The 57,050-nt window shown below is 63.1% G+C and carries 56 protein-coding genes and 1 tRNA gene (2 of these 57 only partly in view); 8 read left to right on the top strand and 49 right to left on the bottom strand.

Annotated features, from left to right (window positions below):
• From WD006_RS04570 to WD006_RS04555, 4 genes are all read left to right on the top strand, one after another.
• Positions 1-1,305, top strand: the 3' portion of a protein-coding gene (locus tag WD006_RS04570; RefSeq protein ID WP_029308236.1) for a 3-hydroxyacyl-CoA dehydrogenase. The gene continues 219 nt to the left of window position 1, outside the view; only the last 1,305 of its 1,524 coding nucleotides appear in the window; its start codon lies off the left edge, out of view; it ends in the stop codon at positions 1,303-1,305.
• Positions 1,306-1,371: 66 nt separating this feature from the next.
• Positions 1,372-2,151, top strand: a complete 780-nt coding sequence (locus tag WD006_RS04565) for an oxepin-CoA hydrolase, alternative type (RefSeq protein ID WP_011515777.1) — start codon at positions 1,372-1,374, stop codon at positions 2,149-2,151.
• Positions 2,152-2,193: 42 nt separating this feature from the next.
• On the top strand, positions 2,194-3,270 hold the full coding sequence (locus WD006_RS04560) for a phosphotransferase (protein ID WP_011515776.1): 1,077 nt from the start codon (positions 2,194-2,196) through the stop codon (positions 3,268-3,270).
• Between the two features lie 291 nt (positions 3,271-3,561).
• Positions 3,562-4,563, top strand: a complete 1,002-nt coding sequence (locus WD006_RS04555; RefSeq protein WP_011515775.1) for a Bug family tripartite tricarboxylate transporter substrate binding protein — start codon at positions 3,562-3,564, stop codon at positions 4,561-4,563.
• Between the two features lie 141 nt (positions 4,564-4,704).
• Here the strand turns inward: WD006_RS04555 and ggt are convergent, their stop codons facing one another.
• Positions 4,705-6,672, bottom strand: coding sequence for a gamma-glutamyltransferase (gene ggt, locus WD006_RS04550; RefSeq protein WP_029308237.1), 1,968 nt, complete (start codon positions 6,670-6,672; stop codon positions 4,705-4,707).
• An 89-nt stretch (positions 6,673-6,761) separates the two neighbouring features.
• Positions 6,762-7,703 carry a LysR family transcriptional regulator gene (locus tag WD006_RS04545; protein WP_008643425.1) on the bottom strand — a complete coding sequence of 314 codons (942 nt, stop codon included), beginning with the start codon at positions 7,701-7,703 and terminating at the stop codon, positions 6,762-6,764.
• A 249-nt stretch (positions 7,704-7,952) separates the two neighbouring features.
• On the opposite strand from WD006_RS04545, the gene WD006_RS04540 reads away from it, so the two are divergent.
• Positions 7,953-9,215, top strand: a complete 1,263-nt coding sequence (locus WD006_RS04540; RefSeq protein ID WP_029308238.1) for an acyl-CoA dehydrogenase family protein — start codon at positions 7,953-7,955, stop codon at positions 9,213-9,215.
• 165 nt (positions 9,216-9,380) lie between these two features.
• On the top strand, positions 9,381-10,073 hold the full coding sequence (locus tag WD006_RS04535; protein WP_008643421.1) for a glutathione binding-like protein: 693 nt from the start codon (positions 9,381-9,383) through the stop codon (positions 10,071-10,073).
• 8 nt (positions 10,074-10,081) lie between these two features.
• Here the strand turns inward: WD006_RS04535 and WD006_RS04530 are convergent, their stop codons facing one another.
• Entirely contained in the window at positions 10,082-10,753 is a 672-nt protein-coding gene (locus WD006_RS04530; protein WP_029308239.1) for a hypothetical protein, read from the bottom strand.
• Positions 10,754-11,023: 270 nt separating this feature from the next.
• Here WD006_RS04530 and WD006_RS04525 point away from each other — a divergent pair, with 270 nt between their 5' ends.
• The gene (locus WD006_RS04525) at positions 11,024-11,419 is read left to right on the top strand and encodes a helix-turn-helix domain-containing protein (RefSeq protein WP_008643418.1); all 396 of its coding nucleotides are present in this window, start codon (positions 11,024-11,026) and stop codon (positions 11,417-11,419) included.
• A gap of 54 nt (positions 11,420-11,473) precedes the next feature.
• On the opposite strand, the gene ureG is transcribed toward WD006_RS04525, so the two are convergent.
• From ureG to WD006_RS04300, 45 genes are all read right to left on the bottom strand, one after another.
• Positions 11,474-12,097: an urease accessory protein UreG gene (gene ureG / locus WD006_RS04520; protein WP_008643417.1), complete on the bottom strand. Its 624-nt coding sequence runs from the start codon at positions 12,095-12,097 to the stop codon at positions 11,474-11,476.
• A gap of 9 nt (positions 12,098-12,106) precedes the next feature.
• Entirely contained in the window at positions 12,107-12,799 is a 693-nt protein-coding gene (locus tag WD006_RS04515; RefSeq protein ID WP_029308240.1) for an urease accessory protein UreF, read from the bottom strand.
• Between the two features lie 33 nt (positions 12,800-12,832).
• Entirely contained in the window at positions 12,833-13,483 is a 651-nt protein-coding gene (gene ureE, locus WD006_RS04510; protein WP_375199022.1) for an urease accessory protein UreE, read from the bottom strand.
• Positions 13,484-13,486: 3 nt separating this feature from the next.
• Positions 13,487-15,205, bottom strand: coding sequence for an urease subunit alpha (ureC, locus tag WD006_RS04505; protein ID WP_008643414.1), 1,719 nt, complete (start codon positions 15,203-15,205; stop codon positions 13,487-13,489).
• Positions 15,205-15,510 carry an urease subunit beta gene (locus WD006_RS04500; RefSeq protein WP_011515768.1) on the bottom strand — a complete coding sequence of 102 codons (306 nt, stop codon included), beginning with the start codon at positions 15,508-15,510 and terminating at the stop codon, positions 15,205-15,207. Before WD006_RS04500 ends, ureC begins: the two co-directional genes overlap by 1 nt.
• Positions 15,511-15,533: 23 nt before the next feature.
• A complete protein-coding gene (locus tag WD006_RS04495; protein WP_011515767.1) occupies positions 15,534-16,169 on the bottom strand; it encodes a HupE/UreJ family protein in 636 nt (211 codons plus the stop codon).
• 44 nt (positions 16,170-16,213) lie between these two features.
• The gene (locus WD006_RS04490) at positions 16,214-16,516 is read right to left on the bottom strand and encodes an urease subunit gamma (RefSeq protein WP_011515766.1); all 303 of its coding nucleotides are present in this window, start codon (positions 16,514-16,516) and stop codon (positions 16,214-16,216) included.
• 34 nt (positions 16,517-16,550) lie between these two features.
• Positions 16,551-17,432 (bottom strand): urease accessory protein UreD, encoded by an 882-nt coding sequence (locus WD006_RS04485; protein WP_011515765.1) that lies wholly within the window; start codon positions 17,430-17,432, stop codon positions 16,551-16,553.
• Between the two features lie 108 nt (positions 17,433-17,540).
• Positions 17,541-18,233, bottom strand: coding sequence for an urea ABC transporter ATP-binding subunit UrtE (gene urtE, locus WD006_RS04480; protein WP_008643406.1), 693 nt, complete (start codon positions 18,231-18,233; stop codon positions 17,541-17,543).
• 2 nt (positions 18,234-18,235) lie between these two features.
• Complete coding sequence (urtD, locus tag WD006_RS04475; protein WP_011515764.1) at positions 18,236-19,084, bottom strand: urea ABC transporter ATP-binding protein UrtD; 849 nt, start codon at positions 19,082-19,084, stop codon at positions 18,236-18,238.
• Complete coding sequence (gene urtC / locus WD006_RS04470; RefSeq protein ID WP_029308242.1) at positions 19,081-20,292, bottom strand: urea ABC transporter permease subunit UrtC; 1,212 nt, start codon at positions 20,290-20,292, stop codon at positions 19,081-19,083. The genes urtD and urtC overlap by 4 nt, the downstream gene beginning before the upstream one ends.
• 1 nt (position 20,293) lies before the next feature.
• A complete protein-coding gene (urtB, locus tag WD006_RS04465) occupies positions 20,294-21,931 on the bottom strand; it encodes an urea ABC transporter permease subunit UrtB (RefSeq protein WP_029308243.1) in 1,638 nt (545 codons plus the stop codon).
• A gap of 100 nt (positions 21,932-22,031) precedes the next feature.
• Complete coding sequence (urtA, locus tag WD006_RS04460) at positions 22,032-23,291, bottom strand: urea ABC transporter substrate-binding protein (protein WP_008643399.1); 1,260 nt, start codon at positions 23,289-23,291, stop codon at positions 22,032-22,034.
• A 318-nt stretch (positions 23,292-23,609) separates the two neighbouring features.
• A complete protein-coding gene (gene cyoD / locus WD006_RS04455) occupies positions 23,610-23,960 on the bottom strand; it encodes a cytochrome o ubiquinol oxidase subunit IV (protein ID WP_008643397.1) in 351 nt (116 codons plus the stop codon).
• Positions 23,961-24,605: a cytochrome o ubiquinol oxidase subunit III gene (cyoC, locus tag WD006_RS04450; RefSeq protein WP_008643394.1), complete on the bottom strand. Its 645-nt coding sequence runs from the start codon at positions 24,603-24,605 to the stop codon at positions 23,961-23,963.
• Between the two features lie 5 nt (positions 24,606-24,610).
• Positions 24,611-26,584 carry a cytochrome o ubiquinol oxidase subunit I gene (cyoB, locus tag WD006_RS04445; RefSeq protein WP_011515760.1) on the bottom strand — a complete coding sequence of 658 codons (1,974 nt, stop codon included), beginning with the start codon at positions 26,582-26,584 and terminating at the stop codon, positions 24,611-24,613.
• A gap of 8 nt (positions 26,585-26,592) precedes the next feature.
• Positions 26,593-27,561, bottom strand: a complete 969-nt coding sequence (gene cyoA / locus WD006_RS04440) for a ubiquinol oxidase subunit II (protein WP_029308244.1) — start codon at positions 27,559-27,561, stop codon at positions 26,593-26,595.
• 602 nt (positions 27,562-28,163) lie between these two features.
• Positions 28,164-28,637: a MaoC family dehydratase gene (locus tag WD006_RS04435; protein WP_029308245.1), complete on the bottom strand. Its 474-nt coding sequence runs from the start codon at positions 28,635-28,637 to the stop codon at positions 28,164-28,166.
• A gap of 87 nt (positions 28,638-28,724) precedes the next feature.
• Positions 28,725-29,174: a MaoC family dehydratase gene (locus tag WD006_RS04430; protein WP_029308246.1), complete on the bottom strand. Its 450-nt coding sequence runs from the start codon at positions 29,172-29,174 to the stop codon at positions 28,725-28,727.
• A 64-nt stretch (positions 29,175-29,238) separates the two neighbouring features.
• Positions 29,239-30,357 carry an acyl-CoA dehydrogenase family protein gene (locus tag WD006_RS04425; protein ID WP_029308247.1) on the bottom strand — a complete coding sequence of 373 codons (1,119 nt, stop codon included), beginning with the start codon at positions 30,355-30,357 and terminating at the stop codon, positions 29,239-29,241.
• Positions 30,358-30,370: 13 nt separating this feature from the next.
• Positions 30,371-31,573 carry an acyl-CoA dehydrogenase family protein gene (locus tag WD006_RS04420; protein WP_008643372.1) on the bottom strand — a complete coding sequence of 401 codons (1,203 nt, stop codon included), beginning with the start codon at positions 31,571-31,573 and terminating at the stop codon, positions 30,371-30,373.
• Positions 31,574-31,664: 91 nt separating this feature from the next.
• On the bottom strand, positions 31,665-32,132 hold the full coding sequence (locus WD006_RS04415) for a DUF1178 family protein (RefSeq protein WP_011515755.1): 468 nt from the start codon (positions 32,130-32,132) through the stop codon (positions 31,665-31,667).
• A 206-nt stretch (positions 32,133-32,338) separates the two neighbouring features.
• Positions 32,339-32,974, bottom strand: coding sequence for an NUDIX domain-containing protein (locus WD006_RS04410; RefSeq protein WP_029308248.1), 636 nt, complete (start codon positions 32,972-32,974; stop codon positions 32,339-32,341).
• 48 nt (positions 32,975-33,022) lie between these two features.
• Entirely contained in the window at positions 33,023-33,331 is a 309-nt protein-coding gene (locus tag WD006_RS04405; protein WP_008643366.1) for a DUF2818 family protein, read from the bottom strand.
• Between the two features lie 21 nt (positions 33,332-33,352).
• Positions 33,353-34,828 (bottom strand): NADH-quinone oxidoreductase subunit NuoN, encoded by a 1,476-nt coding sequence (gene nuoN, locus WD006_RS04400; RefSeq protein ID WP_029308249.1) that lies wholly within the window; start codon positions 34,826-34,828, stop codon positions 33,353-33,355.
• A gap of 19 nt (positions 34,829-34,847) precedes the next feature.
• Positions 34,848-36,314 (bottom strand): NADH-quinone oxidoreductase subunit M, encoded by a 1,467-nt coding sequence (locus tag WD006_RS04395; protein WP_011515752.1) that lies wholly within the window; start codon positions 36,312-36,314, stop codon positions 34,848-34,850.
• A gap of 28 nt (positions 36,315-36,342) precedes the next feature.
• Complete coding sequence (nuoL, locus tag WD006_RS04390; RefSeq protein WP_008643359.1) at positions 36,343-38,421, bottom strand: NADH-quinone oxidoreductase subunit L; 2,079 nt, start codon at positions 38,419-38,421, stop codon at positions 36,343-36,345.
• 61 nt (positions 38,422-38,482) lie between these two features.
• Positions 38,483-38,788, bottom strand: coding sequence for an NADH-quinone oxidoreductase subunit NuoK (nuoK, locus tag WD006_RS04385; RefSeq protein WP_008643358.1), 306 nt, complete (start codon positions 38,786-38,788; stop codon positions 38,483-38,485).
• Positions 38,789-38,805: 17 nt separating this feature from the next.
• Positions 38,806-39,447, bottom strand: a complete 642-nt coding sequence (locus WD006_RS04380; protein WP_017512778.1) for an NADH-quinone oxidoreductase subunit J — start codon at positions 39,445-39,447, stop codon at positions 38,806-38,808.
• Positions 39,448-39,610: 163 nt separating this feature from the next.
• Positions 39,611-40,102: an NADH-quinone oxidoreductase subunit NuoI gene (gene nuoI / locus WD006_RS04375; RefSeq protein WP_008643353.1), complete on the bottom strand. Its 492-nt coding sequence runs from the start codon at positions 40,100-40,102 to the stop codon at positions 39,611-39,613.
• Positions 40,103-40,173: 71 nt separating this feature from the next.
• On the bottom strand, positions 40,174-41,238 hold the full coding sequence (nuoH, locus tag WD006_RS04370) for an NADH-quinone oxidoreductase subunit NuoH (RefSeq protein WP_008643351.1): 1,065 nt from the start codon (positions 41,236-41,238) through the stop codon (positions 40,174-40,176).
• An 18-nt stretch (positions 41,239-41,256) separates the two neighbouring features.
• A complete protein-coding gene (nuoG, locus tag WD006_RS04365; protein ID WP_011515750.1) occupies positions 41,257-43,629 on the bottom strand; it encodes an NADH-quinone oxidoreductase subunit NuoG in 2,373 nt (790 codons plus the stop codon).
• A 13-nt stretch (positions 43,630-43,642) separates the two neighbouring features.
• Positions 43,643-44,938 carry an NADH-quinone oxidoreductase subunit NuoF gene (nuoF, locus tag WD006_RS04360; RefSeq protein WP_008643347.1) on the bottom strand — a complete coding sequence of 432 codons (1,296 nt, stop codon included), beginning with the start codon at positions 44,936-44,938 and terminating at the stop codon, positions 43,643-43,645.
• A gap of 1 nt (position 44,939) precedes the next feature.
• Positions 44,940-45,440, bottom strand: a complete 501-nt coding sequence (nuoE, locus tag WD006_RS04355; RefSeq protein ID WP_008643345.1) for an NADH-quinone oxidoreductase subunit NuoE — start codon at positions 45,438-45,440, stop codon at positions 44,940-44,942.
• A gap of 211 nt (positions 45,441-45,651) precedes the next feature.
• Positions 45,652-46,905 carry an NADH-quinone oxidoreductase subunit D gene (locus WD006_RS04350; RefSeq protein ID WP_011515748.1) on the bottom strand — a complete coding sequence of 418 codons (1,254 nt, stop codon included), beginning with the start codon at positions 46,903-46,905 and terminating at the stop codon, positions 45,652-45,654.
• 9 nt (positions 46,906-46,914) lie between these two features.
• Positions 46,915-47,514 (bottom strand): NADH-quinone oxidoreductase subunit C, encoded by a 600-nt coding sequence (locus WD006_RS04345; protein WP_008643343.1) that lies wholly within the window; start codon positions 47,512-47,514, stop codon positions 46,915-46,917.
• A gap of 1 nt (position 47,515) precedes the next feature.
• Positions 47,516-47,998: a NuoB/complex I 20 kDa subunit family protein gene (locus WD006_RS04340; RefSeq protein WP_008643342.1), complete on the bottom strand. Its 483-nt coding sequence runs from the start codon at positions 47,996-47,998 to the stop codon at positions 47,516-47,518.
• A 6-nt stretch (positions 47,999-48,004) separates the two neighbouring features.
• Positions 48,005-48,364: an NADH-quinone oxidoreductase subunit A gene (locus tag WD006_RS04335; protein ID WP_008643341.1), complete on the bottom strand. Its 360-nt coding sequence runs from the start codon at positions 48,362-48,364 to the stop codon at positions 48,005-48,007.
• A gap of 168 nt (positions 48,365-48,532) precedes the next feature.
• A tRNA-Leu gene (locus tag WD006_RS04330) sits at positions 48,533-48,617 on the bottom strand.
• A gap of 197 nt (positions 48,618-48,814) precedes the next feature.
• Complete coding sequence (gene secG, locus WD006_RS04325; protein ID WP_011515747.1) at positions 48,815-49,183, bottom strand: preprotein translocase subunit SecG; 369 nt, start codon at positions 49,181-49,183, stop codon at positions 48,815-48,817.
• A 50-nt stretch (positions 49,184-49,233) separates the two neighbouring features.
• Positions 49,234-49,971, bottom strand: a complete 738-nt coding sequence (gene tpiA / locus WD006_RS04320; protein WP_029308250.1) for a triose-phosphate isomerase — start codon at positions 49,969-49,971, stop codon at positions 49,234-49,236.
• Positions 49,972-50,098: 127 nt separating this feature from the next.
• On the bottom strand, positions 50,099-51,103 hold the full coding sequence (locus tag WD006_RS04315; RefSeq protein WP_029308251.1) for an NAD(P)H-quinone oxidoreductase: 1,005 nt from the start codon (positions 51,101-51,103) through the stop codon (positions 50,099-50,101).
• A 168-nt stretch (positions 51,104-51,271) separates the two neighbouring features.
• Positions 51,272-53,449 (bottom strand): polyribonucleotide nucleotidyltransferase, encoded by a 2,178-nt coding sequence (pnp, locus tag WD006_RS04310; protein WP_029308252.1) that lies wholly within the window; start codon positions 53,447-53,449, stop codon positions 51,272-51,274.
• Positions 53,450-53,914: 465 nt separating this feature from the next.
• A complete protein-coding gene (rpsO, locus tag WD006_RS04305; RefSeq protein WP_008643336.1) occupies positions 53,915-54,184 on the bottom strand; it encodes a 30S ribosomal protein S15 in 270 nt (89 codons plus the stop codon).
• A gap of 165 nt (positions 54,185-54,349) precedes the next feature.
• Complete coding sequence (locus WD006_RS04300; RefSeq protein ID WP_029308253.1) at positions 54,350-55,627, bottom strand: branched-chain amino acid ABC transporter substrate-binding protein; 1,278 nt, start codon at positions 55,625-55,627, stop codon at positions 54,350-54,352.
• Between the two features lie 213 nt (positions 55,628-55,840).
• Between WD006_RS04300 and WD006_RS04295 the strand changes: the two genes are divergently transcribed.
• The gene (locus WD006_RS04295) at positions 55,841-56,374 is read left to right on the top strand and encodes a hypothetical protein (protein ID WP_029308254.1); all 534 of its coding nucleotides are present in this window, start codon (positions 55,841-55,843) and stop codon (positions 56,372-56,374) included.
• A gap of 96 nt (positions 56,375-56,470) precedes the next feature.
• Here WD006_RS04295 and WD006_RS04290 read toward each other — a convergent pair whose 3' ends face one another.
• On the bottom strand, positions 56,471-57,050 hold the 3' portion of the coding sequence (locus WD006_RS04290) for a 2-isopropylmalate synthase (protein ID WP_029308255.1). The gene runs 962 nt beyond the window's last position; only the last 580 of its 1,542 coding nucleotides appear in the window; its start codon lies beyond the right edge, outside the window; its stop codon occupies positions 56,471-56,473.

Below are 57,050 nucleotides of genomic sequence, written 5' to 3'. Positions count from 1 at the left end.
GTGAAGGCCTGCGCCGCGCTGGAAGACCTGGCCGCGTGCGACATGGTGCTGGAAGCCATCGTCGAGAGGCTCGATGTCAAGCGTGATCTGGTGGCCAAGCTCGAAGCCGTCGTGCGCGAAGATGCCGTGATCGCGTCGAACACTTCGTCGCTGTCGATCACGGCCATCGCCGTGGGCGCGAAGAAGCCCGGTCGCGTGGTCGGCTATCACTTCTTCAATCCGGTGCCGCTGATGAAGGTGGTGGAAGTCGTGGATGGCATCTCGGGCGACCCGGCCGTGGGCGATCGCCTGATGGAACTGTCGCGCCGCATGGGCCATACGCCGGTACGCTGCAAGGACATGCCCGGCTTCATCGTCAATCACGCCGGCCGCGGCATGAACATCGAAGGGCTCAAGGTTGCGCAGGAAGGCGTGGCCGAGTTCGTCGACATCGACAACATCATGCGCGAGCAGGCTGGCTTCCGCATGGGCCCGTTCGAACTGATGGACCTGACCGGTCTTGACGTGTCGCACCCGGTGATGGAGTCGATCTACAACCAGTTCTACCAGGAGCCCCGTTACCGTCCGTCGCCGATCACGTCGCTGCGTTCGGTCGGTGGCCTGCTCGGCCGCAAGACCGGCGCGGGCTTCTACGCCTACCCCAACGGCCAGAAGCAGGTACCCGCCGCCGCGCCGGTGCCGGATGCGCGCCCTGCCAGCGTGTGGGTGAGCCGCGCCAACGCGCGTGGCCATGCGATGACCGTCAAGCTACTGACCGCCCTGGGTGTCACGGTCGAGGCTGGCAACCAGCCGCCGGCTGACGCGCTGATCGTGGTGACGCCGCTGGGTCTGGACGCAACCTCCGCTGCACTCGAGGAAGGCCTTGACGCCACGCGCGTGGTGGCCATCGACACCCTGATGCCGTTCGAAGCCACCAAGCGCCGCACGCTGATGACCACGCCGGCCACCAGCGCCGCCGCACGCGACGCCGCGCACGGCCTGTTCGCCAGCGACGGCGTGCCGGTGACGGTGATTCGCGATTCGGCCGGATTCGTCGCGCAGCGCGTGATCAGCTGCATCGTCAACATCGCCAGCGACATCGCGCAGCAACGCATCGCCACTCCGACCGACATCGACCTGGCCGTGCACCTGGGCCTGGGCTATCCGAAGGGCCCGCTGGCACTCGGCGATACGATCGGCGCCGACCTGATCCTTGAAGTCCTGCGCAACCTGAACCGCCTGACCGGCGACATGCGCTACCGTCCGAGCCCGTGGCTGTGGCGCCGCGCCGGACTTGGCCTGTCGTTGCAGACCGAAGAAGCCTGACCCCACGCAGGCGCCCCGACGAGACACGGGGCGCCTTTTTCATTTCCGCCAGATCAAGAGGCTGTCGTGACTGCCCAACTACTTTCCGAACGCGTCGACTCGACGCTCGTACTGACCATCTCCAACCCCGAAGCGCGTAACGCGTTGCATCCGGACATCTACGCCGCTTCGGCGGAAGCGCTCGAAGTCGCCGCCCGCGATGATTCGATCCGCGCCGTGATCCTGACGGGTGCCGATGGCGTGTTCTGTGCCGGCGGCAATCTGAACCGGCTGCTCGGCAACCGTTCGCAGCCACCCTCGGTGCAGGCGGACAGCATCGAAGTCCTCAACCAGTGGATCGAGTCGTTCCACGCCTTCCCCAAGCCGATCATCGCGGCGGTCGAGGGCCCGGCCGCCGGCGCGGGATTCTCGCTGGTGCTGGCCTGCGATTTCGTCGTGGCCGCCAGCGATGCCAAGTTCGTGATGGCCTACGTCAAGGTCGGTCTGACGCCTGACGGTGGCGGCTCCTACGAGATCGCGCGTATGCTGCCGCGCCAGCTTGCCAGCGAGATCATGATGGAAGGCAAACCGGTGGATCCGGCGCGCTTGGCGCACTTCGGCATCGTCAATCGCGTAGCGGCCCCGGGGCAGGCCCTGACTGAAGCGCTGCGCATCGCCGAAAACCTGGCCAAGGAATCGCCCAACGCGGTCAGCGGCATCAAGTCGCTGATCAACCACGCGGGCACCGCGACCCTGACCGAGCACCTGGCCGCCGAACGCGACAGCTTCGTGGCCGCACTGCATCACAAGGACGGTGGAGAAGGCATCAGCGCGTTCCTTGAGAAGCGCAAGCCAAACTACCGCTAAGCCCCCGAGAAGACACAACACATAAGGACACCCGGAGACAGCATGAGCACCAACGTATCGCACTTTGAAGGCACCCGCCCCGTGGCCGACCAGCAGCGTTTCGACGTCGGCGCCCTCGAATCCTGGATGCGGGAGCATGTCGACGGCTTCGCGGGCCCGCTGACCGTGGAGCAGTTCAAGGGCGGCCAGTCGAACCCGACTTTCAAGCTGATCACGCCGGGCCAGACCTACGTCATGCGTGCCAAGCCGGGGCCGAAGGCGAAACTGCTGCCTTCCGCGCACGCCATCGAGCGCGAGTATCGCGTGATGGCGGCGCTGGCCGGCACCGACGTGCCCGTGGCCCGCATGTTCGCGCTGTGCGAGGACGAAGAGGTGATCGGCCGCGCGTTCTACATCATGGAGTTCGTCGGTGGCCGCGTGCTGTGGGACCAGTCCCTGCCGGACATGACCAAGTCCGAACGCGGTGCGATCTATGACGAAATGAACCGCGTCATCGCCGCGCTGCATACGGTGGACTACAAGGCGATCGGGCTGGCCGACTACGGCAAGCCGGGCAACTACTTCCAGCGCCAGATCGAACGCTGGAGCAAGCAGTACAAGCTGTCGGAAACCGAGTCGATCCCGGCCATGGACCAATTGATGGCCTGGCTGCCAGACCATATTCCGCAGGAAGATGTGGACCTGACCAGCATCGTCCACGGCGACTACCGCCTGGACAACCTGATGTTCCACCCGACCGAGCCCAAGGTGCTGGCGGTGCTGGACTGGGAACTGTCCACGCTGGGCCATCCGATGGCCGACTTCGGCTACCACTGCATGAGCTGGCATATCCAGCCGGGCCAGTTCCGCGGCATCGCCGGGCTCGACTACCAGGCGCTTGGCATCCCTGACGAGGCCACCTATCGCCGCCTGTACGAGCAGCGCACGGGCCGCCAGATCACGGGCGACTGGAATTTCTATCTGGCGTTCAGCATGTTCCGCATCGCCGGCATCCTGCAGGGCATCATGAAGCGCGTGGTCGATGGCACCGCATCGTCGGCACAGGCCACGGACGCCGGCAAGCGCGCCCGACCGATGGCCGAGATGGGCTGGGCCTACGCGCAGAAGTCGGGCGCCTGATGGCGGCCTGCGCATCGGCCACAGGTGTTCAAGCACATAGGTAACACTTGATCCGATGCGCATCCGGGGCCCCTCTTCCTTCCGTACAGAGGGGCCAGCCCGGGAAAAACAAGTGCGTGAAGCAGCGCCGAAGTCATCCGACGACTGAATACACAGCCTGCCGCCCAGCCGTATCAACGCCGAAAATCCCGCCCATCTCCGTATTTTCCTGATAGACCCCCGCCAGATTCCTGTCTACACTTGGCTCTAGTTGTACGACATCTTATGATAAGTGTTGACTGGAGACACAGCATGACCTCTCGCCGCCAATTCCTTGGCCAGGCTTCGGGCCTGGCCGCCCTTGGCACCCTCGGTACCGCTGGCATCCTCGCCCCCACCTCCGCCTGGGCCGAGGACAAGTGGCCTAGCCGGCCAATCCGGCTGGTGGTGCCCTACCCGGCCGGCGGCTCGTCGGACATCATCGCGCGCCTGATCAGCAAGCAGCTCGGCGAGGCACTGGGCCAGCCGATCGTGGTCGACAACCGTCCGGGCGCCAATGGCAATATCGGCGCGGCGATGGTCGCGCAGGCTGGCACGGACAACCACACGCTGCTGCTGTGCGATGTCGGCGCGCTGGCGATCAGCCCGTCGGTCTACACGAAACTCACCTTCGATCCGAACAAGGACCTCAAGGGCGTAGCCATGCTGGCCTACTCCCCGCACCTTCTGGTCGTACACCCGTCCGTGCAGGTCAGCAATCTCAAGGAACTGGTTGCCCTGTCGCACAAGCAGACCCTGAACTTCGCGGTCACGGCGATCGGCAGCGCGCCGCACTTGGCCGGCGTAGCCGTGCAGCAGGCCACCGGGGCGGCGTGGCAATACGTACCCTACAAGGGCGGATCGCAGGCCATTTCCGATACCGTGGGTGGCACCGCGCAGGTGCTGATGAACGGGATGCTGGCCACCTGGCCGCAGGTGCAGGCCGGCAAACTCAAGCTGCTGGCGGTGTCGAAACGCTCGCGCATGGCCCTGGTCAGCCAGACGCCCACCATCGCCGAGAGCGGCGTGGCAAATTTCGAATCGGGAACGTGGCAAGGCGTGATGGCGCCAGCCGGAATGCCGGATGCCATCGTCTCGCGGATCAATGCCGAGCTGATCCGCATCATCCGCACACCGGAGATCCGCGCCCAACTGGCCGGGCAAGGCGCCGAAGTCGTGACCATGTCGCCGGCCGAGACCGGCAAGTGGTTCGGGACGGAGGAGAAGCGCTGGGCGCAGGTGGTGAAGGCGGCCGGGGTGAAGCTGGACGCCTGATTGCCGCGAAGGCTCATGCATGAAGAACGGGCGCGATATTCGCGCCCGTTCTTCATTGGCCAGTCATGACAGGAACCTGAAGCGCCAGCGTTCTCCGCCGGCCCCTCGCCCGCGCGGGAGAGGGGTGCAATCCGCGAGCATTCAATCGCCCAGCGCCACGCCCTCACGCCGTGGATCAGCGCCGCCAGCCCAGACTGGCCGACCATTCGGGCCCGCCTTGCGCATGATCGCCTGCGTGCCACTGGTCATCTCGATCTCGGCCACCTGATGGCCCTGATCCTTGAGCGCCTGCACCAGTTGAGGCGTCACCAGCCCGCGCTCGACTTCCGTCGGGCCGTTACGGCTACCGAAGTTCGCCATGCTCACGGCCTGCTGCACGTCCATGTTCCAGTCGAGCAGGCCGACCAGCGTCTTCGAGACATACTCGATGATCTGCGAACCGCCCGGAGAGCCAAGCGCCGCCACCAGCCTGCCACTCTTGCGGTCAAACACCAGCGTCGGCGCCATCGACGAGCGCGGCCGCTTGCCAGCCTGCACCCGATTGGCCACAGGCTTGCCGTTCTCGGTCGGGTTGAACGAGAAGTCGGTCAGCTGGTTGTTCAGCATGAAGCCGCGCACCATGATGTGCGAGCCGAAGTACGACTCGACCGTCGTGGTCATCGACAACGCGCCACCACGGTCATCCACCGCCGCCACTTGCGACGTGGAAATGCGCGGTGGCGAGCGGTCAGGCGCAAAGGCAACGTTGACGCCCGGCGGCGTGCCCGGTTCGGCCTTGCCCATACTCTTCTCGCCAATCAGTTCGGCACGCTCGGCCAGGTATTGCGGATTCACGAGCGCGCCCACGTCTACCGGCACGAAATCGGCGTCGGCCACGTAGAGCCCACGGTCCGCGTAGGCCAGACGGTCGGCCTCCGAGATGGCGTGCACCGCCAGCGGATTGGCCTCGAACCCCGCCGGCGTATTGACCTGCGCCGGCTTGAGCTTTGCCAGCGCGTAGCGCGGATCGCGCTTTTCGAGTGCTTCGAGGTTGCCGAGAATCTGCGCGATAGCGATGCCACCCGACGAAGGCGGCGGCATCCCGCAGACCTTCCAGGCCTTGTAGTTCGTGCAGACCGGCGGGCGCTCCTTGGCCTTGTACCCCTTCAGATCGGCCACGGACAGGCTGCCAGGATTCGCATGAGCGTTGACCTTGGCCACGATGTCATGCGCGATGGGGCCGTTGTAGAACACGTTCGGCCCGTGTCTGGCGATCTCCCTCAATGTCTGCGCGAGCTGCGGATTCCTGACCAGCGTGCCGACCGGCTTCGGCTTGCCCTGATCGTCGAGGAAATACGCCTTCATCTCGGGGGAGCCGGTCAGAAACTTGTCTGCGGCAACCTGCGTATAGAGGCGCTGCGAGATCGGAAAGCCCTTGTCGGCCAGCGCAATGGCTGGCTCGAACAGGCGTGCCCACGGCAAGCGGCCGTGCTGGCGATGCGCGAGCTCCAGCGCGCGCAATACACCCGGCACGCCGACCGAGCGCCCACCGATCTGCCCCGCCGAGAACTCCATCGGCTTGCCATCGGCACGCATGAACAGGTTCTCGGTGGCGCCAGCGGGTGCCGTTTCGCGGCCGTCATAGGTCTGCACGCGCTTGCCGTCCCAGTACATGATGAAGGCGCCGCCACCGATCCCGGAAGCCTGTGGCTCGACCAGCGTCAGCACTGCCTGCATCGCCACGGCGGCATCGATGGCCGACCCGCCAGCACGCAGCATCTCGCGACCTGCCTCCGTGGCCAGTGGATTCGCGGCCGCGGCCATATGCTTCTGCGCATAGGTCGTGGTCATCCCCGGGCGGTAGCCCGAGGCAACTTCGGCGGCGGGCGGCAACCCGGCTGACGCCACGGCCCCGGTCGACGCCGGCACCGTCCCCGTCCCCGTGGCCGGGTCGGTCGATGCGGCGGGCGTCCCCGCCTCGTTGTCCACCGTGCCGCAGCCTGACAGCGATGCGGCCAGCAGGGAAACCATCGCCCCGGCCAGCGCACCGCGCCAGTGCCGGTTCGCGGCACGCTGCGAGACAGATTGCGCGGAAGATCCTGTTGAAGTCGCTATGAGTGTGTCAGCCATGCCGTCCCTCCTGTCGAGAAGATCCGGCGATTCTTGGCGATCACACCCGCTGGTGAAATCGGCGTTTGTCTGACAACGTTAACCCGGGGTTACTCGGCAGCCGACGCGACATCCGTCATGCCACTGCCGAGCGATTCCATCACCGTCATCAGCTGCTCGCGCAGCCAGCGGTTCGCGCCGTCGTTCTCGCCGCCCGCGTGCCAGTACAGATGCAGTTCGAGCGACGGCACCTTGAACGGCAGCGACAGCAGGCGGTTGGCATAGGGCTCGTTGGCGATGCGCGCGTAGCGCAGCGGCAGCGTGGCCAGCAGATCGGTGCAACTGACCACCCGGCACGCGGCTGCATAGTGCTGGCAACGCAGGCGCACCCGCCGCGTCAGGCCCATGCGATGCAGCGCCTGGTCCTCCAGCCCCGCGCCTCGCCGCCGCGAGGACACGTGCACGTGCTCGGCCGCGAGATAGCGCTCGAGCGTCAGTTCCTTCTTGACCAGCGGATGATCGCGCCGCGCCAGCACCACCATCGGATCGGACATGAACGCGGCGTGATGGATCGCCGGCGATACCGGCAGCAGGATGTCGATCGCGGCATCCAGCGTGCCGGCCAGCAGTTCGGACTCCATCTCGCGCCGGTCGAAGCGAATCGCCGCAATCTCCACGTGCGGCGCCATCGCGGTCACGCGCGCCATCAGCGGCGGCAGCAGCGTGGATTCGAGCGCGTCGCGCATGCCGATGGTGAACCGGCGCGTGGTGTTGGTGGGGTCGAAGTGCGGCGTGTCCTGCAGCGTCCGGGCGAAGGACTGCAACGCCCCACGCACCTCCCCGGCCAACGAACGGGCCAGCGGCGTCGGCGCCATGCCCTGCCCCCGACGCTCGAACAGCGGATCGTCGAACAGCGTGCGCAGCCGGCCCAGCGCGTGGCTCACGGCCGGCTGCGTCAGGTTCAACTGGCGCGCGGCAGCGGTGATGCTCCCCTCGCTGTAGATGGCGTCGAATACTACGAAGAGATTGAGATCGATCCGGCTGAGCTGCATGGCACCTTCCTGCGCGAATGCTTGACTGGCACGAGACGCACGCCAGATCGCGCAGCGGGCATTGGGGCCAGCCGGCAACCGATCGACACGACGTCAGTTTGTAGTGAATGCATTCTGTCACGGAATGCAGGATATTGATACTGACCAATCTAGAAAATTCATTTTTCTTATTGATCAGGTTCCGCTAGAGTAACCAACGTCGGCACACCGTGCCTGGTACCACACCCAAAAGGTAACCGAGGAGACCTCATGCAATTCGAGTACACGCCCAAGGTCAAGGAAATGCAGGCCAGGCTGCTGGCGTTCTTCGACCAGCACATTTACCCCAACGAGAAGCGCTTCTACGCCGAGATCCAGGCCAATCGCGCGGCCGGCAACGCGTGGATTCCGACCAAGGTGATCGAGGAACTGAAGCCGCTGGCGCGTGAAGCCGGGCTCTGGAACCTGTTCCTGCCGCGTTCGAAGCGCGCGCCGGAAGGGCTGTCGAACCTCGAATACGCGCCGATGTGCGAAATCATGGGCCGTGTGCCCTGGTCGGCCGAGGTGTTTAACTGCGCCGCGCCCGATACCGGCAACATGGAAACGCTCGAGCGCTACGCCTCGGAAGAACTGAAAGACGAGTGGCTCGAACCCCTGCTGCGCGGCGAGATCCGCTCGGCGTTCCTGATGACCGAGCCGGCCGTGGCTTCGTCGGACGCCACGAACATCGAGTGCCGCATCGAACGCGATGGCGATCACTACGTGATCAACGGCACCAAGTGGTGGTCGTCGGGCGCCGGCGATCCCCGCTGCAAGGTCTACATCGTGATGGGCAAGACCGATCCGAATGCTGGCCGTCATGAACAGCAGTCGATGATCGTGGTGCCGGCCGATACCCCGGGCATCACCATCAAGCGCTTCCTGCCGGTGTTCGGCTACGACGACGCGCCGCACGGCCACATGGAAATCGAACTGAAGAATGTGCGCGTGCCCGTCAGCAACATCCTGTTGGGCGAAGGCCGCGGCTTCGAGATCGCCCAGGGCCGCCTCGGCCCGGGCCGTATCCACCACTGCATGCGCAGCATCGGCGTGGCGGAACGCGCGCTGGAACTGATGTGCAAGCGCAGTCTGGAGCGTGTGGCATTCGGCAAGCAGATCGCCCGCCAGGGCGTGACGCAGGAACGCATCGCCGAAGCCCGCTGCGACATCGAAATGGCGCGCCTGCTGACGCTGAAGGCCGCGTACATGATGGACACGGTCGGCAACAAGATTGCCAAGGCCGAGATTGCGATGATCAAGGTGGTGGCGCCGAACGTGGCCCTGCGCGTGATCGACTGGGCCATCCAGGTGCACGGCGCCGCGGGTGTGTCGAGCGACTTCCCGCTGGCCAACTGGTGGGCGCACCAGCGCACGCTGCGTCTGGCCGATGGTCCGGACGAGGTACACCGCAATGCGATCGCCAAGCTGGAACTGGCCAAGCACATGAAGCTGAACCCGGACAGCATCCAGATGCCGATCACGCGCGGCTCGTGATGCGCTGCCGCTGAAACAGGAAAGCCCGACAGGTCACTGTCGGGCTTTTTTTCTTGCCGGGTTGGACACCGAAGCACCATCCCACGAACAGATCATCCATGCCCAACAGGGTTATTTCTTTCGTGCTCTAATGCCCCGGCGAATCTTCCATGGAGACAGTTGCAGATGATCGACGCCTACACCTGGCCCACACCGAACGGCCATAAAGTCCACATCATGCTCGAGGAGTGCGGCCTCGAGTACAGGGTCCATCCGATCAACATCGGCGCCGGCGACCAGTTCGGCGAGGACTTTCTCAAGATCAGCCCGAACAACAAGATCCCGGCGATCGTCGACACCGACGGCCCGGACGGCCAGCCGATCTCGCTGTTCGAATCGGGTGCGATCCTGCTGTACCTGGCGGGCAAGACTGGCAAGTTCCTGCCCGAGGACGTGCGCGGCAAGTACGAGGCGCTGCAGTGGCTGATGTTCCAGATGGGCGGAGTCGGCCCGATGCTGGGTCAGGCGCACCACTTCCGCATCTACGCGCCGGAGAAGATCGAGTACGCCGTCAATCGCTACACCAACGAGGCCAAGCGCCTCTACGGCGTGATCGACAAGCAGTTGTCGACGCACAAGTATCTGGCAGGCGACACCTACACCGTGGCCGATATCGCGACGTTCCCGTGGCTGCGTAGCTGGCAGAACCAGGGCGTGGAATTGGACGACTATCCGCACCTGAAGCGCTGGTTCAACGACATCGCGGAACGTCCGGCGGTCAAGCGCGGCGTCGAGGTCCTGGCCAGCGCACGCAAGCCGCTGCAGGGCGACAAGGAGCGCGAGGTCCTGTTCGGCGCCACGCAATACCAGCGTCGCTAACGCTGGCGTCAGGCGGCCTGTCGTTCGCCCTGCGGGGCGTATGCGCCTGACGGTGCCGGTGCCGGCTGCATGCAGCAGAGCAGCCCGGCACCGGGCAGCATCGCATCGATACAGTAGTCGTCATCAGGCTCTGGCGCGAAGGCCATACCCGGTTGAAGGTAGGTCGATTGAACTTCGCCGCCGCTCGCCACGCCCCGCCATTGCAGGTTGAGCACGCCCCGATGGCAGACACCCCAGACCAGCCCGCGCGCGTGAAGATGCTGCGCCCACTCGGCCTCGCCCGCATCGATCGCAATGAATTCGGCGGCACCGGCATTGCAGTGCCCGGCCTCGCCGGCTTGTGGGATGGCGCGAACCAGCAGGCTGTCGACCACGGCCTTTAACTCGACCGCCTGGTGCACTTCGGGGGTATGAATATCACCGCAGGCCAGCACCGCGCGCTCCGCATCGCCATCGAGCACGCGCAGGCCGCCTTGCAGGCAAGCCCACCATTCCGGGTGCCCGGCTACCGTGACCGGATAGCAATCACCGGCACGCAGATGGATGTAATCGCAAGAGTGACCGAGCCCTGCCGTTGTCGGAATGACACATAAGCAGTGACCGAAACCGTTTGTCGTGGTAGTCTTGAGGTGCGGCAGATCGCCGCGATGGTGAGCATGGAAGAACGTGTAAATCCGCATGACATTCCCTCTGAACGGAGTCTGGGACGCGAGTGGTCCCTGAATGCGCAACGGCGATACGACGCGGCTTTCCGCCCGATCGCCAATGCGCTACTGCCCCGTTTCGGCACGGCGTGAAACCGTCCGGTCCATGCGATCGGCGCCGCACCCTTGAGTGGGCGCATCCCTTGAAATGCAGATCTGGCACCGATAGAACGACGAACTATAAGTTGTCGTGATCGACAGGTCAAACCCTTTAGCCTCGGGCGACGTAGCGACCTAATATCCACAATGCACCTTATGACCGGGGATCCACTCAAGCTGTTCGGGCGGCATCTGACCTGGTTGCGCAAGCAGCGCGGCTGGTCTCAGGAAGCGCTGTCGCTCGAAAGCGGACTCGCGCGATCGTACCTCAGCGGAATCGAACGCGGCACGCGCAATGTTGCGCTGTACAACATCTGCACGCTTGCCGACACGCTGGGTGTCGCGCCGAGTGTGATGCTGGATTTCTCCAGTCATTGCGCGGACGCGCCGGTCGAGCCGGCACGCGCGCCATTCAACCCGGAGATATCACCAGCGGTACAGGCCACGCTGCGCTATATGACGGAACTCAGCGACACTGACCGCGATGTGGTGGCCGGCGTGGCAAGAGCGCTCGCGCGAAAACAATTGCGCAAGATCGCCTAGCCAGCAGCGCGAAGGGATGAGGGGAGGAGCCCGCGTAGCTACACGGCTACACGGCTACACGTCGAGCATGCCCTGCCGCTCGATGAACGCAATCACCTGGTCAAGTCCCTGCCCCGACTTCACACTGCCCATCACAAAGGGCCGCTCGCCGCGCATCTTGCGGGCGTCGCTCTCCATGATCTCCAGTGATGCACCAACATAGGGCGCAAGATCGGTCTTGTTGATAACCAGCAGATCGGACTTCGTGATGCCCGGCCCGCCCTTGCGCGGGATTTTCTCGCCGCCCGCCACGTCGATCACATAGATCGTCAGGTCGGAAAGCTCCGGGCTAAACGTCGCAGCCAGATTGTCTCCACCCGATTCGATGAACACCACATCGGCATCGGGAAACTTCGCCAGCATCCGATCGACGGCCTCGAGGTTGATCGAGGCGTCCTCGCGGATCGCGGTGTGAGGACACCCGCCCGTTTCCACACCCATGATCCGCTCGGCCGGCAGCGCGCCCGAGATCGTCAGCAGGCGCTGGTCTTCCTTCGTATAGATATCGTTGGTGATCGCCACCAGGTCATAGCGATCGCGCATGGCCTTGCACAGCATCTCGAGCAGCGTGGTCTTGCCGGAGCCGACGGGGCCGCCCACGCCAACGCGCAACGGAGGGTTTTTCTTGGTACGAGTCATGATCGGATCTCAGGATCGGAACAGCCGGGAGTACTGCGTCTCGTGACGCGCCGACAGTACGCCTAGCATCGGGGAGAACGTGGAAAGCAATGGTGGCACCGCATCGGCGCGGCACACTGCTTCATCGACGGCGCCGAGCACCGCCCGATGCAAGCCAAGCAGCATCTGCTGGCCCGCCACCTGGCCGAGCGGCACCGCCTTGATGGCGGCTGCCACCTGGTTTTCGGCCCAGTTGAAGAGATACGCGGCCAAGCCTTCACGCGCAGCGATACCTAGCGCCACGCAGGCCGAGGAAAACGCCGTGGGCAGGCAGACCGGTCGCATGTCGCGCAGCAGGTCGCGGGACGCATCGTCGCCCCAACCCATCTGCGCGATCAGTTTCGCCAGCGACCAGCCCATCTGCTCGGTCTCGAGCCGCAGTTCGGATGTTTCCCGGGTGGCATGAAACCAGTCGTTCCATTGCCGCACGGAGGCGTGGTCCTGCGTCTGCCACGCGCGATGCAGCAGTAGCCAGACAGGCGCCTCGCATTGGGCCTGCACATGCAGGAGGTTGTCGCGAATCCAGCGTTCGGCAGTCGTCGCATCCCGCACCAACTCGCAATCGATGGCCGCCTCCAGTCCCTGCGAATAGCTGAAGCCGCCGATGGGGAGCGCCGGCGAGGCAAGGTGCAGCAGGGAGATGAGCTGGGGGAGCGCGGTCATGGGGATGGCTCTGCTGACGCTGTCAGGCGCAACTCAATGTTTGTGACCGCAATGCTCGTCATGCACGTGATCATGGTCATGGTCATGGTCATGGTCATGGTCATGGTCATGGTCATGGTCATGGTCATGTGAGTGCGAGTGCGAGTGCGAGTGCGAGTGCGAGTGCCCATGATGCTCGTGGAACACTGCCTGCGCCGCCGCGTAGTCCTCCGCGAACGTCGCATCATGCCCGTGCTTGTGGCCGCCGCCATAGGCGCCAGCCTCGGGCTCGAACGGCAGGTCCGCGCGCTCGGCTTGCACGCCCAGTCGGGCAAGCATGTCGGCCAGCACAGAGTCATACTCCAGCCGCAGGTAATCGCGCCCGACCTCCACCGGCGTGTGGCGATTGCCCAGGTGATAGGCTGCGCGCATCAGCGCCAGCGGGTCGGGCGCAGTGACCTGCAGCACCGACTCCGCCGCGGCCTGCACTTCCACGAAGGTACCATCCTCTGCCACCAGAAGATCGCCGCCACGCAGCACGGTGCCGCGCGGCAGGAACAACGCAGCCTCGGCGCCGTTGTCGAGGATGGCTCGCAGGCGGCTCTTGCTGCGTTCGCCGAACGGCAGGACGAGCTTCGGCGCGCGGCGCACGAGTACCGGCGCGATGCCGTGCGGAGCGGGCAGGTGTTTGTCGATCTTGATCACGGGTCAGAACAGGAAATAGCGCTGCGCCATCGGCAGCACAGTGGCAGGTTCGCACGTCAGCAGCTGACCATCGGCTACCACCTGGTAAGTCTCCGGATCCACGGTGACGTGCGGCTGCCAGTCATTGTGCACCATGTCGCGTTTGCTGACGGTACGCGTGCCGCGCACTGCGGTGAGCGTCTTGGCCAGGCCATAGCGCTCGCCGACATTCGCCGCCAGCGCCGCCTGCGAGACGAAGGTGAGCGACGATCTCGGCAGCGCCCCGCCGGCCGAAGCGAACATCGGACGATAGTGCACCGGCTGCGGTGTCGGGATCGAGGCATTCGGATCGCCCATCGCCGCCGCCGCGATCATGCCGCCCTTGAGAATCAGGCTCGGCTTCACGCCGAAGAAGGCCGGCTTCCAGAACACCAGATCCGCCCACTTGCCGACTTCGATCGACCCCACCTCGTGCGCGATACCGTGCGTGAGCGCTGGATTGATCGTGTACTTGGCGATATAGCGCTTGACGCGGAAGTTGTCGTGCCCGCCACGCGCATCGTGTGGATCGCCGGGCAACTTGCCGCGCTGCGCGGCCATCTTGTGCGCGGTCTGCCACGTGCGAATGATCACCTCGCCCACGCGGCCCATGGCCTGCGAATCGCTCGAGATCATCGAGAACGCGCCCAGGTCATGCAGGATGTCCTCGGCCGCGATGGTCTCGCGACGGATGCGCGACTCGGCGAACGCAATGTCCTCCGCAATGGCCGGATCCAGGTGATGGCAGACCATCAACATGTCCAGGTGCTCGTCCAGCGTGTTCACGGTGTACGGGCGCGTCGGATTGGTCGACGACGGCAGCACATTAGCCTCGCCGCAAACCTTGATGATGTCCGGCGCGTGGCCGCCACCCGCGCCCTCGGTGTGATACGTATGGATCGTGCGGCCCTTGAACGCGGCAATCGTCGCCTCGACAAAACCGCCTTCGTTGAGCGTATCGGTGTGGATCGCCACTTGGGTATCGGTGGCATCGGCCACGGACAGGCAGGTGTCGATCGCCTGCGGCGTGGTGCCCCAGTCCTCGTGCAGCTTCAAGCCGATGGCGCCCGCCTCCACCTGCTCGGTCAGCGGCGCCGCCAGGCTGGCGTTGCCCTTGCCGAGAAAGCCGATGTTCATCGGATACGCATCGGCCGCCTGCAGCATCCGCTCCATGTACCACGGGCCCGGCGTCACGGTCGTCGCATAGGTGCCCGTCGCCGGCCCGGTGCCGCCGCCGATCATCGTCGTCACGCCGCTCATCAGCGCTTCTTCGATCTGCTGCGGGCAGATGAAGTGGATGTGCGTGTCGATGCCGCCAGCGGTGACAATCATCCCCTCGCCCGCGATGACCTCGGTACCCGGCCCGACGATGATCGTCACCCCCGGCTGGATATCCGGATTACCCGCCTTGCCGATTGCCGCGATGCGCCCGTGCTTCAGCCCGATATCGGCCTTCACGATGCCCCAGTGGTCGATGATCAGTGCGTTGGTGACCACCGTGTCGACGCAGTCCTTCGACATGCGCTGGCTCTGGCCCATGCCATCGCGAATCACCTTGCCGCCGCCGAACTTCACTTCCTCGCCGTAGATCGTGAAATCGCGCTCGACTTCGATCACAAGGTCCGTGTCGGCAAGACGCAACCTGTCGCCCGTGGTCGGGCCGAACATCTCGGCATAGGCCTGCCTGGAGATCTTCACGCTCATCAGAGTGCTCCCATGATTCTGCCGTTGAAACCATAGACGATGCGGTCACCGTCCAGCGCCACGAGTTGTACCGTGCGCGACTGCCCCGGCTCGAAGCGCACTGCCGTGCCGGCGGCGATGTCGAGGCGATAGCCGCGCGCGGCCTCGCGGTCGAACGACAACGCGGCGTTGGTTTCGTAGAAATGGAAGTGCGAGCCGACCTGCACCGGCCGGTCGCCAGTGTTGGCCACGGTCACGGTGACCGTGGGACGCCCCGCATTCAGTTCGATCTCGCCGTCGAGCGGCATCAGTTCACCGGGAATCATCGCGAAAGCTCCTGGGGGGAAGATCAGGCGACCAGCAGGCCGACGCCGTACAGCGCCACCCCAGCGCCAGCCACGCGCGCCAGCCAGCCGGCGTGACGACGAAGGAACGCCCCCGCGCCGATGCCGAGCACGTGCAGTGTCATCGTGGCCACGGCAAAACCGCCCACATACGCCAGCACCGAGGGCAGTGCCGCAGCAGTGGCCGGCAACTCAGCACCGTGCGCATAGCCGTGAAACAGCGCGAAGCCGCCGACAATCGCCATGCCTGCCCATGCCGACAGACGCGCGCGTGCGGCTACCAGCAGTCCGATCACGAGCAGCGAGACGGCGATCATCGGCTCGACGGCCGGCAGCGTCACGCCAGCCAGACCGAGCGCGGCACCCACCAGCATCATTGCCACGAACGCGAGCGGCAAGCGCATCAGATCCATCTTCGATGTCTGACCGAAGGCGCTGCGCGGCGAACTTGCCAGCGCGCTCCACACGCCCACGGCGGCCATCGCCAGCAGGTGGTCGGCGCCCGTGAACGGGTGGGCCAGGCCGGCCCAGAGGCTGGCACCAACGGTGGCGGCGTCGTGGCCGGGGTGCGCGAAGGCAGAGACGGAGGCCAGCGACATCGCTACGCCTGCAGTCAGGCGGGAACGGAGCATGCGGTGCATAGGGTTTTCCTCTTCTTGTGAATGGCTGCGACGGTGACGCGGATTCAGACGATCGGGTGGTGCACGGTGACCAGTTTGGTGCCGTCCGGGAACGTGGCTTCCACCTGAATCTCGGGGATCATTTCGGCCACGCCATCCATCACGTCCTCGCGTGCGAGCACGGTGGTTCCTTCGTGCATCAGTTCCGCCACGGTGCGGCCATCGCGCGCGCCTTCCATGATGGCGGCGGTGATCAGCGCCACCGCTTCCGGGTAGTTCAACTTGAGACCGCGCGCGCGACGGCGTTCGGCCAGTAGCGCGGCGGTGAAGATCAGCAGCTTGTCTTTCTCGCGCGGCGTCAGTTCCATGATCGGATTCCTTGTTGTTCGAGGTATTGGGTTCTCAGGTCGACCACAGGCGCAGCGGCCTGGCCGGCACGCCATGCATCGGCTGGCGCAGCACGGTCCACGCATCGATCATCAGGTGGCGCACCGCTTCCATATCGCTGCCAAGCACGCGCAGCAGCAGCATCGACTGCGCCGTGGCCGTGCCATATCCGGCCAGGCAGGTCACGCCGGCGCGTAGATCGGCACGATATGGCAGATGTTCGGCCAGCGCTTCTGCCAGCTCCTGCGTGGCGCCCGGCCCGATCGCCCAGAGTGTGCCGAGGATATGCAGTCCATCCATGCCGGCCACGGCACCACGCAACGGTGACGCGCCATCGAAATGCGATTGTTCGATCCACAGCGCGCGGTCCGGGTCACCCACGCGAGTGTCGAGCCATAACGCGCCGCTGGCCCATCGCTCGCCCGACGCCTGGCGGCCCAGCACCACGGCGTCCCAGCCGATCGCGCTGCCTCCGGGTGCCACCACCACGTCCGTCGTGATCCGGGCACGGGCATCGTCGAACACGATGTTCTCCTGCGGCAGCCAGTCGAGCTTCCCGCCGGCCGCCACCTCGATCCGCACATGCTGCGCTGCATCGCGGCCGAGCGACTTGTACCATTTGGTAGCACCCGGTGTGGCCAGCACGGCATGGGCGCCCGATGCCACGGCAATGTCGATGTCGAGACGATCGCCGCCCGCCACGCCGGCGGGCGGATGCAGCACCACCCCGTGGCAAATTTCCCCTTCGGGATAGAGCGGCTTCTGCACCCGCAGCGGCCCCTCGTGGCGCCGCTCGACCATGGCGGTCCGGCCGGCGCGCGCGGCAAAGCGCAGGCGCAGGCTGGCATGCCAGGCTGATGTCATGGCGAGTTGCGATGGAAAATCCGGATGGCGCATCGAAGATGGCAAGACGGTTCAGGCGGGGGCCGGTGCGCCAGATCATAGCGCGAGGCAGCCGTCACAGAAAGGTGCCCGGAGAGCCATCAGGGTCGTTTGAATGCACGCTCAAACCGCGATCAGCGCGCGCACGCCGTCCTGCTCCATCGTTGCCCCATCGCCCTTGGCCACGACCTCTCCACGACTCATCACCACGTAGTGGTCGGCCAGGTGCCGCGCGAACTCGTAGTACTGCTCCACCAGCAGCACGGTCATGCCGAACTCGTCCACCAGCAGCCGCAAGGCACGGCCAATATCCTGGATGATCGACGGCTGGATGCCCTCGGTCGGCTCGTCGAGAATCAGCAACTGCGGCTCGCTCATCAGCGCCCGGCCGATGGCCAGTTGCTGCTGCTGACCACCCGACAGATCGCCGCCACGGCGCTGGCGCATCGTGCGCAGCACAGGAAACAGCTGATAGATGCGGTCGGGCACGCCCGATGGCCTCGCCCGGCTGGCGGCGCCAATCAGCAGGTTCTCCTCGACGGTCAGCCGGGGAAAGATCTCGCGGCCCTGCGGCACGTAGGCCAGCCCCGCCGAGACACGTTCGTAAGGCGCCTTCTTTTCCAGCGCCTTGCCGTCCCAGCTGATGCTGCCACTGCGCGTGGGCACCACGCCCATCAGGCACTTGAGCAGCGTGCTCTTGCCCACCCCATTGCGGCCCAGCAGCGTCGTCAGCTTGCCATGTGGCACCTCGAACGATACGTCGCGCAGGATATGGCTGCCGCCGTAGAACTGATTGATTGCGTTGACCTGCAGCATCGTTATCTTCCCAGGTAGGATTCGATCACGCGTTCGTCGCGCTTCACGGCGTCGAGCGTGCCTTCGGCCAGCAGGCTGCCTTCCGCCAGCACGGTCACCGTGCCAGCGTCACCGGCCAGCGCGGCGACGAATTCCATGTCGTGCTCGACCACCATCATCGAGCAGCTACCGCGCAGACTGTTGAGCAGCGCGGCCAGTTGCATGGTTTCCTCGTCGGTCATGCCGGCCACCGGTTCGTCGAGCAGCAGGAGCTGAGGCTGCTGCGTCAGCAACATGCCGATCTCGAGCCGCTGCTTCTGGCCATGTGACAGCAAGCCCGCAGGGCGATAGGCTTCGTCCTCGAGCCCGGTCAGCGCCAGCGTTTCCTCGATGCGACGATGCCCCTCCAGCGTCAGCCGGGCGCGCAGCGACGCCCACCAGCGCTTGTCGGCCTTCATCGCCAGTTCCAGGTTCTCCCAGACCGCGTGCTGCTCGAACACGGTCGGCTTCTGGAATTTGCGGCCAATGCCGGTCTGCGCGATGCGCGGTTCGGTCAGCCGCATCAGGTCGATGGTCTGCCCCAGAAACACACGCCCGGTCACGTTGGCGTTGCGCGGCCCGGTCTTGCCGGTGATGACATCCATCATCGTGGTCTTGCCGGCGCCATTCGGGCCGATCACGCAGCGCAGTTCACCGTGATCGATCGACAACGACAGCTTGTTCAGCGCGCGAAAGCCGTCGAACTGCACGGTCAGGTCCTCGATGTAGAGGATCGGACCGTGCGTGGTGTCGATGACGCCGGGTTCGACGATCCGGCCCAGCCCGGTGGCATCCCCGCTTTCCGCCTTGCCTTCACCCAGTACCGAATTCATGCCTTGCTCCCTTGCTGTGCTTGCCGAGGCGCCACCACCGCTTCCGCTTCATCGGCGGCTCCGGTTTCCACCTTCGAAGTGCGACGATCACGCAGGCGTCGCCAGAGGCCCACCACGCCATCGGGCAGGTACAGCGTCACCAGCACGAACATCGCGCCGAGCAGGAATAGCCAGTACTCCGCGAAGTAGGCCGTGAACATTGTCTTCGCGCCGTTGACCAGGAATGCCCCCACTACCGGCCCGATCAGCGTGCCGCGCCCGCCGACGGCGACCCACACCGCCATTTCGATCGAGTTCGCGGGCGACATTTCGCTCGGGTTGATGATGCCGACCTGCGGCACGTACAACGCTCCGGCAATGCCGCAAAGCACAGCCGAGAACGTCCACACGAACAGCTTGTACCCGAGCGGGTTGTAGCCCGAAAACATCACGCGCATCTCCGCGTCGCGCACGGCGGTCACCACCCGGCCGAGCTTGGACGTGACGATATAGCGGCAGGCCACGAATCCGGCCAGCAGTGCAAGGAACGTCAGCACGAACAGCGCGGCACGCGTCTGCGGCGCAGCCACGGCAAAGCCGGCGATGCGCTTGAAGTCGGTAAAGCCGTTATTGCCGCCGAAGCCCGTTTCATTGCGGAAGAACAGCAGCATCGCGGCGTACGTCATAGCCTGCGTGATGATCGACAGGTACACGCCCTTGATGCGGGACCGGAACGCGAAGAAGCCAAACAGCCACGCCAGCACGCCCGGCACCAGTACCACCAGCAGCAATGCGTAGGGAAAGTGCTCGGTGCCATGCCAGAACCACGGCAATTCCTTCCAGTCCAGGAACACCATGAAATCGGGCAGATCGCTCTTGTAGACACCTTCGCGACCGATCGACCGCATCAGGTACATGCCCATCGCATACCCGCCCAGCGCGAAGAACAGACCATGGCCGAGGCTCAGGATGCCGCAATAGCCCCACACCAGATCGAGCGCAATGGCCGCCAGCGCGAAGCACATGATCTTGCCGATCAACGTCAACGCATAGGCCGACAGATGCAGCGCGTGGCCTTCCGGCACGACCAGCGCGCAGACGGGCACGCCGATCGCCACGACCACGGTCAGTACCGCCATCGCCATCCACATGCGCGTGGAGAACAACGGCTGGCGTTCCGGCACGGATAGCGTGAATGACTTGCCGGATTTCGAAGAAAAGCTGCTCATGTCAGGCCTCCGCGCTGCGCCCCTTGAGCGCGAAAAGTCCTTGTGGCCGCTTCTGGATGAACAGCACGATCAGCACGAGGACGAAGATCTTGGCCAGCACCGCGCCATAGAACGGCTCGATGAATTTGTTGATGATGCCGAGGCCGAACGCGCCCACGATCGTGCCCGCCAGTTGCCCGACGCCACCCAGCACCACCACCATGAACGAGTCGATGATGTAGGCCTGCCCCAGGTCCGGGCCCACGTTACCGATCTGCGAGAGCGCGCAACCGCCGAGCCCCGCGATGCCGGCGCCAAATGCGAACGCGTAGCTGTCCACCTTCCACGTCCGCACGCCCACGCAGGCCGCCATCGTGCGGTTCTGCGTCGTGGCGCGCACGAACAGACCCAGGCGCGTGCGATTCAGTACGGCCCATGCCACCGTCACCACGCCCAGCGCGAACAGGATGATGATGATGCGGTTGTACGGAATCACGAGCCCGGCGAGTGCCTCGATGCCGCCGCTCATCCACGCGGGATTGGCCACCTCGACGTTCTGCGCGCCGAAGATCGTACGCACGGCCTGCATCATCAGCAGGCTGACACCGAACGTGGCCAGCAGCGTCTCCAGCGGGCGGCCATAGAGATGGCGCAGCACGATTCGCTCGAGCGCGAAACCGACGGCTCCGGCAGCCAGAAAGGACGCAGGCACGGCCGCCACGAGGTACCAGTCGAACGCATTGGGCGCGTAGGCACGAAACAGCGTCTGCACCACGTAGGTGGCATAGGCGCCGATCATCAGAAACTCGCCGTGCGCCATGTTGATGACGCCGATCAGCCCGTACGTGATCGCCAGACCCAGCGCCGCCAGCAGCAGCACGCTGCCAAGGCTCAGACCCGCGAACAGGTTGCCGAGCAGTTCGGCGCGGCGCTGTTCGGTCCGCAACTGGTCAATGGCCACTTGCGCGGCCACGCGCACGCCTTCGTCGGCCTCCTTGTACTTGCCGGCCGCGTCGCGCTCGACCAGCGGCATCAGCTTCTGGCGCGATTGCGGATTGCTGTCGTGGCCGAGGATGCGAATCGCCTCGATACGCGCGTCCCGGCCCGCTTCGGCACCTTGCGCGAGAACCGTGTTGGCCCAGATCACGTCGAGCCTCGCCCGCAGTCCGGCATCGGCCTCGGCCTTGCGCGCGGCCTCCACCGCCGCACGCGAAGCGTTCTCCGGTTGATCGAACAGCGTACTGATGGCCTGCGTGCGCACCGCGATGTCCGGTGACTGCAGCTCCAGGCTGCTCGCGGCACTATCGACGATGGCGCGCAGGCTGTTATTCAGCGTCAGCGATTCGAGCTCGTCCGCCTTCACGGTGACCGGCTTGCCGGTGACCGCGTCGACGGTCTTGTCGCCATCCTGGCGCACCATGCCGACTGAGGGCGCGTACTGCAGCGCGTCATCCTGCAAGGCCTTCAGGATCGGGCCGGCCTGCTCCGCCGGCGCCTGAGTGAGCTTGTTCAGCGCCGCGGTCTTGGCATCGTAGTCATCCTCGGCCAATGGCTTGAGGTCGGCCTGCGTCAGCGGCGTGGCGGCCCACAACGGTGCCGCGGCCAGCAGCAGCGCGGCGAGCATGACACGCAGCCATGTACGGATATTGGGTCGGTGCATTCAGGAGCCTGGTTCGCGCGATGGATCGCATCTTGGGGTTGTTGGCATTCACCTGTGGTTTGCTCCCACTCCCGAGCACGGGAGTGGGAGCAACAGACCGTCAGTTCCCCGCCACCTTGTCCGCCTTGCCTTCATTGCCGGCGATGAACGGGCTCCACGGTTGCGCGCGGACCGGCTTCGGCGTCTTCCACACCACCGAGAACTGGCCGTCGCCCTTGACCTCGCCAATCATCACGGGCTTGTAGAGATGGTGGTTGTCACCCATCGTCAGCGTGAAGCCATCCGGCGCCTTGAAGGTCTGGCCGTACATCGCGGCACGCACCTTGTCCGGATCGGTGCTGCCTGCCTTCTTCACGGCCTGCGCCCACATATGGATGCCCACGTAGGTAGCTTCCATCGGGTCGTTGGTCACGCGCTTGTCGCCGCCCGGCAGGTTGTTGGCCTTGACCCACGCGGCCCACTGCTTCTTGAACGCTTCGTTCTCGGGGTTCTTGACCGACATGAAGTAGTTCCATGCAGCCAGATGGCCCACCAGCGGCTTGGTGTCGATGCCGCGCAGTTCTTCCTCGCCCACCGAGAAGGCCACCACCGGCACGTCCTTGGCCTTCAGGCCGGCGTTGCCGAGTTCCTTGTAGAACGGCACGTTCGAGTCGCCATTGATCGTGGAGATCACGGCGGTCTTGCCACCCTGCGAGAACTTCTTGATGTTGGCGACGATGGTCTGGTAGTCGCTATGACCGAACGGGGTGTAGACCTCTTCGATGTCCTTGTCCTCCACGCCCTTGCTCTTCAGGAACGCACGCAGGATCTTGTTGGTAGTGCGCGGATAGACGTAGTCGGTACCCAGCAGGAAGAAGCGCTTCGCACCGCCGCCCTCCTTGCTCATCAGGTATTCCACCGCCGGGATCGCCTGCTGGTTGGGTGCCGCGCCCGTGTAGAACACGTTCTTCGACATCTCCTCACCTTCGTACTGCACCGGGTAGAACAGCAGCGCGTTGGTTTCCTCATAGACCGGGAGCACCGACTTGCGCGATACCGACGTCCAGCATCCGAACGTGACCGCCACCTTGTCCTTGGTGATGAGCTGACGCGCCTTCTCCGCGAAGAGCGGCCAGTTGGAAGCGGGGTCCACCACCACGGGCTCGAGCTTGCGGCCCAGCACGCCGCCGCTCTTGTTGATCTCGTCGATCGTCATCAGCGCCACGTCCTTGAGCGACGTTTCGGAGATGGCCATCGTGCCCGATAGCGAATGCAGGATGCCGACCTTGATCGGCTCCTTGGTCTGCGCCATCAGCGGGCTGGTACCGATCATCGCCGCGGCGGCCACCGCCGACAGCTTCAGCATGTCACGTCGTTTCATTGCAGCTCCCAGTTTGTCGTATGTGATTAGGGACTACGCACCCCGGAGAGCACATCTGCAACTAGCGTGCCAAGGGAAACACGCGTGACCGGGTCACCATTACGTGACAAATCGACGAGAGGGGGACCGTGCCGCACCACGCTGGTGCCGCCGGCGGGGCCAGAGGGAAATCCGCCGGCGCACCGCGAATGTGCAGCGCCGTTCGGGTGCGGTCCGGCGTGAACCGGTGCAGCCGTGGCCGATGCCGGTGCGTTGCGCACCGTGGCCAATAAAAAACGGGGCCCAAAGGCCCCGTTTTTCAAACGACCGTATGAACCGTTACTTCATCCACGGCATCATGTTGGCGTTCATGTTGTGCATGATCCAGAGCGAACCGGCCAGCACAATGAACAGGATCAGTACCGTGAACAGCAGCGCCATCACGTTCCAGCGCTGACCGTTCGAACCATCCAGATGCAGGAAGTACTTCAGGTGCACGACGATCTGCACGGCCGCCATGCCCAGGATGATCCACAGCATGGTGCCGCGTTCCATCGTGCCGTCCATGACGATCTTGAACGGAATCACGGTCAGGATCACCGCCAGCACGAAGCCGATCACATACGACTTGACGCTGCTGTGGCCATGCGACGCGCCGTGAGCGGCGGTCGAAGCGTGTTGCTGTGCCATTTACATTGCTCCCATCAGGTAGACCACGGTGAACACACCGATCCAGACCACGTCCAGGAAGTGCCAGAACAGGCTGAGGCAGTTCAGGCGCTTGGCCACGACCGGGGTCAGGCCCTTCTTCGACAGTTGCCACATCAGCACGAGCATCCACAGCATGCCGCTGGCAACGTGCAGACCGTGGGTACCCACGAGCGTGAAGAACGACGACAGGAACGCGCTGCGGCTCGGGCCGGCACCCTCGTGAATCAGGTGCGCGAACTCGTTGATTTCCATGCCCATGAACGCGGCGCCCAGCAGGAACGTCACGCCCAGCCAGAACATCACGCGGCCCTTCTGATGGTTCTGCATCGACACCATGGCAAAGCCGTAGGTGATCGACGAGAACAGCAGGATGGCGGTTTCCACGAGCACGTAGTTGAGCTCGAAGATCTCCTTGCCCGACGGGCCACCCGCCACTTCGCCGCGCAGGACGGCGAAGGCGGCGAACAGGCACGCGAACAAGATGCAGTCGCTCATCAGGTACAGCCAGAAACCGAAGACGGTGTTCTCGCTGGTGTCGTGATGCGCGTGGTCGTGCGCCTCGTCGTGCGAGTGCGCATGCGCGGGGGCTTTCGCCCCGAAGCGGTCAAGAACTTCTGTCGACATGGTTATCAGCCCTGGGCAGCAATGCGCTGCTGGTAGCGCGTTTCGATCTGCTCGACCTCGGAGGCCGGCACGTAGTAATCGATGTGGTCATCGTTGGCGCGGCGGATGAACGCCACGACCATGCCGATCAGGCCCACGGCGGCAAGCCACCAGATGTGCCACGTCAGCGCGAAGCCCAGCACCAGGCTGAATGCACCCATGTAGAAACCAGCCGCGGTGTTCTTCGGCATGTGAATCTGCTCGAAGCCATCCGTGCGGATCGTCTCGCCACGTGCCTTCATGTCGGCAAACGCGTCCAGGTCACGCACCACCGGGGTGTGCGCGAAGTTGTAGAACGCCGGCGGCGACGAGGTTGCCCATTCCAGCGTGCGGCCACCCCACGGGTCGCCCGTCACGTCTGCCAGCTTCTTGCGGTCGCGGATCGACACGACGATCTGCAGCACCTGGAAGAAGATGCCCAGCGCCACGAACACCACGCCCACCACGGCCAGATGCAGCCACGGCGTCCAGGCCGGGTTGTCGGTGTGGTTCAGACGACGGGTCATGCCCATCAGGCCCAGCACGTACAGCGGCATGAAGGCGAAGTAGAAGCCCACCAGCCAGCACCAGAAGGCGCACTTGCCCAGACGCTCGTTCAGCTTGAAGCCGAAGGCCTTCGGCCACCAGTAGGTCACGCCGGCCAGGTAGCCAAACAGCACGCCGCCGATGATCACGTTGTGGAAGTGAGCAATCAGGAACAGGCTGTTGTGCAGCACGAAGTCAGCAGCCGGCACGGCCATCAGCACGCCGGTCATGCCACCGATCACGAACGTGATCATGAAGCCCAGCGTCCACAGCACCGGCGACGTGAATTGCACGCGGCCACGGTACATCGTGAACAGCCAGTTGAAGATCTTCACGCCCGTCGGGATCGAGATGATCATCGTCGTGATGCCGAAGAACGCGTTCACGTTGGCGCCAGAGCCCATCGTGAAGAAGTGGTGCAGCCACACGATGAACGACAGCACCATGATCGCGCTGGTGGCATACACCATCCCCTTGTAGCCGAACAGCTTCTTGCCCGAGAACGTAGAGATGATTTCCGAGAAGATACCGAACGCCGGCAGGATCAGGATGTACACCTCGGGGTGGCCCCAGATCCAGATCAGGTTCACGTACATCATGGCGTTACCGCCGCCATTGTTCGTGAAGAAGTGCATGTCGAAGTAGCGGTCCAGGCCCAGCAGTGCCAGCGACACCGTCAGCACCGGGAAGGCAGCCACGATCAGCACGTTGGTGCACAGGACCGTCCAGGTGAACACCGGCATGCGCATCAGCGTCATGCCCGGGGCGCGCATCTTCAGGATGGTCACCAGGAAGTTCACGCCGGTCAGCAATGTCCCCAGCCCTGATATCTGCAGCGACCAAAGGTAGTAGTCCACCCCCACGCCCGGGCTGTAGTCCAGACCCGACAGCGGCGGATAGGCCAGCCAGCCGGTACGCGCGAATTCGCCAACGCCCAGCGAGACGTTCACGAGCATCGCGCCGGCCACGAACAGCCAGAAGCTCAGCGTGTTCAGGAACGGGAACGCCACGTCGCGCGCGCCGATCTGCAGGGGCACCACGAGGTTCATCAGACCCGTCATCAGCGGCATGGCCACGAAGAAGATCATGATCACGCCGTGGGCCGTGAACACCTGGTCATAGTGCTCGGGCGGCAGGAAGCCGGTGGAGCCGTTGGTGGCAACCGCCAGCTGGGTACGCATCATGACGGCGTCGGCAAAGCCGCGCAGCAGCATGATCAGCGCCACCAGCGAATACATCACGCCAATGCGCTTGTGATCGACCGAGGTAATCCACTCGGTCCACAGGTAGTCCCACTTCTTGAAGTACGTGATCGCACCGAGCAGCGCCAGCCCGCCAAGGGCCACGCAGCTCAGCGTGATCATGATGATCGGCTCATGAAACGGAATCGCCGACAAACTCAATTTGCCAAACATCATTGCTCCTAGATTTGCGCGCCCAGCGCCGGCTTGGCCGGCGTGGCCATGGACACCCGCTCTTCACCGAGCGTGTTACGCGACGTGCAGACCGGACCGCCATCAAAACCTTCGCGGGCCATTGCATGGCCGTCGCCGCCCATGTACTGATGCAGGATGCCGGTGTACAGACCGTCTTCGACCTTGCCGAAGTACGTCACCGGTTCCGCTTCGCTCGGCTTGGCCAGGACCTTGTAGTCCTCGGACGCGAGCTGCTTTTCGGACGCGCGCACCTTTTCCACCCACTTGTCGAACTCGAAATTCGACATGGCGATGGCCTTGAACTTCATACCCGAGAAGCCGCCGCCACTGTAGTTGGCGGACATGCCGTCAAACGTGCCGGCTTCATTGGCGATGAGGTGCAGCTTGGTCTCCATCCCAGCCATGGCGTAAACCTGGCTACCCAGTTGCGGGATGAAGAACGAGTTCATGATCGAATCCGACGTGATCTTGAAGTTCACCGGCGTGTTCACCGGCAGCGCGAGCTGGTTCACCGTCGCGATCTTCAGTTCCGGATAGATGAACAGCCATTTCCAGTTCATCGCCACGGCTTCCACGGTCACCGGCTTGACGTTCGACTCGAGCGGCTTGTACGGGTCGAGATCGTGCGACGACTTCCAAGTGATGATGCCCAGCGCGATGATGATCAGGCAGGGGATCAGCCAAACCACCACTTCGATGCGGGTGGAGTGCGACCAGTTCGGATCGTATTCAGCAGACTTGTTGCTGGCGCGATACTTCCACGCAAACACGAGCGTCAGGATGATGACCGGTACGACGACCAGCAGCATCAGCCAGGTGGCGATCAGGATGATGCCCTTGATGTCGACGCCGACTTGCCCTTTCGGGTTCATCAGCGCGAAGTCGCAGCCGGCCAACAGGAGCAGGCCAAGGCAAGGCAGGTACCGCATCAGGGGCGGCATTTTTGGTTTCTTCATGTCACGACGGTCTGGTTGCGCCACGCCTGTGCACAAGCGTGGCACCGCCTACCTGCTGCACGGGGCAACTGGCGGGCTGGGCTGGGGAAAACCGGAGGACGTGTCCAAAGCTGGCGCTGCGAAATGGGCGATGCAAACGCCTGCGGACCATGCGGCCGGGCAACGCCATGAACGCGGCTTGGACAGCAACTGACGACTGCGTGCGCGCGCCTGAGGGGGCGGGTGCGTGCGCTGAGGTGACCGACTGCCTGAACTGCGTCTGTCCCGGTTCGGAACTGCCACCGGAACGAGCGTTGTGTCACGATGTTCACGCCACATCCTCTTGCTTCAACCGCCTCACCAGCGCAGTGAGAACGGTCTCCGAGCGGATATCGCATTACATAAAACATCGTGGGCGGGACTGTACCGCAACGCAACATTACGGGTAAACCCAGACACAACAGAAACACTGTTCTTTTAATCGGACAATTCCTTGACCTGTCGCAACGGGGTAACAGTCATCTCGTGGTTGCTTGTTTTTCCACGATTTCGCTGGACAAATGACAAGGGCCGCGATCTCGCGGCCCTCATTGTCGAGCGACAGTGCTGACGAATCGGATACGTCAGGAGTAGCGTCGACTGATCGATTCCGCCACGCAGACCGGTCGATCCGCGCCTTCCCGCTCGATCGTGACCTCCCAGGTGGACTGCGCACCGACCAGGCCATTCGGCAGCGGGTCCAGCCGCTCGACGTTGAGCAGCTTCACGCGTCCTCGCAGACGGCTGCCCACCGGCACCGGCGACGTGAAACGAACGCGATTCAGACCATAGTTGACGCCCATCTTGACGCCTTCCATGTGGATCGCGTTCTGCATGAGCTGGGGCAGCAGCGAAAGGGTCAGGAAGCCGTGGGCGATCGGCGCGCCGAACGGCGACTCACGCTTGGCACGCTCGACGTCAATATGGATCCACTGGTGATCGCCCGTGGCCTCGGCAAACAGGTTCACCTGCTGCTGCGTGATTTCGATCCAGTCGCTGACAGCCACTTCCTCGCCCTGCAGCGACTCCAGTTCTTCCAACGATGCGATAGTACGCATGGTGCTTGTCTCCTTGTCGTTCTTTTCTGGTTGGGTAGCCCTTCCTTCTCCCGCGTGCGGCAGAGGGAAGTGAACAAACGGCGTGCGTCAGGCCGGGCGGCGCTTGTACATCCCCATGCCCTTGACCGTGCACACAACCTCGCCCTTCTGGTTGGTGGCCACCCACTGGGTCATCACCACACCGCGATCAGGCTTGGAGCTCGACGGACGCACGTCCAGAACTCTCAGCACGGCAGTCAGGGTGTCACCGGCATAGACCGGCTTGATCCAGCGGACTTCATCCACGCCGGGCGACCCCATGCTGGTGGAGCGATCCCCCATCGACAGCACCAGCAGACGCATGATGATGCCGCAGGTCATCCAGCCACTGGAAATCAGCCCACCGTAGATGCTCTGCTCTGCAGCGGCCTTGTCGACGTGAAACGGTTGCGGGTCGTACTGGCGCGCGAAGCTGATGATCTCCTCTTCGGTCACCGTATAGCTCCCGAGCGGGTGCTCGCTGCCGACGACGTAATCCTCGAAATACATCTTGGACATCAAGTCCTCCAATGAAAAAACCGCGCTCGGGGTCACCGGCGCGGTTTGAACACTTACGCAATACTCAGGCAGCTTCCTGGAAGCCAGGCTGGCTGGCGAAGCGGCCCAGATGGTGGTCCACATCGCCGAAGGTCGTATTGATCAGCGTGAGGCGCTTGAACATGTGCGCGGCCGGCAGTTCGTCGGTCACACCCATGCCGCCGTGAATCTGCACGGCTTCCTGGCCCACCGAGCGGGCTGCCACGCCGACGCGCGCCTTGGCGGCGGACACGTAGCGGCGGCGCTCCTCGGGGCTGGCCTCGTCGAAGCGCGCCGCGGCCAGCAGCGTGATCGAACGCGACTGCTCCGCATGGATCATCATTTCGACCATGCGGTGCTGCAGCGCCTGGAAGCGCGCGATGGCCACGCCGAACTGCTGGCGGGTCTTCGCGTACTCGAGCGTGGCGGCGTTGAGCGTATCCATGACACCAACGGCTTCGGCGCACAGCAGCACCGCGGCGTAGTCGGCGGTGGCCTCGAGCACATCCCAGCCCTTGCCTTCCGTGCCGATCAGCGTGGCCGGTGCATCCTGGAACGTCACGTCGGCTGCGTGGAGGTTGTCGATCGTGCGGTAGTCCTTGACGCTGACGCCAGCACCCTTGGTGTCGACCAGGAACAGCGAGATGCCGTCACGGTCCGACTGGGCGCCACTGGTGCGTGCCGACACCACGAGCTTGTCGGCCTGGGCGCCGTGGGTCACCACGACCTTGCGACCGTTGAGCTTGCCGCCCTTGGCCGTCAAGGTCACGTTGTTCAGTTCATGGCGTGCCTGCTGCTCGTTGAATGCCGTGGCCAGCTTCAGTTCGCCACCAGCCACCTGCTCGAGCAGCGCTTCCTGGCCACCGGCCAGCTTGAGCGCCTGCGCGGCCACCACCGTCGCGAAGTACGGCTCCACCACCAGGCCGCGGCCCAGTTCCTGCTGCACCACCATCATGTCGACAGCCGTACCGGAGAAGCCACCTTGCGCTTCGGGCACCGGCAGCGCGGTCAGGCCGAGTTCGACCAGTCCGCCCCAGGCCTGCTCGCCGTAGCCATTCGCGCCCTTGATGTTCTTCTTGCGCGATTCGAAGTCGTAGCTCTTCTCGACAAAACGGCGAATCGCGTCGGCCAGTTGCTTCTGTTCGTCGCTGAGATTGAAGTTCATGTTGCGTGTCTCCTCACAGCCCCAGAATCATCTGGCTGATGATGTTCTTTTGGATTTCGTTCGAACCGCCGTAGATGGAGGTCTTGCGATAGTTGAAGTAGTACGCGGCCAGCGGGGCGGCGTCGTCATAGCCGGTCACGGCGTGCTCGTGTTCGCACTCCAGGTACGCCGGATCGAACGGCTGGGCGTACGGGCCGACCGCTTCGACCATCAGTTCGGTCAGCATCTGCTGGATCTCGGTGCCCTTGATCTTGAGCATCGATGCCTCGGGGCCGGGGCCCTTGCCAGCGGCTTCGCTCGACACCACGCGCAGCACGGTGATCTCCAGCGCCATCAGTTCGATTTCCAGCGCGGCAACCTTGGCGCCAAACACCGGATCCTCGAGCAGCGGCTTGCCGTTCTTCTGCTGCTGGCGGGCAACGCGCTTCAGGAAGCCCAGTTCGCGCTTGGAGTTACCCACGCGCGCAATGCCGGTACGCTCATGGCCAAGCAGGTACTTGGCATAGGTCCAGCCACGGTTTTCCTCGCCGACGCGGTTTTCGACCGGCACCTTGACGTTGTCGAAGAAGACTTCGTTCACTTCATGCTCTTCGTCGAGCATGATGATCGGGCGCACGGTAATGCCCGGCGTCTTCATGTCGATCAGCAGGAACGAAATGCCCTCTTGCTTCTTGGCCTCGGGGTCGGTGCGCACCAGGCAGAAGATCATGTCGGCGTGCTGGCCGAGCGTGGTCCAGGTCTTCTGGCCGTTGACGATGTAGTGCTTGCCATCCGACGTCAGCTCGGCACGGGTCTTCAGCGAAGCCAGATCCGAACCCGAACCCGGCTCCGAATAGCCCTGGCACCACCAGTCGGTGCAGTCGAGGATACGCGGCAGGTAGTACGACTTCTGCTCTGCATTGCCGTACTTCATGATCACGGGCGCGACCATCGCCACGCCGAACGGCAGCACGCCAGGCGCGCCGACGCGGGCATTTTCCTCGTCCCAGATGTGGCGTTGCGTGGCGTTCCAGCCCGTGCCACCGAACTCGACCGGCCAGTGCGGCGCGGACCAGCCCTTGCCAGCCAGGATCTTGTGCCAGCGCACCAGATCGTCGCGGTTGGGGCGGCGGTGGTTGAGTACCTTTTCGCGGATTTCCGCCGGCAGGTTGGCTTCGAGCCAGCTACGCACTTCCTGACGGAAGGCGATGTCGGCCGCCGAGTAATTGAGATCCATGCCCGTCTCCATTGGTGGTGCCGGCGGGCGCCGGCCGTTTGTTTTACCTCGCGCATCACTGCGCGAGGTAAACCGGGCACAGGATGCTTGTTCAGTGGGCCGTCTGCTTTAGCGCATCCGGCACGATGAGCGGAAAGGTCTCGATGCCTTCGTCGGCCAGCGCCTGCACGTCTTCCGGCGTTGCCGAACCGCGGATACCGCGCTCCGGCGCTTCCTCGTAGTGCATGCGCCGCGCTTCCTCGGCGAAACGTTCTCCCACGTCCTCGGTCTGCGCCAGTACCTGCCGAACTGCCTTCAGATAGCGGGCCTGCAGCGCTTGCATCATCTGCTGCGCGTCGGCCTTGCCTTCCTCGGCGTTCCGGACCTGCGTCTGCGCCGGCTTGGCGGTGGCACCCGAAAGATTCAGGCGCGGCGCGCTGGGCAGGCGGGAGACGGCATGGTCACCACAGACCGGGCATTGGACGAGGTCACGCGAAATCTGCGATTGCGCATCTTCCTCCGAGGCAAACCAACCCTCGAAACGATGGTCTTGCGCACAGCGCAGGTCGAGCACCTTCATGATCTTTCCAGCCCGTCGGGCAATATTAGCCGTGAATCGAAATTTTGTGAACGGTCGTGCTAATTTTTTCGCTGACCGTTTTTGCCTGGCAGGATGCGTCCTAAACACAATTACGCCGGAGCAAGGGAAAACCCCATGCGGAGACTGGCGCTGAGGCAGACTCAAGCCTGCAAGGCGGCGCAGTAGCTTAGCAGTTATGCGCCGTTTCAGCCGATGCTGCGATTGTCAGGAAACGGAGGCTTGCTTTGCTCGCCCGGCTGCCAGGTGCCAGAGACGATCTTCTCCAGCCAGAGCGCGCCGATGATCGTCTTGACGTCAGTAATGCGGCCCTGACGTACCCAATCGATCACCTGACCCACCGGCGTGATAAAGGTTTCCAGGAACTCGCCATCGTCGAGTTTCGCCTCGCCGGCGATCAGATCACGCGCCAGGAACAGATCGATGAACTCGGTCGAGTAGGAGATCACAGGGTGGATCCGCGTCAGGTAATCCCAGCGACGCGCGGTGTAGCCAGTTTCCTCGAGCAACTCGCGCTCGCCACATCGTTGCGCGCCCTCTTCCGGATCGAGCTTGCCCGCCGGAAATTCGAGCATCACTTCACCGATCGGGTAGCGGAACTGGCGCTCCATCAGCACCGTGCCGTCGTCGAACAGCGGGATCATCATGACTGCGCCCGGATGCAGCACGTACTCGCGCCCGGCTTGCTTGCCATTGGGCAGGCGCACGATGTCTTGCTTGAGGGTGAGGAATTTGCCGCGATGGATGGTCGCGGAAGCGACGGCAGTTTCCCTGAGGTGATCGTCACGCTCTTCGGACGATACGGCTGGGGTCTTGTCGATCATGAACGCTCCGGGTGTGGCACGGGCCCCGGCGCGAGGGTCTGGCCGCAATCAGGCCGTGCGATGTTTGACCAGGTATTGCCAGGTGAAGCCGGGGAAGGCAAACACCAGCATCATGCAGGCGGTGATGGCGTAGAACTGCCAGCCTTGCGGGAAGGCGTTGCCGAGGCTCGCTTCCACTGCGAAGCCGGCAAGGCCAGCCACCACGTACCACATGAATAGTTCCACCAGGCGCAGCCACAACGGCTTGCGGGCCCACTTCAGGCCCACCGCGGCGAACAGGCGCTGGTTGACGAACGGCAGGTTGGCACACACCAGTGCCAAAAGGATGACAAACCAACCACCTGCCGAGGAACTCATTGCGTCACCTTGCCTGAAAAATCAGGACGCCAGCGTAGCACGGATGGCCTGGAAGCACAGGTCCATCAGGCCAGCCGGGAACAGACCCAGCAGGATCACGGCCAAGCCGTTCAGGCTCAGCACCGAACGCAGGCCAGTCGAAGCTTCCAGCGGCTCTTCGCCAACCGGTGCATCGAAGTACATCAGCTTCACAATGCGCAGGTAGTAGAACGCGCCGATCAGCGAGAACACCACTGCCACCACGGCCAGCCAGCTCATACCTGCCGACACGACCGCCTGCAGCACCGACAGCTTGGCATAGAAGCCAACGGTCGGCGGAATGCCGGCCATCGAGAACATCATCACCAGCATCAGGAACGCGAACCACGGATGACGGCGCGACATGCCCTTCAGATCGTCGAGCGTTTCTGCCTCGAAGCCCTTGCGCGTGCGAACCAGGATCAGGCCGAACGTGCCCAGCGTGGTCAGCATGTACGTGATCGAGTAGAACATCGACGAGCTGTAGGCGTTCACTGCGCCGTCGGCCTTGTTGGCCACCACGCCCGAAAGCATGCCCAGCAGCACGAAGCCCATGTGGGAGATCGTCGAGTACGCCAGCATCCGCTTCAGGTTTGTCTGAACGATAGCCGTCAGGTTACCGATGACCAGCGAAGCAATCGACAGGATCACCAGCATGACCTGCCAGTCGGTCGCCAGCGGCAGCAGGCCCTCCACCAGCAGGCGGATGATCAGCGCGAATGCGGCAACCTTCGGACCAGCAGCGATCAGCAGCGTCACAGCGGTCGGCGAACCCTGGTAGATGTCCGGGATCCACATATGGAACGGTGCGGCACCCAGCTTGAAGGCCACACCGGCCACGATAAACACCACGCCGAAGGCCAGCATCGTCGTGTTGACGCGGCCCGACTCGACCACGCGGAACACTTCACCCAGGTTCAGCGAACCGGTGGCCCCGTACATCATCGACATGCCGTAGAGCAGGAAGCCCGATGCGAGCGCGCCCAGTACAAAGTACTTGATCGCCGATTCGGACGTCACGCGCGAGTCGCGGCGCAGGGCAACCAGCGCATACGACGACAGAGACAGCAGCTCCAGACCCAGGTACAGCGTCAGGAAGTTGTTGCCGGTGATCATCACGATCTGACCGCCGAGCGTGAACAGCGCGAGCATGTAGAACTCGCCTGCGAACATGTCCCGTTCGGCCAGATAGCTACGCGTGTAGATCAGCGTCAGCAGCATACCCAGCGAGCAGAACGCAGCCAGCACGTTCGCCATCGGGTCGATCACGACCAGGTTGGCGAACGCGTAGTGCGTTTCGCCGCCTGCCGCGTCGATGCCGAACCAAGCGGTCAGCACCAGTGTAGTCAGCAGCGACAGCGGGTACGCCACGCTGGTGCGGTTCTTGCCGCGGGCTAGGTCGATCCAGTTGATCGCCGCAATGGCGATCGCCAGGAAAATGATTGGCGCCACCGGGGCCAGGCTAGAGGACGATTGCATGTTGATTTCTCTCCCCCGCTTACAGCTTGGACTGTGCCACGTGGGACAGCAGGTTCACCACCGATGCGTGCATCACGTCGGTGAAGGGTTTCGGGTACAGACCCATGTACAGCGTCATGATCGCCAGCAGACCGAGCATGAAGAATTCACGCTTGTTCAGGTCCACCAGTTCACGCACGTGCTCGTGCACGATATCGCCGAAGATCACGCGCTTGACCATCCACAGCGAGTAAGCCGCGCCGAAGATCAGGGCCGTGGCGGCCAGCAGGCCAATCCAGAAGTTGAACTTGACAGCACCCAGGATCACCATGAACTCGCCCACGAAACCCGAGGTAGCCGGCAGGCCACAGTTGGCCATCGCGAAGAACACCGACAGCGCCGCGAACTTCGGCATCACGTTCACCACACCGCCGTAGTCGGCGATCTGGCGCGAGTGCACGCGGTCATAGAGCACACCGATACACAGGAACATCGCGCCCGACACGAAACCATGCGAGATCATCTGGATGATGCCGCCCTCGATGCCGATTTCATTGAAGATGAAGAAACCGAGCGTCACGAAACCCATGTGAGCGATCGACGAGTACGCCACCAGCTTCTTCATGTCGGCCTGGACCAGTGCCACGAGGCCGATGTAGATCACGGCGATCAGCGAGATCGTGATGATGAACGGGGCCAGGTAGTGGCTGGCGTCCGGGGCGATCGGCAGCGAGAACCGCAGGAAACCGTAGGCGCCCAGCTTCAGCATGATCGCCGCCAGCACCACGGAACCGCCGGTCGGCGCTTCCACGTGGGCGTCCGGCAGCCAGGTGTGCACCGGCCACATCGGCACCTTCACCGCGAAGGCCATGAAGAACGCGAGGAAGATCGCGATCTGCTCGTTCATCGTCAACTTGGCCTGATGCCAGGTGAGGATGTCGAACGAGCCCGTCTTGTTGTACAGGTACAGCAGCGCGACCAGGGTCAGCAGCGAGCCGAGCAGCGTGTAGAGGAAGAACTTGAACGCCGCATACACGCGGTTCGGGCCGCCCCAGACACCGATGATGATGTACATCGGGATCAGCGTGGCTTCGAAGAACACGTAGAACAGCAGGCCGTCCAGCGACGAGAAGACACCGACCATCAAGCCTGACAGGATCAGGAACGAGGCCATGTACTCGGCCACGCGTTCGGTGATCACTTCCCAGGCCGAGATCACGACGATCACGGTGATGAATGCGGTCAGCACCACGAACCACATCGAGATGCCATCCACACCCAGGTGGTACTGGATGTTGAAGCGTTCGATCCACGTCGCCTGCTCGACGAACTGCATCGCAGCGGAAGCGGTGTCGAAGTGGAAGATCAGCGGCAGCGTGACGGCAAAGCTGACGATAGCACCGAACAGCGCCATCCAGCGCACGAAGCATTTGCTTCGGTCGGAGCCGAACATCAATACCACCAGCCCGAAGAAGATAGGCAGCCAGATTGCGAAAGACAGAACCATTTCTATGTTTTCCTTGCTTTGGTGCCTATCACTTGGTGCCTATCACGCCAGTGATCGTCAGCGTCAGGAGCACCAACATGCCGATGATCATCGCGAAAGCGTAATGGTAGATATAACCGGACTGCAGGTAGCGGCTGGCCGCAGCAAACGACGCCACCACGCGGGCCGAACCATTGACGAACAGGCCGTCGATGAAGCTCTGGTCACCACCCTTCCACAGGCCGGTACCCAGCAGGCGCGCGCCGCGAGCGAAAACCGCTTCGTTGATCGCGTCCATGTAGTACTTGTTGTCCAGCAGCTTGTAGAGACCGGAGAAACGTTGCTTGATCGCCGCGGGGATGTCCGGGCGCTTCATGTAGAAGAACCACGACAGCACCACGCCTGCGATAGCCAGCCACAGCACCGGCGTCGTCAGCGAGTGAATCGCCATCGGCACCCAGCCATGGAACGCTTCCTTCAGCTCTTCCATCGCATGATGGTTCTCGCCGACGAAGATCACGTCCTTGAAGGCCACGCCATGCTTGAAGAACTCGCCGAACAGCATCGGCTCGATGGCGATGGCGCCAACGATCACCGACGGGATGGCCAGCAGCACCAGCGGCAGCGTCACGACCCACGGGGACTCATGCGGCTTCTGGCCCGGAGCCAGGCCGTGGTGATGGTCGTGCGAGACTTCCTCGTCATGGTGGTTGCCATGGTGGTCATCGGCCTTGCCGAAGCGCTCTTCACCGTGGAACACCAGGAAGTACATGCGGAACGAATAGAAGGCGGTCACGAACACACCGGCCAGCACCGCGAAGTACGCGAAGCCCGAGCCAGCGATATGCGATTCGGCCACGGCCTCGATGATCGAGTCCTTCGAATAGAAGCCCGCGAAGAACGGCGTGCCGATCAGGGCCAGCGAACCGACCAACGACGTGATCCACGTGATCGGCATGTACTTGCGCAGGCCGCCCATGTTGCGGATGTCCTGGTCATGGTGCATGCCGATGATCACCGAACCCGCGGCAAGGAACAGCAGTGCCTTGAAGAACGCGTGGGTCATCAGGTGGAACACGGCCACCGAGTAGGCCGAAGCGCCAAGCGCGACGGTCATGTAACCGAGCTGCGACAGCGTGGAGTACGCCACCACGCGCTTGATGTCGTTCTGGATGATGCCCAGGAAGCCCATAAACAGCGCGGTGATCGCGCCGATGACCAGCACAAACGACAGCGCGGTATCCGACAGTTCGAACAGCGGCGACATACGCGCCACCATGAAGATACCGGCGGTCACCATGGTTGCAGCGTGAATCAGTGCCGAGATCGGGGTCGGGCCTTCCATCGAGTCAGGCAGCCAGACGTGCAGCGGGAACTGCGCCGACTTGCCCATCGCGCCGATAAACAGGCAGATGCAGGCCACGGTGATCATCATCCAGTCGGTACCTGGGAAGATCACGGTAGCCAGCTGCTCGCGGGTAGCGAAGACATCCGTGTAGTTCATGCTGCCGCTGTATGCCAGCAGCAGGCCGATACCGAGGATGAAGCCGAAGTCACCCACACGGTTGACCAGGAACGCCTTCAGGTTCGCGAAGATCGCCGTCGGGCGGGTGTACCAGAAACCGATCAGCAGGTACGACACCAGGCCCACCGCTTCCCAGCCGAAGAACAGCTGCAGGAAGTTGTTGCTCATCACCAGCATCAGCATCGAGAAGGTGAAGAGCGAGATGTAGGCGAAGAATCGGTTGTAGCCGGGGTCCCCTTCCATGTAACCGACGGTGTAGATGTGCACCATCAGCGAGACGAAGGTCACGACCACCATCATCATCGCGGTCAGGGAGTCGACCAGGAAGCCGACCTCCATCTTCAGGCTGCCGATCGTCATCCACTCGTACACGGTGGCGTTGTAGCCCGCGCCGTTGAGCACGTCGAGCAGCACCATCACCGACAGGACAAAAGCGATGGCAACGCCGAGAATCGTTGCCGAATGCGCCACGATCCGGCCGCCGCGCGACTCCGAGGAAAACGTGCCGAAGAACTTGGTACCGAACAGACCAGCTATCGCGGCGCCGGCGAGCGGCGCCAGCGGAATCGCCAGCAGCAGGTTGGGGTTGAGCGTGGTTGCCATAGGACGCTTATTGGTGTGCGATCGGGGAGCAGTCTTGGTTCAATGTGGATGCGGTCATGAATCAGCCCTTGAGGGTATCCATGTCGTCCACGTTGATCGTGTCCAGGTTACGGAACAGCACAACCAGGATTGCCAGACCAATTGCCGACTCGGCGGCGGCCACCGTGAGGATGAAGAAAACGAAAACCTGACCAGCCAAGTCGCCCATGTAGTGCGAGAAGGCGACGAAGTTCATGTTCACCGCAAGCAGCAGCAGTTCGAGCGCCATCAGCAGCACGATCACGTTCTTGCGGTTCAGGAAGATGCCAACGATGCTGATCGCAAACAGGATCGCACCGAGGACGAGGAAGTGGGCGAGAGAGAGCACAGCGGTTTCTCCGGGCTTTAGTTCTTGTTGGCGGCTGCCGCAGCATCCGCTTCGGCCCGGCCCTCGGCCGGCAGTTTCACCAGACGCACGCGCTCGTCGCGGCGCACACGGAGCTGGGCGCCAACGTCCTGTGCCTTCACATCCTTGCGACGGCGCAGCGTCAGTGCAACGGCAGCGATGATGGCCACCAGCAGGATGATGCCGGCCACTTCAAACGCGTAGATGTAGTCGGTGTAGATCAGCTTGCCCAGCGCGGCGGTATTCGAATAGTTCGGATCCTGCGCGCCCGGGGGCAGCACCGCGTTGGTCGTGCCGATGAAGTTGCGCACGAGCACGATCGCCATTTCGGCGATGATCAGCGCGCCAATGATCGAGGCCATCGGCACATAGGTCCAGAAGTCGCGCCGCAGATGCTCGATGTCGATGTCGATCATCATCACGACGAACAGGAACAGCACCATCACGGCGCCGACGTACACGAGCAGGAGCAGGATGGCGAGGAATTCCGCCTTCAGGATCATCCAGATCGCTGCGGCGGTGAAGAACGCCAGGACGAGGAACAGTGCGGAATGCACCGGGTTCTTTGCCGTGATGACTTTCAGTGCGGACAGCACCAGCACCAAGGCAAAGACATAGAAGATGGTGGTCGTGAGTTCCATGGTCCCTATCGGATCCTCTTTGGGCCGCTTGCACACAGCCCCCCTTTCGGGGTGACCACGCGTGCTCGCGGCATCCTTCTGTTGGCCCCTTGCGGGACCGATTCAATTTCGCTTTCGGGAGCCGGCGCCTCAAGCGCCCTGCTCCCGCCCTGCGTCGATACGCTTAACGGTACTTCGCGTCCGCAGCCTTGGCTGCGGCGATCTGCGGCTCGTAGCGGTCGCCAACGGCCAGCAGCATGTCCTTGGTGAAGTACAGGTCACCGCGCTTTTCGCCGTGATACTCGAGAATGTGCGTCTCGACGATCGCGTCAACCGGGCAAGCTTCTTCGCAGAAGCCGCAGAAAATGCACTTGGTCAGGTCGATGTCGTAGCGCGTGGTGCGGCGGGTGCCGTCGTTACGCACGTCCGATTCGATCGAGATAGCCAATGCCGGGCACACCGCTTCACACAGCTTGCAGGCGATGCAACGCTCTTCCCCATTGGGATAGCGGCGCAGTGCGTGCAGGCCGCGGAAACGCGGCGACATCGGCGTCTTCTCTTCCGGGAACTGGACTGTGATCTTGCGCGCGAAGAGATAGCGGCCGGTCAAAGCCATACCCTTGAAGAGTTCCTTCAGGAGCAGGCTGTTGAAGAAGTCCTTGATGGCGAGCAGCATGACGATTGCTTCCTAAGTATTTCCGCGCGGCGCGCCCTGCCTCTGGCAGTGACGCACCATCGCCTGGCCTCTTAGTGCCAGATGTTCCACGGCGACTTGATCCAGATCGCCACAATGATCAGCCAAGCCACGGTCAGCGGAATGAAGATCTTCCAGCCCAGACGCATGATCTGGTCATAGCGGTAACGCGGGAACGAAGCGCGAATCCAGATGAAAACCGACAGCAGCAGGAATACCTTGATCACCAGCCAGAAGAAGCCCGGGATCGCATTGGTCAGCGCGCTCGAGAACGGCGGTGCCCAGCCACCAAGGAACATCAGCGAGGTCATCGTCGAGATGATGATCATGTTGATGTACTCGGCCAGGAAGAACAGCGCGAACGTCATGCCCGAATATTCGATCATGTGGCCGGCCACGATTTCCGATTCGCCTTCCACCACGTCGAACGGGTGACGGTTGGTTTCAGCCACGCCCGAGATGAAGTACACGCCGAACATCGGCAGCAGCGGCAGCCAGTTCCACGACAGCAGGTTCAGGCCCATGTTGGCGAAGTAGCCGGTGTTCTGGGCGTTCACGATGTGCGACAGGTTCAGGCTGCCCGACACCATCAGCACGGTCACCAGGGCGAAGCCCATGGCGATTTCGTACGACACCATCTGCGCCGCGGCACGCATCGCACCGATGAACGCATACTTCGAGTTCGAGGCCCATCCAGCCAGAATCACGCCATAGACGCCCACCGAGCTGATGGCCATCACGTACAGCAGACCAGCGTTGATATCGGCCATCACCACTTCGGCCTGGAACGGAATCACCGCCCAGACAGCGACTGCGGGCATCAGCACCATCAGCGGAGCCACCAGGTACATGCCCCGGTTGATCTGCGACGGGAACATGACTTCCTTGAGCAGCAGCTTCAGCACGTCGGCGATCGGCTGCAGCAAGCCCAGCGGACCCACGCGGTTCGGGCCGATACGCACGTGCATCCAGCCGATCAGCTTGCGCTCCCACAGAATCAGGTAGGCCACGCACAGCAGCACCGGCACCACGATGAGCACCGCGCGGATAAGAATCCACAGCGGCGTCCAGTACATGCCGAAGATGTCGTGACCTTGCGAGGTAATCCAGTCGATCATGTTGCTTTCTCGCTCTTCTTATGCGGTGGCCGTCGCGGCCGCGTTGTTGCCGGCCGGCAGGTCGATGGCTTTCTCAACGGTGACATTGCCGAACAGTGCACCCAGCGTCACGGCAGCCTCGGTGGCGGCCGGCACGCGCACTGTGTTTGCCGGCAGCGTCGCTTCGAGAGCGGCCGGCAGCACCACGCTGGCACCATCCTGCATCACACGCACCGGATCGCCAGCCTGCACGCCCAGCTTGGCGAACAGATCCGACGACAGCGACACCTGCATCGCACGGCGCGCGGCGGCGGTAAGCTGCAGCGAGTCGGCACGGCGCACGATCGGGTCGGCGTGGTAAATCGGCACATCGGCGATACGCTCGACACCGTTGGCGGCAGCAGCCGTCACGCGGATCGGGGCATCGGTCGAGTTGTTCAGTTGCTCGGCGACCGGACGAGCCAGCGCGGCGTCGCGCACGGCTTCAGCCGTGTCGAAGTCGAAGCCCGGTACTTCCAGCAGGTTGCCCAGCACGCGCAGCACCTTCCAGCCCGGACGCGACTCACCCAGCGCGCGTACCACGCCGTTGAAGCTCTGCGCCTTGCCTTCGGCATTGACGAACGTACCTGCGGTTTCGGTGAACGGCGCGACCGGCAGGATCACGTCTGCGTATTGCAACGCGGCTTCCGAACGGAACGGCGACAGCACCACGACCGTGCCGGCCTGGTTCAGCGCGGCCAGTGCCTTGCGGCCATCGGCGGCGTCGAACTCGGGCTCGGCGTTCAGCACAATGTACGCGCGGCGCGGCGCATCGAGCATGGCCTGTGCGTTGGCACCGCCTTGCTGCGGCAGGGCGCCAGCAACATAACCACCGACCGTGTTGGCGGCCTCGGTCAGGAAGCCCAGCGTCGCGCCCGTTTCCGAGGCGATCCACTGCGCCAGAGCGTGCAGCGACGAGAACTGCGGGTGACGGACGGCTTCGTTGCCGAGGAACACCGCACGGCGTTCGCCCGACAGCAGCATATCGGCCACGGCCTTCGCAGCATCGCCACCGTCGAATCCTTCGGTACCGGCCGGAGCGGTCACGCCCTTGGCGGCGGCCACGGCACGGGCCACGCCGGCCAGTGCGGCGGTCCAGCCCGACGGGGCAGCATTGATACGCGCGGCGACCGGCATCAGCAGGTCTTCACCGCCCGCGCCGATCACGGCCACACGTGTGCCCTTTTTCACGGCTTGACGCAGACGCGACGCCAGCAGCGGATGATCCTTGCGCAGCGACGAACCGATCACCAGCGCGCGTTGCAGCGTGCTGACGTCGGCCACCGGCATGCCGAGCCACGGCGCGCCCTTCAGTGCGGCCGAGAAATCGGATTGACGCAGGCGGAAGTCGACGTTGTCGCTGCCCAGACCACGGACGAGCTTGCCCAGCAGGAACAGCTCTTCCAGCGTGCTGTGCGGGCTGGCCAGCGCAGCAATCTGGTCGGCGCCGTGATCGCGCTTGATGCTTGCCAGACCATTGGCCACGTATTCGAGCGCGGTCTGCCAGTCCGTTTCCATCCATTCGCCACCCTGCTTGAGCATCGGGCGGGTCAGACGGTCGGCGCTGTTCAGGCCTTCGTAGGCGAAGCGGTCCTTATCGGAGATCCAGCATTCGTTGATGTCCTCGTTCTCCAGCGGCACCACACGCATCACGCGCTGGTTCTTGGTCTGGACCACGAGGTTGGCACCCAGGCCGTCGTGCGGCGACACCGACTTGCGGCGTGCCAGTTCCCACGTACGGGCCGAGTAGCGGAACGGCTTGCTGGTCAGCGCGCCGACCGGGCACAGGTCGATCATGTTGCCGGACAGTTCCGAATCCACGGTCTGGCCGACGAACGTCGTGATTTCCGAGTGCTCGCCGCGGCCCAGCATGCCCAGCTCCATCACGCCGGCCACTTCCTGGCCGAAGCGCACGCAGCGAGTGCAGTGGATGCAGCGGGTCATCTCTTCCATGGAGATCAGCGGGCCCACATTCTTGTGGAACACCACACGCTTCTCTTCCTTGTAGCGCGACTCCGAACCACCGTAGCCCACCGCCAGATCCTGGAGTTGGCATTCGCCGCCCTGATCGCAGATCGGGCAGTCGAGCGGGTGGTTGATCAGCAGGAATTCCATCACCGATTTCTGAGCCTTCACAGCCTTCTCAGAATTGGTGAAAACCTTCATGCCTGGCGTCACCGGGGTGGCGCAGGCGGGCAGCGCCTTGGGCGCTTTCTCCACTTCAACCAGGCACATGCGGCAGTTCGCCGCGATGGACAGTTTGCGGTGGTAGCAGAAGTGCGGGATGTACGTGCCCAGCTTCTGGGCCGCTTCCATCACGAGGCTGCCTTCCGCAACCTCTACCTTCTTGCCGTCGATCTCGAGTTCAACCATGTTCTGCCACGCTTCAGGAATAGGCCGGGACCATGCACTGCTTGTGTTCGACGTGATACTCGAACTCCTTCCAGTAGTGCTTGAGCATGCCGCGTACCGGCATCGCCGCTGCATCGCCGAGTGCGCAGATAGTGCGACCCATGATGTTTTCCGCGACGTTGTTGAGCAGGTCCAGATCTTCCTGGCGGCCTTCTCCGTGTTCAATGCGATTCACCATGCGATAGAGCCAGCCGGTGCCTTCACGGCACGGCGTGCACTGGCCGCACGATTCTTCAAAGTAGAAATACGACAGGCGCAGGAGCGAACGCACCATGCAGCGTGTTTCGTCCATCACGATCACGGCGCCCGAGCCCAGCATCGAGCCGGCCTTGGCGATCGAGTCGTAATCCATGTCCGATGCCATCATCAGGTCGCCCGGCACCACCGGGGCGGAGGAACCGCCCGGAATGACCGCCTTGATCTTCTTGCCACCGCGCATGCCGCCCGCGAGTTCCAGCAGCGTTGCGAACGGCGTGCCCAGCGGGATCTCGTAGTTGCCCGGACGCTCGACATCGCCCGACACCGAGAAGATCTTGCTGCCGCCGTTGTTCGGCTTGCCCATCTTCAGGTAGTTCTCGGGGCCGACTTCCAGCAGGAACGGCACCGCGGCGAACGTTTCCGTATTGTTGATGGTGGTCGGCTTGCCGTACAGGCCGAAGCTGGCCGGGAAAGGCGGCTTGAAGCGCGGTTGGCCCTTCTTGCCTTCGAGCGACTCCAGTAGCGCGGTTTCCTCGCCGCAGATGTATGCGCCGTAGCCATGGTGGGCGTGCAACTGGAAGTTGAAGCCCGAACCCAGGATGTTGTCGCCGAGGAAGCCGGCGCGGCGCGCTTCTTCGAGTGCTTCCTCGAAGATCTTGTATTCATTCCAGATTTCGCCGTGGATGTAGTTGTAACCCACGGTGATGCCCATCGCGTACGCGCCGATGGCCATGCCTTCGATCAGCGCGTGCGGGTTGTAGCGAATGATGTCGCGATCCTTGAACGTGCCCGGTTCGCCTTCATCGGTATTGCAGACGAGGTACTTCTGACCCGGGAACGCACGCGGCATGAAGCTCCACTTCAGGCCGGTGGGGAAGCCCGCACCGCCACGGCCGCGCAGACCCGACGCCTTGACGTCGGCGATCACCTGCTCGGGCGTTACCTTTTCCTCGAGAATGCGGCGGAGCTGCTTGTAGCCGCCACGCTTCACGTAGTCTTCGAGGTGCCAGTTCTTGCCGTCCAGGCCAGCCAGAATCAGCGGCTTGATATGACGGTCATGCAGAGAGGTCATGTTACTTGTCCCCCTTGGCGGCGGCTTCGGACTTGAGCTCTTCGACCAGTGCGTCGATCTTCTGCTCGCTCATGAAGCTGCACATGCGGGTGTTGTTGACGATCATCACCGGTGCGTCGCCGCACGCGCCCATGCACTCGCCCTCTTTCAGGGTGAAACAGCCGTCGGCGGTGGTCTCGTTATAGTCGATCCCGAGCTTGCGCTTCAGGTATTCGCCAGCCCGCTCGCCGCCCGACAGCGCGCACGGCAGGTTGGTACAGACGGCGAGCTTGTGCTTGCCCACCGGCTTGGTGTCATACATGTTGTAGAACGTGGCCACCTCTTCCACCCACACAGGCGGCATTTCGAGGTAGCTGGCGACGAACTGCATGACTTCGGGGGAAACCCAGCCCACCTCGCCCTGTGCCACGGCGAGTGCCGCCATCACGGCCGACTGCTTCTGGTCGGCCGGATACTTCGCGATCGCGCGATCGATTTCCTTGAGAGCTTCTGCTGATAGCATGGTCATTGCAGTAATACGGCGAAGCCGCGCGGGGCTCCGCTAGTTTGCAGCCGTCGCTGCCATGTTCTGCCGGCCCGGACGCCCTTTCGCGTCCCTGCCGATCCGTTGCAGGCATCGCCTGCCGCCACCGTTACAGCCGGGGCCGGCCGAACACGCCCGGAACGTCGTCCGGGCAACGGCCTGTGACGGGATACTCGTCTTCCGGTATCCCTTAGCGATCGATCTCGCCGAACACGATGTCCTGTGTACCGATGATCGTGACCGCATCCGCAATCATGTGTCCCCTGGCCATTTCGTCGAGCGCGGCCAGGTGGACAAAGCCCGGGGCACGGATCTTCAGACGGTACGGCTTGTTCGCGCCATCCGAAATCGCATAGATGCCGAACTCGCCCTTCGGGTGCTCCACCGCTGCGTAGGCCTCGCCTGCCGGCACGTGGATACCTTCGGTGAAGAGCTTGAAGTGGTGAATCAGCTCTTCCATGTTCGACTTCATGTCCACACGCGACGGCGGCGCCACCTTGTGGTTCTCGGTAATCACCGGACCCGGGTTGCGACGCAGCCAGTCAATGCACTGCTTGATGATGCGGTTCGACTGGCGCATTTCTTCAACACGCACCAGGTAACGCGAATAGCAGTCGCCCGCCGTACCCACGGGGATATCGAAGTCCATCTTGTCGTAGACCTCGTACGGCTGCTTCTTGCGCAGATCCCACTCGATACCCGAGCCACGCAGCATCGGACCGGTGAAACCCATCTGCAGCGCACGCTCCGGCGTGACCACACCGATATCGACCAGACGTTGCTTCCAGATACGGTTATCGGTCAGCAGCGTCTCGTATTCATCGACATAGGTCGGGAAACGGTTCGTGAAGTCCTCGATGAAGTCCAGCAGCGAGCCCGAACGGGCTTCGTTCATGACCTTGATGGCCTTCTCGTTGTGGACTTTCGACGCACGATATTGCGGCATCGTGTCAGGCAGGTCGCGGTAGACGCCGCCCGGACGGTAGTAGGCCGCGTGCATACGCGCGCCCGACACCGCCTCGTACATGTCGAACATGTCCTCACGCTCGCGGAACGCGTAGAGGAACACCGCCATCGCACCCACGTCCAGCGCGTGCGAGCCGATCCACATCAGGTGGTTCAGCAGACGGGTGATTTCGTCGAACATTACGCGGATGTACTGGGCGCGAATCGGCACCTCGAGGCCCAGCAGGCGCTCGATCGCCATCACGTACGCGTGTTCGTTGACCATCATCGACACGTAGTCGAGACGATCCATGTAGGGGACGCTTTGAATCCAGGTCTTCTGCTCGGCCAGCTTTTCGGTGGCTCGATGCAGCAGGCCGATATGGGGGTCGGCGCGCTGGATGACTTCGCCGTCCAGTTCAAGCACCAGACGCAGCACGCCGTGCGCTGCAGGGTGTTGGGGGCCGAAGTTGAGGGTGTAGTTCTTGATATCTGCCATGACGCGATCTCAGTGCTGCGTGCCGCCGTAGTTTTCCTCGCGAATCACGCGCGGCGTGACTTCGCGCGGCTCGATCGTCACCGGCTGGTAGATGACCCGCTTCTGTTCCGGGTCGTAGCGCATTTCGACGTAGCCCGAGACTGGGAAATCCTTGCGGAACGGGTGGCCGACGAAACCGTAGTCGGTCAGGATACGGCGCAGATCCGGATGGCCTTCGAACACGATGCCGTAGAAATCGAACGCTTCGCGCTCGAACCAGTTCACCGAGTTCCAGACGTTGATGACCGACGGCAGCACCGGGAAATCATCGTCCGGCGCGAACACGCGCAGACGCAGACGCCAGTTGTGCGTTACCGACAGCAGCTGCGAGACAGCGGCAAAGCGCAGGCCGTCCCAGGCGCCTTCGGCGTAGTCGGAATAGTCCACGCCGCACAGGTCGAGTAGCTGTTCGAAACGCAGCGAGGGATCGTCACGCAGCAGACGCGCGACTTCGAGATAGTCGGCGGCCTTGACGATCAGCGTCAGTTCGCCGGTGGCCTCGATCAGGTTCTGCACGCGCTTGCCGAGGACCTTTTCGAGCGCAGCCTTGAGGGTATCCAGGTTCGCCATATCAGCCCTTGCGCGCGATAGTATTGGTACGCTTGATCTTGTTCTGGAGCTGGATCACGCCGTAGATCAGCGCTTCCGCCGTCGGCGGGCAGCCCGGAACATAGATGTCGACCGGCACGATGCGGTCGCAGCCACGCACCACCGAATATGAGTAGTGATAGTAGCCGCCGCCGTTGGCGCACGATCCCATCGAGATCACCCAGCGCGGTTCGGCCATCTGGTCGTACACCTTGCGCAGCGCGGGGGCCATCTTGTTGCACAGCGTGCCTGCCACGATCATCACGTCGGACTGACGCGGCGACGGGCGGAAAATCACACCGAAACGGTCCATGTCGTAACGTGCGGCGCCGGCGTGCATCATTTCCACTGCACAGCAGGCCAGACCGAACGTCATGGGCCACAGGGAACCCGTACGGGTCCAATTGATCAGCTTGTCAGCGGTCGTCGTGACAAAGCCTTCGTTGAGAACGCCTTCGATTGCCATTTCACATCACTCCCAATCGAGCGCGCCCTTTTTCCAGATGTAGACGAAGCCCACGATGAATTCCAGCAGAAACACGCCCATGGCGATGAATCCCGGCCAACCGATGTCCTTGAGGGCGACGCCCCACGGAAACAGGAAGGCAGTTTCGAGATCGAACAGGATAAACAGGATGGCGATGAGGTAGTAGCGCACGTCGAACTTCATGCGCGCATCCTCGAACGCTTCGAAGCCGCACTCGTACGGCGACAGCTTCGCTGCGTCAGGCTTGTAGGGACCGAGAATTCGACCGATGGCCATCAGTGCCACACCGAGCACGACGCCAAAGACGATGAAGATGAGGACGGGGAAGTAGGCTTCGAGAGTCAAGATGCGGCCAGCCTTATCTGGAATGTTGTCAACAGCACCAGCTATAGCGGCGTCCTGTTGCCCACCCCAAGCGCCATCCCGTCATAGCTACGGCGCCGCCCTGCGGACTGCCGGAGGACATGTCGACGCATCTTGAAGATACGCAACACGAACTCCGATCAAGTTGTTTGGTGCCGACGGCGAGACTCGAACTCGCACAGCTTTCGCCACTACCCCCTCAAGATAGCGTGTCTACCAATTTCACCACGTCGGCTGGGGGAGAAACAATGTTGCCTTGCGCTGGGTTTTTATACCCTCTGGAACGTCTGCCGAGGAGTTTGTCCTTCGGCTTTCGCCCCGTCGCTGGGGAATCGTTTCAAGCCCTGCATTCTAACTAGGATTCCCGATTTGTTCAATGCACAACTGCAAATAAAATCAGGAATCCGTGGACACACTGTTCAATTATTGCAATTACTTCGGCACGGCGGGAGCCGCCGGCGCGGAGGCCGATGCTGCAGCTGCTGCAGGCGCGGAAGCAGGTGCCGCAGCGGCCGGCGCCGACTGCTGCGCCGCGCCCATCACGCCCAGGGATGCCGAGGGCTTGTAGTTGCCCAGCAGCGTCAGACCCAGGGTGCAGCAGAAGAACAGTGCCGCCAGAACGGCCGTGGTACGTGACAGGAAGTTCGCCGATCCGGTAGCGCCGAACAGACTGCCAGAGGCGCCCGATCCGAACGCCGCACCGACATCGGCACCCTTGCCGTGCTGCAGCAGAACAAGACCAATCACGCCGAGCGCGGACAGGACCTGCACGATTACCAACAAAGTCTTGAAGATTGCCATTTGGTTAAAGTCGTTTCGAACTTGCCTGATCAGACAGTCGCGTCCGGCATTCAGGCGTTGCCGATCGCGAGGAAATCATCCGCCTTCAGGGAGGCGCCACCAATAAGCCCCCCGTCAATATCGGACATGGAAAACAATTCAGCCGCATTGTCGGGCTTGACGCTACCGCCATACAGAATGGCCATGCGTGCTGCAACACCGGCATCCTTCGCCGCGACCCGCGCACGTAGCGCCGCATGAACTTCCTGGGCCTGCGCGCTCGTGGCCGTCTTGCCCGTACCGATCGCCCAGACGGGCTCATAGGCCAGAACAATGCGACCCAGTTGCTCGATAGACAACGCATCGAGTACAGCCTGCAACTGACGACCAACCACGGCTTCGGTCTGACCGGCTTCGCGCTCGGCCAGCGTCTCTCCAACACAGACCACCGGAACAATGTCGAATTCCAGCGCGCGCAGTGCCTTGGCAGCCACTACCGCGTCGGTTTCACCATGGTAGGTACGACGCTCTGAATGGCCGACGAGCGCATAGCCGCAACCAAACTCACCCAGCATCGAGGCAGCTACTTCACCGGTGAAGGCACCACGGGCCTCGGACGACACATCCTGAGCGCCCCACGCAACCTGGGAACCGGACAACAGCGTCTGGCACTGGGCAAGATAGGGGAACGGCGCGCAGACCGCCAGCTTCGCGCGCGCAGGCGCAGCCTTGATACCCTCAAGCAGCGCCGCGTTGGCGGCCAGGCTGCCATGCATCTTCCAATTGCCGATGACCAGCTTTTGTCTCACAAGGGTCCCCTCTTTAAATCAAACCGGCTATTGTAGCGTGGTCAGGAGGGGCCCGCCAGCATGTGCGGGCAATTGCAGGTAATCCCGGACCCGCCAGCGATCACGGGCCCACAGCAAGAAGCATGGCTTACCAGGTCAGTACGATCTTGCCGATATGCTCGCTCGACTCCATGAGGCGATGCGCATCCGCGGCCTGTGCTGCGGGAAACACCTTGTGGATCACGGGCTTGATCTTGCCCGATGCCAGCAGCGGCCAGACGTTCTGATGCAGCGCCTGCGCAATGGCGCCCTTGAATGAAGCCGGACGCGGGCGCAGCGTGGAACCGGTGATGGTAATGCGTCGACGCAGGATGTCGCCAAGGGGAATTTCCGCCTTGCCGCCACCAAGCAGCGCGATGATCACGATGCGGCCGTCATCGGCGATGCACGACAGTTCACGCGCGAGATAGGACCCCGCCACCATATCGAGGATCACGTCGACGCCCTTCCCTTCGGTCAGCGCCTTCACTTCGGCCACGAAATCCTGCGTCTTGTAGTTGATCGCGCGATCCGCGCCGAGCGACTCGCACGCCTTGCACTTGTCATCGCTGCCGGCCGTCACGAAGACCTCGAAGCCAAGTGCCTTGGCGATCTGGATTGCCGTGGTACCGATGCCGCTAGACCCACCCTGGATCAGCAGCGTTTCGGCCGCGCCACGCGGACCCTTGCCAAGCTGACCACGATCGAACACGTTGCTCCACACCGTGAAGAACGTCTCGGGTAGCGCAGCCGCTTCGATATCGGTGAGGCCCTCGGGTACCGGCAGGCATTGCTCGATCGGCGCCGTGCACAGCTCGGCGTAACCACCGCCCTGCACCAACGCGCAGACACGGTCGCCAGCTTTCAGGCCGAAGCGATTGGCGGGATGCGAAAGGTCTCCCCCAACGACCACACCTGCGACCTCGAGACCAGGAAGATCCGACGCACCGGGCGGCACCGGATAGTTGCCGGTGCGCTGGAACACATCGGGACGGTTGATGCCAGCAGCCGCCACACGAATCAGGATTTCACCGGCCTTCGGCTCCGGATCGGGACGCTGCGTTTCCTGCAGGACTTCGGGGGCGCCGTATTCACGGATCTCGATGGCTTTCATGATGACTCCTCATTAATGTCTTGGATTGCATCGCGCGCGATGGCGTTGCTGACGCACGTGTCGCAGGCGAACCGGATAGCGAACTGACCGGCAGTGTAAACAAAAAAGCGGCTGGACATCGCCAGCCGCTTTCATGGGTGCTACGCGGTGACCGCGTTCGCCGTCAGCTTACTGCTGCTGATCGGGCGATGCCGGGGCGGCAGGTGCCGCGGCCGGTGCATCGCCTTGCGCGATCGGGCTGATGCTGCCGCCCTCTTCGGCCAGCGCTGCCTTCAGGGACAGACGCAGACGACCCTTTTCATCGGCCTGGATCAGCTTGACGCGAACCTGTTGGCCTTCCTTGAGCCAGTCCTTGATGTCCTTGACGCGCTCGTTGACGATCTCGGAGATATGCAGCAGACCGTCCTTGCCCGGCAGGATGTTGACGATGGCGCCAAAGTCCAGCAGCTTCAGCACGGTACCGGCGTAGATCTTGCCCACTTCGGCTTCCGCGGTGATGCCTTCGATGCGGCGCTTGGCTTCGGCCATGCCGTCGGTCGACGTCGACGCGATCGTGATCGTGCCGTCTTCCTGGATGTCGATGGTCGTGCCGGTTTCCTTGGTCAGTGCCTGGATCGTCGAGCCGCCCTTGCCGATCACTTCGCGGATCTTGTCCGGATGGATCTTCATCGTGATCATGCGCGGAGCGTGCGCCGACAGTTCGGTGCGAGCGTGACCCATTGCGCCTTGCATCGCGCCGAGGATGTGCATGCGGCCTTCGCGGGCCTGGGCCAGCGCCACCTGCATGATTTCCTTGGTGATGCCCTGGACCTTGATGTCCATCTGCAGCGCGGTAATGCCCGCGTCGGTACCGGCCACCTTGAAGTCCATGTCGCCGAGGTGATCCTCGTCACCGAGGATGTCGGTCAGCACGGCAAACTTGTTGCCCTCCAGGATCAGGCCCATGGCCACGCCGGCCACGTGCGCCTTCACCGGAACGCCAGCATCCATCAGCGCCAGGCAGCCGCCGCAGACCGAAGCCATCGACGACGAACCGTTCGATTCGGTGATTTCCGACACCAGACGGATCGTGTACGCGAACTCGTCGTCCTTCGGCAGCACCGGGATCAGCGCGCGCTTGGCCAGACGGCCGTGACCGATTTCACGACGCTTCGGGCTACCAACGCGACCCGTTTCGCCGGTGGCGAACGGAGGCATGTTGTAGTGGAGCATGAAGCGATCGCGGTACTCGCCGGCCAGTGCGTCGATGATCTGCTCATCGCTCTTGGTGCCGAGCGTGGCCACCACGAGTGCCTGCGTTTCACCACGGGTGAACAGCGCCGAGCCGTGCGCGCGCGGCAGCACCGACGAACGGATTTCGATCGGGCGCACGGTGCGCGTGTCGCGGCCGTCGATACGCGGCTCGCCAGCCAGGATCTGGCCGCGCACGATCTTCGCCTCGAGGTCGAACAGGACGTTGCCCACTTCCACCTTGTCGGCTTCCACGCCGGCCTCGGCCAGTTGGGCCTGCACCGTTGCGTAGATTTCCTTGAGCTTGGTGCTGCGCGCCGACTTCTGACGCAGTTGGTAGGCTTGCTGCAGCAGCGGCAGGCCAATCTCGCTAACCTTGGCGATCAGCGCTTCATTCTTCGGAGCCGGAGCCCAATCCCACTCAGGCTTGCCACCTTCGCGCACCAGGTCATGGATTGCGTTGATCGCAATCTGCATTTGCTCGTGGCCGTACACCACGGCGCCCAGCATCACGTCTTCCGACAGTTGGTGGGCTTCCGATTCCACCATCAGCACTGCACGTTCGGTACCGGCAACCACCAGGTCCAGATCCGACGTGGCGATTTGCGCGCGGGTCGGGTTCAGCAGGTACTGGCCGTCCTTGTAGCCGACGCGGGCAGCACCCACCGGACCGTTGAACGGGATACCCGAAACAGCCAGCGCGGCCGACGAAGCGATCAGCGCAGGGATGTCAGCCGGGATTTCCGGGTTGATCGACAGCACGTGGATCACCACCTGCACGTCGTTGTAGAAACCTTCCGGGAACAGCGGACGCAGCGGACGGTCGATCAGGCGCGAGGTCAGCGTCTCGTTTTCCGACGGACGGCCTTCACGCTTGAAGAAGCCACCGGGGATCTTGCCAGCAGCGTAGGTCTTCTCGATGTAGTCGACGGTCAGCGGGAAGAAGTCCTGACCCGCCTTCGGGCTCTTGGCTGCCACCACGGTGGCCAGCACCACGGTGTCTTCCACGTCGACGATCACGGCGCCAGATGCCTGGCGCGCGATTTCGCCGGTTTCCATGCGGACCATGTGCTGGCCCCACTGGAATTCCTTGACGATCTTGTTGAACATGGTCATGAGCGTTCCTTGATTTCATGCTTGCCGGCCGCACACATGCACGATCGGCGACGCCTGCGCTCGCAGCGGCAGGCGAACTGCCGGAGGTAATCCGGTCCGCAGTCCCAGGGAAGTGCTATGCCATTCCATCGCGCCACCGTCCGTGAAGGCACGTGGACGATGCAACCCGCGATGGAATGACACAAAACCCCGTTTCCTTGGTGCCGACTCCAGTGTCAATGCGCAAAAATGCGCGATAAAGAGCGAGGTAACTTACTCCGTCGCGCGACTTGGCGCAACGGCGCCGGGCATCAACGCCCGACTTTCGAGTGAAGCAAACATCACTATCAACCTTGGCCCAGCGCATCAATCACTGGACCAGAAAAGCAAAATGCCTGCCTCAGCAGTGCTGACGCAGGCATTGCGGCCTCACGTGAAATCGTGCGCGTGCAACTTCCGCAGGATTCGTGCTGCCATCCGCAGACCTTACTTACGCAGGCCCAGGGCTTCGATCAGGGCGCGGTAACGATCGGCATCGCTGGCCTTGAGGTAGTCCAGCAGGCGACGGCGACGGCTCACCATGCGCAGCAGACCGCGGCGGCTGTGGTGATCCTTCATGTTGGCCTTGAAGTGCGGGGTCAGTTCGTTGATACGGGTCGTCAACAGAGCGACCTGAACTTCGGGGCTACCCGTGTCGTTGGTGCCACGAGCGAACTTCGCGATGATCTCGGACTTGTTGATATTGGCAGTTGCCATGATGATTTCCTTTCACTTGCGAACGCTGCAGCGCGGGATGCGCCACCTGCGTCGTGCCTGAATGACTTGAGGCATCTGTCGCCATCCAGCCGGGTGGCTTGAGGACGACAGCCGCGCATTATAGCCGAATTCCCGCCTGTGGCGAAGTCCGTGGCGGGGCCCGCTTCAATTGCGCGGCGGGCGCTCCATACGGCACGTGGTCGGCAGTGTGGTCTGGGCGGTCTTGAGCTTCTTTATCGTGCGGAATCCGTAGCCGGAGCCTTCATTGTCGAAGCGGACATCGCCACCCTGCTTCGCCATGACCGAGACATAAAGCGGCTGGAGGACCTGGTGGTCTTCCGCCCGCACGGTAGCCTCGTGAAACGCGTTGGTGAAACGCATGTCCTCGAGTGCGTAGCCCACGGCTACGGCGTCGGTAGAACCAGCGCGCTCGATAGCCCGCGCCAGCATCTCCACCATCATCTGCATGCGTAGATGCACATAGTCATCCCTGGGATCCGGATAGCGCGCCCGGAACGACTGGTAGAACGCATCGGATGCCGCCCCGCCTACGTTCGGGTGCCATTCCGCCACGGCCAGCACCCGGCCCACACCCGCGTCACCCATCGCTGCCGGCGCACCGAGCCCGTTGCCATAAAACGTGTAGAAGCGCGCATTCAGGCCACCCTCGCGCGCGGCCTTCACCATCAGCGTCAGATCATTGCCCCAGTTGCCGGTGATCACCGCGTCGGCGCCGCTCGCCTTGATCTTGGCGATATACGGCGCGAAATCCTTGATCTTGCCGATCGGATGGAACTCGTCGCCGACGATCTGGATATCCGGACGCTTTGTCGCCAGCATTTCACGCGCCGAACGCGCCACCTGATGGCCGAAGCTGTAGTCCTGGTCGATCAGGTAGACCTTGCGCACCGAACGCTCGCTTCGGATGGCCTCGGTCAACGCTTGCATTCGCATATCCGCGCTGGCGTCAAAACGGAAATGCCAGAAGCTGCAGTTCTCGTTGGTCAGCGATGGATCAACGGCCGAATAGTTCAGGAACAGCACGCGGGCATCGGGCTGGCGTGCGTTCTGACGGTTGATTGCCCCTACGAGCGCGCTGGCCACGGCCGAGCTGTTCCCCTGCAGCACAAACGGAATGCGCTTGTCGACCAGACTGCGGAACTGGATCAGGCTTTCATCGACATTGCCCTTGCTATCGAACGTAACCAGTTCGAACAGATGCGGCCCGTCGGGGAGCTTGACGCCGCCGCTAGCGTTGACGCGCTCGATGGCGATACGCAGGTTGCGCACTACGGCCTCGCCAGCGTTGGCGAAGGGGCCGGACAGGCCATCGATCATGCCCAGGCGGATTGGCGCGCCAGTCTGCGCCTGCGCTGCTGCCGCCGCGCAAAACAGCGCAGCAGCCATCCAGACGCGCAATCTGTTCCCTCGAATCCAGGCCATCGCCTTCCTCAGTTACCCAGCAAAGCGAGCGATGTTAAGGCAGATGCGCCCGGACCGGCAATCTTCATCGATCGTCGCCAGATGCCACTAGATCGGCGAAGTTTGTTGCGACTAGGCAGACGAATCTGAAAGAAGCAACGTGGCATTCACACGAAGCGACCGGTGCGGCTAAACTGCCGCCACTCGCATCCACCATGTGCCAAGCCTGAAGCCATGACCTCCCGTTACCAGCGTGGCAGCCGCCATCTGCTTCAAATTCTGTGGGCCGTCCTGGCCACCCTCGCCTTGGGCGCCTGCACCGTCCTTGCCCCGATCGACTCCGGACTCAAGCTCATCGGCCAACCGCAGAGCGCCATACAGGCCGCATTCGGCAAACCCACCGATGTCTACAAGCTCGATGACGGGACAACCCGCTGGTTCTATTCGAAGCAGCCGCTCGGCGAGTATTCTTACGCGGCCGATTTCGATCGGGATGACAAGCTGACGAACTTCCGCCAGATGCTGACGACGACCGAACTGTACAAGGCCAAGGTCAATGTCTGGACCAAGAAGGACGTGCTCGAACACTTCGGCGCGCCGCGCGAGCCGATCGAGTACTACCCGCGCCTGAAGCAGGAGGCCTGGAGCTACCGCTTCCTCCACGAGGACCAGTGGTACTCGATGTTCAACTTCATGTTCGACGATACGGGCGTGCTGCGCCAGACACTGGTGACACCCGACCCCTTGCGCGACCGCCCTGAGCGCTGACGACAAAACGCCCGCCATCGCGGGATACGCGACTGGCGGGCGTTTCATGATGGCGGGGCCTTGTGAGCCCCGCCAGCGGCATCGCAGGATTCGGGATCAGATCTGCGGGTTGATCTTCTGCACAGCCTTGTCGTGCAACTTGTTCAGCGCGGCCAGGTAGGCCTTGGCCGATGCGGCGACGATATCCGGGTCGGTACCCACGCCATTGACGATACGGCCCGCCTTCGACAGACGTACCGTGACTTCACCCTGGGCCTGCGTGCCGGCGGTGATCGCGTTCACCGAGTACAGCACCAGTTCGGCACCGCTGTTGACCTTGCCTTCGATCGCGTGCAGCGTGGCGTCCACCGGACCATTGCCTTCGGCTTCGCCGGTCTGCTCGCTGCCATCAATGTTGAACACCACGCGAGCATGGGGGCGCTCACCCGTTTCCGAACGCTGCGACAGCGAGATGAAGCGATAGTGCTCATTGGCGTGCTCTTGCTCTTCATCGGAGACGATCGCCATGATGTCTTCGTCGAAGATCTCGGCCTTCTGGTCGGCGAGCTCCTTGAAGCGAGCAAATGCCGCATTGATCTCCGCTTCGCTTTCGAGTTGGACGCCAAGCTCCTGCAGACGCTGCTTGAACGCATTGCGGCCCGAGAGCTTGCCAAGCACGATCTTGTTGGCCGTCCAG

Source organism: Cupriavidus sp. Met-2 (genome assembly GCF_049843575.1).
In the GTDB taxonomy this organism is placed as follows: Bacteria; Pseudomonadota; Gammaproteobacteria; order Burkholderiales; family Burkholderiaceae; genus Cupriavidus; species Cupriavidus metallidurans.
The sequence above is the reverse complement of the archived record's forward strand: the minus strand, read 5'-3'. Positions and strand labels throughout refer to the sequence as shown.

Bases quoted from the DNA above. Each gene is read 5' to 3' on its own strand.
- WD006_RS04420 (WP_008643372.1), bottom strand. From the start codon at position 31,573: ATGGATCTCAATTACTCGGCGGCCGACATCGCCTTCCGTCAGGAAGTG.
- ureG (WP_008643417.1), bottom strand. From the start codon at position 12,097: ATGACTCGTACCAAGAAAAACCCTCCGTTGCGCGTTGGCGTGGGCGGC.
- WD006_RS04300 (WP_029308253.1), bottom strand. From the start codon at position 55,627: ATGGCCTGGATTCGAGGGAACAGATTGCGCGTCTGGATGGCTGCTGCG.
- WD006_RS04555 (WP_011515775.1), top strand. From the start codon at position 3,562: ATGACCTCTCGCCGCCAATTCCTTGGCCAGGCTTCGGGCCTGGCCGCC.
- cyoB (WP_011515760.1), bottom strand. From the start codon at position 26,584: ATGTTTGGCAAATTGAGTTTGTCGGCGATTCCGTTTCATGAGCCGATC.
- urtE (WP_008643406.1), bottom strand. From the start codon at position 18,233: ATGCTGCAGGTCAACGCAATCAATCAGTTCTACGGCGGCAGCCATATC.
- WD006_RS04435 (WP_029308245.1), bottom strand. From the start codon at position 28,637: ATGCGTACTATCGCATCGTTGGAAGAACTGGAGTCGCTGCAGGGCGAG.
- WD006_RS04495 (WP_011515767.1), bottom strand. From the start codon at position 16,169: ATGCACCGCATGCTCCGTTCCCGCCTGACTGCAGGCGTAGCGATGTCG.
- nuoH (WP_008643351.1), bottom strand. From the start codon at position 41,238: ATGATCGACTGGATTACCTCGCAAGGTCACGACATCTTCGGCATGTAC.
- WD006_RS04315 (WP_029308251.1), bottom strand. From the start codon at position 51,103: ATGAAAGCCATCGAGATCCGTGAATACGGCGCCCCCGAAGTCCTGCAG.
- WD006_RS04545 (WP_008643425.1), bottom strand. From the start codon at position 7,703: ATGCAGCTCAGCCGGATCGATCTCAATCTCTTCGTAGTATTCGACGCC.
- WD006_RS04345 (WP_008643343.1), bottom strand. From the start codon at position 47,514: ATGGCGAACCTGGATACCCTCAAGGCTGCGCTCGAAAAGGTCCTCGGC.
- WD006_RS04295 (WP_029308254.1), top strand. From the start codon at position 55,841: ATGACCTCCCGTTACCAGCGTGGCAGCCGCCATCTGCTTCAAATTCTG.
- nuoI (WP_008643353.1), bottom strand. From the start codon at position 40,102: ATGCTGCTCGCCATCAAGGACTTCTTCAACAGCCTGCTCCTGAAGGAA.
- WD006_RS04560 (WP_011515776.1), top strand. From the start codon at position 2,194: ATGAGCACCAACGTATCGCACTTTGAAGGCACCCGCCCCGTGGCCGAC.
- WD006_RS04535 (WP_008643421.1), top strand. From the start codon at position 9,381: ATGATCGACGCCTACACCTGGCCCACACCGAACGGCCATAAAGTCCAC.
- WD006_RS04395 (WP_011515752.1), bottom strand. From the start codon at position 36,314: ATGGTTCTGTCTTTCGCAATCTGGCTGCCTATCTTCTTCGGGCTGGTG.
- urtD (WP_011515764.1), bottom strand. From the start codon at position 19,084: ATGAATTCGGTACTGGGTGAAGGCAAGGCGGAAAGCGGGGATGCCACC.
- cyoA (WP_029308244.1), bottom strand. From the start codon at position 27,561: ATGAAGAAACCAAAAATGCCGCCCCTGATGCGGTACCTGCCTTGCCTT.
- WD006_RS04525 (WP_008643418.1), top strand. From the start codon at position 11,024: ATGCACCTTATGACCGGGGATCCACTCAAGCTGTTCGGGCGGCATCTG.
- WD006_RS04485 (WP_011515765.1), bottom strand. From the start codon at position 17,432: ATGCGCCATCCGGATTTTCCATCGCAACTCGCCATGACATCAGCCTGG.
- WD006_RS04350 (WP_011515748.1), bottom strand. From the start codon at position 46,905: ATGGCAGATATCAAGAACTACACCCTCAACTTCGGCCCCCAACACCCT.
- WD006_RS04490 (WP_011515766.1), bottom strand. From the start codon at position 16,516: ATGGAACTGACGCCGCGCGAGAAAGACAAGCTGCTGATCTTCACCGCC.
- nuoF (WP_008643347.1), bottom strand. From the start codon at position 44,938: ATGACCTCTCTGCATGACCGTCATATCAAGCCGCTGATTCTGGCTGGC.
- WD006_RS04380 (WP_017512778.1), bottom strand. From the start codon at position 39,447: ATGGAACTCACGACCACCATCTTCTATGTCTTTGCCTTGGTGCTGGTG.
- WD006_RS04530 (WP_029308239.1), bottom strand. From the start codon at position 10,753: ATGCGGATTTACACGTTCTTCCATGCTCACCATCGCGGCGATCTGCCG.
- WD006_RS04430 (WP_029308246.1), bottom strand. From the start codon at position 29,174: ATGTCCAAGATGTATTTCGAGGATTACGTCGTCGGCAGCGAGCACCCG.
- cyoD (WP_008643397.1), bottom strand. From the start codon at position 23,960: ATGGCACAGCAACACGCTTCGACCGCCGCTCACGGCGCGTCGCATGGC.
- WD006_RS04540 (WP_029308238.1), top strand. From the start codon at position 7,953: ATGCAATTCGAGTACACGCCCAAGGTCAAGGAAATGCAGGCCAGGCTG.
- ureC (WP_008643414.1), bottom strand. From the start codon at position 15,205: ATGAGCGTGAAGATCTCCAGGCAGGCCTATGCCGAGATGTTCGGCCCG.
- secG (WP_011515747.1), bottom strand. From the start codon at position 49,183: ATGGCAATCTTCAAGACTTTGTTGGTAATCGTGCAGGTCCTGTCCGCG.
- nuoN (WP_029308249.1), bottom strand. From the start codon at position 34,828: ATGCAATCGTCCTCTAGCCTGGCCCCGGTGGCGCCAATCATTTTCCTG.
- WD006_RS04500 (WP_011515768.1), bottom strand. From the start codon at position 15,510: ATGATTCCCGGTGAACTGATGCCGCTCGACGGCGAGATCGAACTGAAT.
- pnp (WP_029308252.1), bottom strand. From the start codon at position 53,449: ATGACCATGTTCAACAAGATCGTCAAGGAATTCCAGTGGGGCCAGCAC.
- ggt (WP_029308237.1), bottom strand. From the start codon at position 6,672: ATGGCTGACACACTCATAGCGACTTCAACAGGATCTTCCGCGCAATCT.
- urtC (WP_029308242.1), bottom strand. From the start codon at position 20,292: ATGAGCAGCTTTTCTTCGAAATCCGGCAAGTCATTCACGCTATCCGTG.
- WD006_RS04415 (WP_011515755.1), bottom strand. From the start codon at position 32,132: ATGAAGGTGCTCGACCTGCGCTGTGCGCAAGACCATCGTTTCGAGGGT.
- WD006_RS04425 (WP_029308247.1), bottom strand. From the start codon at position 30,357: ATGAACTTCAATCTCAGCGACGAACAGAAGCAACTGGCCGACGCGATT.
- urtB (WP_029308243.1), bottom strand. From the start codon at position 21,931: ATGCACCGACCCAATATCCGTACATGGCTGCGTGTCATGCTCGCCGCG.
- nuoE (WP_008643345.1), bottom strand. From the start codon at position 45,440: ATGCTATCAGCAGAAGCTCTCAAGGAAATCGATCGCGCGATCGCGAAG.
- WD006_RS04515 (WP_029308240.1), bottom strand. From the start codon at position 12,799: ATGACCGCGCTCCCCCAGCTCATCTCCCTGCTGCACCTTGCCTCGCCG.
- rpsO (WP_008643336.1), bottom strand. From the start codon at position 54,184: ATGGCAACTGCCAATATCAACAAGTCCGAGATCATCGCGAAGTTCGCT.
- cyoC (WP_008643394.1), bottom strand. From the start codon at position 24,605: ATGTCGACAGAAGTTCTTGACCGCTTCGGGGCGAAAGCCCCCGCGCAT.
- WD006_RS04410 (WP_029308248.1), bottom strand. From the start codon at position 32,974: ATGATCGACAAGACCCCAGCCGTATCGTCCGAAGAGCGTGACGATCAC.
- nuoL (WP_008643359.1), bottom strand. From the start codon at position 38,421: ATGGCAACCACGCTCAACCCCAACCTGCTGCTGGCGATTCCGCTGGCG.
- WD006_RS04405 (WP_008643366.1), bottom strand. From the start codon at position 33,331: ATGAGTTCCTCGGCAGGTGGTTGGTTTGTCATCCTTTTGGCACTGGTG.
- urtA (WP_008643399.1), bottom strand. From the start codon at position 23,291: ATGAAACGACGTGACATGCTGAAGCTGTCGGCGGTGGCCGCCGCGGCG.
- WD006_RS04340 (WP_008643342.1), bottom strand. From the start codon at position 47,998: ATGGCAATCGAAGGCGTTCTCAACGAAGGCTTTGTCACGACGACCGCT.
- nuoG (WP_011515750.1), bottom strand. From the start codon at position 43,629: ATGGTTGAACTCGAGATCGACGGCAAGAAGGTAGAGGTTGCGGAAGGC.